A 55243-nucleotide genomic window follows, 5' to 3' on the forward strand; every position below is an offset into this window, starting at 1 on the left:
CAGGTGGGCCCACCTGACCGGCGAGTCAGGTCATATGTCACTTGCCGTGCGGCAGTTCCCGTGGCCTCGACGTGCATTAGCCTGCACGCCAGCACAAGTGCGCCTTCTCCGTGCGCGCTGGGCCTGATAGTTCTGGGCTTGAGCCGAGACAAAGCGGAAAGTTCTACAGGAGGTGTGCAGTGGAGGACATCTTCTGGCCGGCCCTGATCATGGGCCCCGTGATGATCGTCTTCGGCATTGTGGTCATCAGGTTCCGCAAAACGCTGATCTCAGTCATCATCGAGGCCCAAAGCGTGCTGTTCGGCCGGCGAGTCGGTCAGATCTTCGCAGATCGCACCGGTTCTTCGGCGCTGCTCTCTCCCGGGGTCGGCGCCGTCGTCCTGGGGGTCGTGATCATCTTGATGGGTCTGTTCCTGCCGCGGGAGATGTTCTAGTGGGGTGGCCGAGCCTTGTCTTGGGTGCTGCCATGGTGATCACCGGCGTGGTCCTCCTGCTCTGCCGGAAGTCACTTGCGGGTCTCTACGCCTCACGGCGCCAGGCTCCTCCGCCGGATCATCCGCAGTACCGAGCAGAACCTGCCTTCACCGCCGGTCCCATCGGCGTCCTGGGATGTGCTGGCATCTTGGCTGGCCTCATCGTGCTCGGGGCAGAGGTGCTCTGACCCTCCGCGCACGGGAGGGCCAACCTCAACGCACCTCCCAAGGTCACTACATCATGCCCGGGCGGAGACTCACCCCGGCGCGATGAGCAACTTCATGTGCAACGCCGCAGTCCCCGCAGTGCCACGGAGCATGAGCAGTTCCCTGCGGGAAGGCGGGGGCACCGAGGCGCGACCGGAGGCTCTGCTCCGGGGACGGGGTCCACGGCGTGGTCCCCGGTGCCATGGACGGGAACGGGGCGGCCGCCGCGCCGTGCATAGGTTTCGCCTCGGCCCAATGAACTCCTGAAATCAACAAGACTGGAACAGATCAGGTTTGTGTCGCTGACGGGATTGACTCAAGGATGTCGGCTGGATACGTTGCAAAGACAAATACCTCTCAGAAAGCGACAAACAGATGCGAAAAAGCGCAGCAAGTGCCGCACTGATCACCGCCGTCGGATTTTCAGCCCTCAGTGCTGCCCCGGCGTCGGCCGACGTTTACGGACCCATCTTCCCCGTCTGTGATGCAGCCTTCGCCGCAGGGGTGTACAACATCCCCCAGGGCAGCCCGGCGTACCACCCCGCTCTGGACACCGACGCCGACGGCGTGGCGTGTGAGAGCGAGGCTTACGCCTACGACGCCGCGACGGTGGCCGAGATCGTGGAGCAGCGTGAGCTGGCCCGGGACACTCTGCCCCCGAACACCGGCATCATCGCCGGCCCCGATGGCACTGGTCTGGAGGAGGCACCGCAGATCGAGCAGGTCCCAGTCGGCGGCGCCGACACCGGCGTGGCCGTGGAAACCGCCGACGGCGACAGCGCCGCCGCGGTGACCGGTGGCCTGGCCCTGACCGTGACCCTTGCTGGTGGCGCGTTCTGGCTGCGACGGCGCGCCCGCACCGCCTGAGCAGCACGCCTACGGCCCCGGTAACCCTCGCACCGGGTTGCCGGGGCCATTGGTGTACCTGTCGCAAGCACTGTCCCACCTCATGCATCACCGCGCCGGCAGAGCCGGGTCGACCACACGGACCCACCAGCAGAGGCCAAAAATTCCAGAGCTGAGTGTCCGACAATCCGCCATATGTAAAGAAGGTCGCGTCGAGCTACTGATGCAGCCAGTGTCCGCGGATCAATCAGCGATAGCGCGTTTGGTCCCTGAGTTCTAGGGTGGGAGATCCGCCAGGAAATTTCTGCTTCGTCAGCAGAAGCGTGCACTTCGGGCAGGGCCGGGTCTCGCCCTGGTGGTCCCGCAGAAGCATTGCCAGATCCTGGTGCCGGTGCTCCACTGGAAAGACGAGCCTGTCCTGGGCCCGTACGTCCAAGGGGGATCATCATGGCTGGTCACGACAAGCAGGCCGAGCACACCAAAGCAGAACACACTCACGGAGAGAACTGCGGGCACGAGACCGTTGAACACGGCGATCATGTGGATTATCTCCACGACGGTCACCGGCATGCGGAGCATGAGGACCACTACGACGAGTGCGCGTAGCCTGCCCCCGGCATCCTTCAAGAGGCCCCTGCAGAGAGCAGGGGTCTCTTGTTCTGCCCCGGCATCGGTTGAGGGACAGCTCCTGCTGCCCTGCTCCAGGCGCGCACATTGACGGGCATTGTGGGCGGGCATTGTGCGTGAACGCTTGAGACGTGGGCGTGCCAGGGAGACTCGTCCACGAGCGGGTGAACGTGAACGGGGTCAAAGCAGCTGTTCGATGGTGTTCCCGCCGTCGGTGGTGCGCAGCACGGTTCCGTCGGCCACGAGCAGGGCCTCAGTCTCGCCTTCCTCCGTGAGCCCGGCCCCCAGGGCGGTGATCTCCCCGATCGGCTGGTCACTGGCCGTCCAGGTTTCCCCGGCATCTGCGCTGGTCAGCAGGTTCCCGTCGACCCCGGCCCCGACGATGGTCTTGTCGTCGGCCCAGGCGATCAGGGACATCAGCTGCGGGGTGTCCAGGGTGTCCCAGGTGGCACCGTCGTCCTGGGAGCGCATGACGCCGTCCTCGGTGGTGGCCAGGATGGTGCCTGTGCCCGGGGCGATCGCCAGGGCGGCCGGGGCGGAGGGGATCTCGAGGGTGTCCCAGGTGCGCCCGTCGGAGCTGGCGCGCAGCTGCCCATCGAAGCCGAGCACCCCGTTCGGACCGGCGGCCAGGGTGTGGAAGTCCGATTCCCCGCCCCTCGAGAGCACCTCCCAGGTCTCGCCCTGATCGGTGGATTCGATCAACCCGACCGGTTCGGGCAGATCGGTGCCGATACCGGGGTGGCCCGAGGCCAGATAGCGGCCCTCGGGCGTGACGGTGAAGCCCATCAGGTCCACGACCGGACTTGCCTGAGTCAGTTCCCCGTCCTGGAGACGGAACAGCCCTTCATGGGTGGCCAGCAGGATCACCCCTGCTCCTGCTCCTGCTCCTGCGCCGCCTCCGGTCACCGTGTCGCGGGTGATGGCGTGCACATGGGTGATCGCCGTGCCGGTGCTGCTCGCTCCGGCCGGTGCCGGGCTCTCCGCCGGGGAAGTACACGCGGCCAGGGCGCCGGTGCCGAGCAGGCCGAGGCCGCCCACGAGCAGGGTTCTACGGGTCGGGGGGTTCATGGGTCCTTTCCGCCTCGCACCACACTGCGAGGGCCATCCACCATTGTCGACCGGTCGGGGAGGGACCCTGTGGCGTTCTCCGTGAAGGTTTGGCGAAGATTCCTCCCCCGACCAGTCTCCGGCACGAATGCGGTGCGGACGGAGGGGACACTGAAGTCATGGATTCTGGCATCGATGCGGTGACCGGGCGGGTGCTGGTGGTCGACGACGAGAAGCCCCTGGCCCGGATGATCGCCACCTACCTCACCCGCGCCGGCTATGACGTGGCCACCGCCCACACCGGGCCCGACGCCGTGGAGGCCGCCCGCAGCCGGAGCTTTGATGTGGTGGTGCTGGATCTGGGGTTACCCGGGCTGGACGGGATCGAGGTGTGCCGCAGGATCCGGGGCTTCTCCGAGTGCTACGTGCTGATGCTCACCGCCCGCGGGGACGAAGACGACAAGCTGGCCGGCCTGGCGGCCGGGGCCGATGACTACATCACCAAGCCTTTCAGTGTGCGTGAGCTCGTCGCGAGGGTGGCCGCGGTGCTGCGCCGGCCCCGCACCACCGTGACTGCTGTGGAGCCGGCCCGGGTGTTCGGGGACCTGACCGTCGATCTCACCGCCCATGAGGCGCGGGTGGTCGGTGAGCCGGTGGGGTTGACCCGCACCGAGTTCGACCTGCTGGCCGCCCTGACGGCGCGGCCGCACCAGGCGTTGTCCCGTCGTCAGCTCATCGACACCGTGTGGGACCCGGCCTGGGTGGGCGATGAGCGGCTGGTGGATGTGCACATCGGTCACCTGCGCCGGAAACTCAGTGAGGATCAGAGCGCCTACATCGACACCGTGCGCGGGGTCGGCTATCGGATGGTGAGCCGGTGAGCGGCCGGCGGCACAGCTGGGGGTTGGCCTCCCGGTTCTTCCTGGCCCAGGCCATCGTGGTGGCCGCCAGCATCCTCGCCGCCGTGGCCGTGGCCTCCTTGGCCGGGCCCCCGATCTTCCACGAACACCTGATCATGGCCGGGCACTCGGAGAACTCCCCGGAACTCCTGCACGTGGAGCAGGCCTACCGTGACACCAACCTCATCATCCTGGGGGCGGCCCTGAGCACTGCTGTGGTGTGCGCGGCGGCGGTGACCTGGTTCTTCACCCGCCGCCTCCAGCGGCCCCTGGCCGCACTTACCCAGGCGGCCCAGTCCATGGCCCGCGGGCGCTACGACACCCGGGTCCCGGCCCTGGGTGCCGGCACCGAGGTGGACGCGGTCGCCACCTCGTTCAACACCATGGCCACCCGTCTGCAGCGCACCGAGGACACCCGCCGGCGGATGCTCTCGGACCTGGCCCACGAGATGCGCACTCCGATCTCGGTGCTCTCCGTCTACTGCGAGGCTCTCCAAGACGGGGTGACGCACTGGGACGAGGCCACCGGGGAGCTCATGACCGACCAGCTGGGACGCCTCACGCGCCTGGTCGAGGACATCCACGACGTCTCCCGGGCCGAGGAGGGCCGGATCGAGCTGGAGCGCACCGCACAACCCGTCGACGAGCTGCTGCGCACCGCCGTCGAGGCCCACCGGGAGGCCTACGCCGCCAAGGGCGTGCATCTGGTGCTCGAGGCGCAGGATGCCGCCGGGGTCGTGGAGGTGGACCGGCAGCGGATGGGTCAGGTGCTGGGCAACCTGCTCACCAACGCCCTGCGCCACACACCGCCCGGTGGCACGGTGACCGTGCGCGCCGCCGTCCACGGCCCCGGCCGTCTCGGCCTGGTCGTGGCCGACACCGGCGACGGGATCGCCGCCGAGAACCTGCCCCAGGTGTTCGAGCGCTCCTGGCGCGGGGACACCGCCCGGGACCGCGACCACGGCGGCTCCGGGATCGGCCTGACCATCTCCCGGGCCCTGGTCGAGGCCCACGGCGGAACGCTGAACGTCAGCTCCTCCGGTCCCGGAGCTGGGACGGTCTTCACCGTGGAGCTACCCCGCCCCACCCGGCACCGCCCCCGTGAAACCACGGTCGCCGCATGACCCCACGCTTGCAACATACCCCTGGGGGGTATATACCTGGGGGTGGTGAGGACGTATCCGGTCCTACCGCCCGAATCGATCGAAGGAGCTTCACATGAGCCACGAGACCCGCTCCCCGTTGCCGATGGCCTCCACCGGCTGCGCCTGCTGCGCACCCGCCCCCGCCGCCGATCACGCGGCTCCTGCTGCTGGGACGGCTTCCACTACCGGCACGACGTCGACCTACCAGGTTCAGGGCATGACCTGTGGCCACTGCGCCACCAGCGTCACCGAGGAGCTCACCGCCCTGAAGGGTGTGAGCGAGGTGCACGTGGACCTGGTGGCCGGTGGGGCCTCCACCGTCACGGTCACCGCCGAACACCCGCTGAGCACGGAGGCGGTCCGCACCGCAGTGGAAGAAGCCGGTTACACCCTCGTCACCGCCTGACGAGACCGACCACCGCCCTGGCCCGCCAGGGACCTGCGCGAAAAGGAACGCCATGAGCACCCCGCAGCACCACGACCGCCCCACCGCCCCGGGCCAGGCGCACACCGGCCACGACACGGACCACCCCGCCGATCACCACGGCGCGGCCCACCGCGGCCGGCACGCCGATGCCGACACCCACGGGCAGGCCATGCCGCACGCCCACGCCCACTCGGCGGTGGACGAGGACCACCAGGTCCACACCCACGGCGAGCACGCCGGGCACTCCACGGCGATGTTCAAGAACAAGTTCTGGCTCAGTCTCGTGCTGGCGGTCCCCGTGGTGGTCTTCTCCCCGATGGTCGGGCACCTGCTGGGTTACCACGTCCCCGAGTTCCCGGGCTCTACCTGGATCCCTCCGGTGCTGGGCACCGTCATCTACCTTTACGGTGGTGCCCCGTTCCTGCGCGGCGGGCTCACCGAGCTGAAGTCGAAGCAGCCGGGGATGATGCTGCTGATCGCCATGGCCATCACCGTCGCCTTCGTCGCCTCCTGGGTCACCACCCTGGGGATCGGCGGGTTCGACCTCGACTTCTGGTGGGAACTGGCCCTGCTGGTGGTCATCATGCTGCTGGGCCACTGGATGGAGATGCGCGCCCTCGGGGCGGCCTCCTCCGCCCTGGACGCCCTGGCCGCGCTGCTGCCCGACGAGGCCGAGAAGGTCGTCGACGGCGACACCGTCACGGTGCCCGTCGCCGAGCTGGCCGTGGGCGACGTCGTGCTCATCCGCCCCGGGGCCCGGGTCCCGGCCGACGGGGAGATCGTCGACGGGACGGCCGAGTTCGACGAGTCCATGATCACCGGCGAATCCCAGGCCGTCGCCCGCACCGTGGGCGAGACGGTGGTCGCCGGGACCGTGGCCACCGACACCACCGTGCGCGTGCGGGTGGAAGCCGTCGGCGCCGACACCGCCCTGGCCGGGATCCAGCGGATGGTCGCGGCCGCCCAGGAGTCCTCCTCCCGGGCCCAGGCCCTGGCCGACCGTGCCGCCGCGCTGCTGTTCTGGTTCGCCCTGGCCGCCGGCATCCTCACCGCCATCGCCTGGACGGTCCTGGGCAGCCCCGACGACGCGGTGATCCGCACCGTGACCGTGCTGGTCATCGCCTGCCCGCACGCCCTGGGCCTGGCGATCCCGCTGGTCATCGCGATCTCCACGGAGCGCGCGGCGAAGGCCGGGGTGCTGATCAAGGACCGGCTGGCCCTGGAGCGGATGCGCACCATCGACGTGGTGCTCTTCGACAAGACCGGGACCCTGACCGAAGGGGCGCATGCCGTCACCGGCACGGCCCCTGTCCCCGGGGTCTCCGAGGGTGAGCTGCTGGCCTGGGCGGCGGCGGCCGAGGCCGACAGCGAGCACCCCGTGGCCCGGGCCATCGTGCGCGCCGCCGCCGAGCACCCCGAGGCCCCCCGGCTGGGCCTGCAGGGCACCGGTTTCCGCGCGGCCACCGGCCGCGGCGTGAAGGCCACCGTCGACGGGGCCGAGGTCCTGGTGGGCGGGCCGAACATGCTGCGCGAGCTCGACCAGGACACCCCCGAGCCGTTGCGGGCGGGCGTGGACGAGTGGACCAGCCGCGGCGCCGGGGTCCTCCACGTGCTCCGGGACGGAGCGGTCATCGGTGCCCTGGCCCTGGAGGACAAGGTCCGCCCCGAGTCCCGCGCCGCCGTGGCCGCCCTGCAGGACCGGGGGGTGCGCGTGGCGATGATCACCGGCGACGCCCGGCAGGTCGCCGAGGCCGTGGGCGCCGAGCTGGGCATCGACGAGGTCTTCGCCGAGGTCCTCCCGCAGGACAAGGACACCAAGGTCACCGAGCTTCAGTCCCGGGGGATGACCGTGGCGATGGTCGGCGACGGCGTCAACGACGCCCCTGCCCTGGCCCGGGCCGAGGTCGGCATCGCCATCGGCGCCGGCACCGACGTGGCCATGGAGTCGGCCGGGGTGGTCCTGGCCGGCAACGACCCGAGGGCGGTGCTGTCGATGATCGACCTGTCCCGGGCCAGCTACCGGAAGATGATCCAGAACCTGGTCTGGGCCGCCGGCTACAACGTGGTCGCCGTGCCCCTGGCCGCCGGGGTGCTCGCGCCGATCGGGATCGTGCTGTCCCCGGCCGTGGGCGCGGTGCTGATGTCGGCGTCCACGATCGTGGTGGCGCTCAACGCCCAGCTGCTGCGCCGCCTCGACCTCGACCCGGCCCATCTGGCCGCCGTCAGCGCCGAGGACCGCCGTCCCGCCGAGCAGTCCACGACTGCCCCCACCCACTGACCCACCGACACAACCGACAAGAAGAGAAGGACACCCCCATGAAGCGAACCACCGCCCTCAGCACCCTCGCCCTGGCCTCCGCCCTGGCCCTGACCGGCTGCGGCACCGGCGCCGACGAGCAGGACACCGGCACGAGCGCGGAGACCGCCGCCCCGGCCACCGCCGCCCCCGAGACCCCCAGCACCACCTCGGCCTCCGAGGAGCCGATCGCCGAAGAGCACAACGACGCGGACGTGATGTTCGCCCAGATGATGGTCCCGCACCACGAGCAGGCCGTGGAGATGAGCGAGACGCTGCTGGCCAAGGAGGAGGTGCCGGCCGAGGTCGCCGATTTCGCCCAGCAGGTGATCGACGCCCAGGGCCCGGAGATCGAGCGCATGAACGCCATGCTCGAGGCCTGGGGCCAGGAGCCCATGATGGAGTCCGGCGGCATGGAGGGCATGGACCACGGCTCCGGGGCGGGGATGAGCGGGATGATGAGCGAGGAGGACATGCAGGCCCTGGAGGACGCCCAGGGCACCGAGGCCTCCCGGCTGTACCTGGAGCAGATGACCGCCCACCACGAGGGCGCGGTCGAGATGGCCCGCGACCAGGTCGAGCAGGGGCAGAACCCGCAGGCCGTGGCCCTGGCCCAGGACGTCATCGAGGCCCAGGAGGCCGAGATCACCGAGATGGAGGGCCTGCTCCAGGGCCTGCCCAGCGGCTCCTGAGACTCCGCAGGTCGTCCGGGGCCGCTACAGGGCGGCCCCGGAACAGCGCCAACTACCACGGAAGGAACCCGTCATGATGTGGGGTGACGGCATGGGGTGGATGTGGCTGTTCTGGCTCCTGCTCATCGGGGGCACGGTGGTGCTGGTCTTCGTGCTGGTGAAGGCGTTCACCAGCGGCTCGGGCGGCGGCACCTGGCAGGGCGGCACCGCGCCGCCGACGACGGGTGCAGGCCCGCGCCGGTCCCGGGAGATCCTCCAGGAGCGCTACGCCCGCGGAGAGATCAACACCGAGGAGTACCGGGAACGCCTACGGACCCTGGAAGAAGGCGACCGGTGAGCCCGCTGAGCCGCCGCCAGCAGCTGTCCCTGGATGCGGCGGAGGAAGACCGGGCCGCATGATGTCCTTCACGATCGACGGGTAAGGGTACGACGCCGAGCGCACCGACCAGCGGGTCCGGGTGGGCACCGTGGAGGTGTGGACCCTGACCAACTCCAGCCCCCTGGACCACCCGGTGCACCTGCACGTGTGACCCCTGCAGGTCGTGGCCGAGGAGGGCCGCGACGTCTCCGCACCGCGGTGGCGGGACGTGGTCAACATCCCGGCCTTCGGGGGGGGGGGGGGGGGTCACCGTCCGGGTGGCCTTCGACGACTTCGGCGGCCGCCCCGTCTTCCGCTGCCACACCCTCGACCACGAAGACCTCGGCATGATGGGCACCCTCGAGGTCCGCTGAGCGGCGGTGGGCCCGACCCACCGACCTTGTCCGACAACCCCACCGCCGACAAACGATCGCACCCCGGCAGGAAGGACGTGCAGCTCCCCATGAACGACAGCACGCAGACGCAGCAGAAGCTCTCCCTGACCGGATCCGTCGCCCTGGGCACGGGGGTGATGATCGGTGCGGGCATCTTCGCCCTCGTGGGGCAGGTCGCGGAGCTGGCCGGGGGCTGGGTGCCCTGGGCGTTCCTCGCCGGGGCCGTGGTCGTGGCGTTCAGCTCCTACTCCTACATCCGCTACTCGGCCACCAACCCGTCCTCCGGCGGGATCGCGATGCTACTCAAGGCCGCCTACGGCCCCGGGGTTCTCGCCGGGTCCTTCTCCCTGTTCATGTACGTGTCGATGATCCTGGCCGAGTCCCTGCTGGGCCGCACCTTCGCCTCCTACCTGCTGCGCCCCTTCGGCCTGCAGGACTCCGCGGTGTGGGTGCCGGTGCTGGCGGTGGTGGCCATCGCGGCCGCCGCCCTGGTCAACCTGGTGGGCAACCGGTGGGTGGAGCGCTCCGCCACGGTGACCGCGGCAATCAAGATCGTCGGGATCGCCGTGCTGGCGGTCGCGGGCATCCTCGCGGCAGGGGTGTCCTCCCTGGGCAGGCTGTTCACCGCCGCCGACCGCACCCCACCGGAGGCGGGCTGGCTGGGCTTCCTGGCCGGGACCACCCTGTGCATCCTGGCGTACAAGGGCTTCACCACGATCACCAACCAGGGCGCGGACCTGCAGCAGCCGCAGCGCAACATCGGCCGCTCCATCATGATCTCCATCGCCCTATGCACCGTGCTCTACCTGCTGATCACCGTCGCGGTCACCGGCAGCCTGACCGTGCCGCAGATCGTGGCGGCCCGGGACTACGCCCTGGCCGAGGCGGCCGAGCCGATGTTCGGCGCCTGGGGTGTGACGCTGACCGTGGTGATCGCCGTCGTCGCGACGCTGTCGGGACTGGTCGCGAGCCTGTTCTCGGTCTCGAAGCTCTACGACATGCTCCGCGACATGGGCCAGGCCCCCGGGCTGCCGGGGCAGGAGGGTCACCAGTCCCTCTACATCACGGCCGGGCTGGCGATGCTGATGGCCGCGTTCTTCGACCTGTCCCAGATCGCCTCCCTCGGCGCCATCCTGTACCTGGCCATGGACATCGCCATCCACCTCGGCATCCTGCGCCACCTCAAGGACGATGTCGGGGCCAAGCCCTGGATCCCCGGGATCGCGATCCTGCTCGACGCCGCGGTGCTCGTGCCGTTCGTGCTGCTGAAGGCCCAGTCGGACCCGTTCACCCTGGTGGTCACCGCCGTGGTGGCCCTGATCATCGTCGTCGCACAGTGGGTCGTCGTCCGCCGGCGCGACGGGGCGAACAGCACCGGGCAGCAGCCCCACACTCACCCCTGAAGCCGGTCGCGCGACCGGCTCACGGTGAGGGGCCCGTCGGTGGACGGGCCCCTCACCATGAGCGTGCTCGTTCAGTTCTGGCCGGCCAGCCAGGTGCGGAAGTCCGCGATCTGCGCCTGTTGCGCGGTGATCCCAGCGCTGGAGGCCACCCGCAGCTGAGCATGATCAGCGCGGGACTGCAGCTCGAGGAACTCGACGATCCCGCCGTTGTGGTGCGGGATCATCTTCTGCACGAAAGCGACGTCGAAGTCCTCGCCAGCCTCAACAGCGGCCAGTTCTTCGACCATCATCCGGGTCTCCTCCTCCAGGATCTTCATCTCCTCCTGTGCTTCCTCCGGGGCCTGAGCCTTGGCCTCTTCCGGGGTCAACCCGTACCACTCCTCCAACCAGGTGGTGAACTGGTCGATCTGGTGCTGCTGGCTGGCGATGATGTTCTCCGCGTGGGTGCGGATGTCCGGGCTGGTCCCGCGCTCGAGCTCCAGCTGGGCCATCTCGATCGCGGCCTGGTGGTGGCCAATGATCTCGGCCAGGAAAGTGACCTCCAGCTGCTCGCCCTCCAAACCGGCCAGGGTCTCACCGAATTCGTAGGCGGTCGGGGAGGTGGGATCGGGGCCGAGCATGTCCTCCGGGGCCTGATCCTGGGCGTGGGACGAGACCGGGGTGGTCACCTGTCCGTGGGCGAACACTGGGGCGCTGGCCCCGCCCCACAGGGCCGTGGCGACGACAACGGTGGAGGCGGCGGCCGCCGTGCGACGGCCAGGGAACTGGATGGAACGCATGATGATGTCTCTCTTCCGCAATGAAGGAGCTCGACCCCGAGGTGCCGGCTCGGTCATCAGCCCCGTACCCTGCGCGTGAACAAACCGCGCGGGCAGAGCTGTACTGAACAAGGGGCGGGGGGAAGAGGGAACCCGCATCCGGGCACGCCCGATCAGCCCATCAGGCTCCTCTTTCACCGACGGAGGCCGGTCATCGGCGTCCGTGGGTCAGCGCGAGTCTGGGCTCAGCCCAGGGAGGCGACCAGTGCCGCACAGGCGGCCTCGCAGCGACGGCAGGCCTCAGCACAGATCCGGCAGTGCTCGTGCATGTCCGCGTGCTGCTCGCACTCATCAGCACACGCCTTGCACGCCATCTGGCAGACCCGGATCGCGTCCAAGGTGATGTTCGCGTCGTAGCCGGTGTGCCGGGAGAGCACCCGCCCGGTGGCCTCGCACAGGTCCGCGCAGTCGAGATTGGTGCGGATGCACTTGGTCAGCTCGGCGACCATGTCCTCGGACAGGCAGGCATCGGCACAAGCGGTGCAGGTCTGGGCGCACTCGAAGCAGGCCTCGATACAGGCCGCCAGCTTGCCCTGGTCCACTCCCCCGAGGTCCTTCGGGTAGGTCTCCAGCATCGCGCTCACGTGATGGGTCATGGCTTGCTCCTTCGTCGGTTCGGTCGAGGAGACGAACCGGCCGGAGCCAGCCCGCCATGTCATCGACAGTAAACTGCCGATTCTGTGTGACGCGACCCGAAAGCTTGAAGATTTGATGAAGATCAACGCCTCAAGAATCCGCGATCCCGCCTCACTACCTGGCCTCTACATCGGTGCAGCGGGCTGAATATGGAGATTTCATGAAGAAACCCTGCCCTAAGGCCTCGGAAGGGCACTTCCGAAGCCCTCCCAAACTGTGAGCCACCTTGAAAATCCTCCCCAACAATCTTGGTGCTGGCCCGGCCCGCGCTGAAGACTGCGCATGGTTGCAGAGCCCTGTCGCTGTCGGCTGCGTCCAGCGAAACGCGCGCCACCATGCCATGTGTCCTAGTCAGAGCGCTTTGAAAGACCGGTGTGAGCTACGCGACGGGTCCTGCTGCGTGACGGTTTCACTTCCTCGGGGCGTATTTTTCCGAGGCCGGAATCACAGCTTCCCGCTCCCGACTGAGGAGAGAATCCAGGCCGTGACCTAAACGTGACACTTTCGTTATGGATGGGCTACTGTCCACTGCGTGCCGATGACTGATCCGGTCGGCGCCCTCGTGCACATCGCCGAATTCTGCCGGTGCTCGAGGTTCCTGAAGAGATATCGCTTGGCAGAAGCGGGGGAACCATTTTCGGTCCCGGTGATCCGGGGCCTTGGGGTTAAGCCGGCAGAGCGCGTGCGCTCTGCCGGCCGGGTGTCTCCCACCCGCATCCGACAGCTCACCTCGTAGGCAAAGGGAGGAACTCACCCATGACTGTTTTCAAGCGCCACGCTGCCCGCCACCGTGCCGAGACCACCTCTCACGCCGTGCGCAACACCACGATCGCTGCCACCGCCGGTGCGGTGCTCATCGGCTCCATCGCCCCGGCCCAGGCCTACGCCGAGGTCCCCGCAGAGACCGCCCCCGCCTACGCGACCCCCGCGTCCGCACTGACGACTTACACCTCGGCGGCCTCCCAGCCCGCGGCCGCCCCGCAGACCGTCTCCACCGCCTCTTCCCAGGCCCCGGCCGCGCCCGAGCAGGCTACATCGGCCGTGGCGGTGTCCACCCAATCGGCGGACATCACCGAAATTACCGGCGCCTCCGGGATCGTGGGCACAGCGATGCAGGGAGCCGGCACCGGTTACGTCTGGGGCGGCACGGACTTCGGCGCCTGGGACTGCTCCGGCTTCACCCAGTGGGTCTACGCCCAGCAGGGCATCGACCTCCCCCGCACTAGCCAGCAGCAGTGGGCGGCCGGCACCCTGACCACCGACCCGCAGCCTGGCGACCTCGTCGTCCAGAACGGCGGGGCCCACATCGGGATCTACCTTGGTGGCGGCAAGATGATCTCCGCGCTGAATCCCACCCAGGGCACCTTCGTGCACAGCGTGAATGCCATGCCGACGGTCGGCTACGTCACCTTCCGCTGAGCCAACCCTCCGTCCGCCACGAATGCCGCTCGTGGCGGGCGGCGGGTGTGCCCCCCACCTGATCAGCATCCAGGATCGGTCGGTCAGAACCGGAGATGCCTGCACCCATCCACCGCCGGGGAACACCCCGATCTGGCCGCCTGATGGGCCCGCTCTTGAAGGTTCAGTGAAGATCTACCGCCCAGCCCTCCCAGCCCGGCGAAGCCAGCTGCGGCGGGGCTACCGTGGATGGATCGGTCCGCCTCGACCCGAGGCTGAACAGAGCAAACACCACGATGTGCAGGTCCAGTACGGGCTGCTGCGAAAGAGAGATTCGTCATGACGTCGACGTTCAAGCACCTGGCCGCCGGGACGGCCCTGGCGCTGGCCCTCAGCGGTGCCGGGGCGACCGCGGCGGTCGCGTCCCCGACGCACCAGCCTGCCTCCGCCTCCGCACAGACGGGCGCTGAGCGGCACATGAACCACGACCGCCACTTCGCCGTGATGATGGTCCCCCACCACCAAGGTGCCACCGACATGGCCGAGCTGGCCCTGCAGAAGTCCGAGCGTCCCGAAATCCGTGACCTGGCGGAGAAGATCATCGAGGCCCAGACCGAGGAGATCCAGCAACTGGAAGCAGCGGCCCAGCGGCTGGCCGCCGAGAACACCCCGGGACACCACCACCATGGACACGGCCACCACCACGGCCACGGGCACCACGTCCACGGCCATGGCCATGGCGGCCATGGCCAGAGCATGAATGCCGACATGCAGGGCGCCATGATGGGCGAGATGGACGGCATGGACGGCATGGACGGCATGGACGGCATGGACGGCATGAGCCTCGAAGAGCTGGCGAAACGGTCCGGGGATGAGTTCGACAAGGCCTTCCTCGAAGAGATGATCGCCCACCACCAGATGGCTCTCGAGATGGCCGAGATGGAGCTGCAGATGGGCACCGACCCCGAGTTGCGAGCCATGGCGGAGAAGATGATCGAGGACCAGCAGGCGGAGATCGAGCTCATGCAGGGCTGGTTGGAGGAGTGGTTCGCGGCCTGATCCAGGACCACGAGCTGGGCCGTCATCGACTGGAACGGGCCGACACCGGGATGTCATGGTCCCCGTCGACCCGTTCCAGCCAGTCCAGTCCAGTGCGGTGATCCCCGACGCGGCACCCGATGGGCGCGCACCCTTCGCGCAGTCAGCAGCACCCCGAACGGTCACCGACCAACCGTAGGTTTGGCAGCACCGCGCCCTCTTGCCTCAGGACACGGCCCCCCTCCCCCTCGCCTGGGGTCCTGTTCCTCCAGCGCGCGCACCGTCACCGAGATGGCCGAGACCACCGGAGTCCCCTCGCCCGGTGGTGGTGGCCGGATCCCGGCCGTGTTGCGTCTGTCCGGGCTCGTGGAGGGGCGACACGCGATCTTCTCAGTGTCCGATATCCCTCTCATCGGCCCGGTGCAGGGGATCGTTAGCCACAGCGACCACCGGTTCACCGGTGAGCCCGGCCACGACGAGTCCACCCCCCTGTTTCGTTTCCGAGGCCTCAGACACGGTCGCCCTGGGACGCTGGGGCTCGCAGCACAGTGTTCATGTCACAGCGATCAGTACCGGGAGGACAGATGACGGATCCGCTCACCGGACGTGTGCTGGTGGTCGACGACGAGGTCGACCTCGCGCAGCTGATCGCGGACTATCTGCGCAAGGCCGGGCTGGAGGTCGTGATGCGCCACGACGGCACGGAGGCGGTGGCCGCGGTACGGAACTTCGCCCCGGACGTGCTGGTGCTCGACCTCGGGCTGCCGGGGATCGACGGGATCGAGGTGTGCCGTCAGGTGCGGACCTTCTCGGACTGCCACGTCCTGATGCTCACCGCCCGGGATGATGAGGTCGACAAGATCGTGGGCCTGTCGATGGGAGCCGACGACTACGTGACCAAGCCGTTCAGCCCGCGCGAACTCGTGGCCCGGGTGCAGGCCATGCTGCGCCGGGTGCGCACCCAGTCCGCACCCGTCCCGGAGCCGGCGGGCCAGGACCAGGGGCTGGTGATCGGGGACCTGGTGGTGGACGGGGACTCCCGCCAGGTGCACCTGGGCGGGGAACCGGTGGCGTTGACGAGGATCGAGTTCGACCTGCTCCTGTGCCTGGCTGCCCGCCCCCAACTGGTGCTCTCGCGCCGGCAGCTGGTGGAGATGGTCTGGGACACGCACTGGACCGGGGACGAGCACCTGGTGGATGTGCACATCGGACGGATCCGCAAGAAGCTCGGCGACGTAGCCACCAGGCCGACATTCATCCACACGATCCGCGGGATCGGCTACCGGATGGGCACCGGGCGATGAGCGCCGCCGTCTCCGACCGGACCCGGGCCTGGTCTTTGTCCTGGAGCCCATTGACGGTGCGATTGATGCTAGCCCAGACCGCAGTGCTGGCCATCGGGCTGATCATCGTGGTGATCACCGCGGTGCTGGTCGGGCCGAACATGTTCTATCACGAGCTCATCGAGGCCGGCCACGCCGATGAGGCCACCGGACTGGTGCACCTGGAGGACGCCTTCCGCTCGGTGAGCCTCACCGCCCTGACCATCGGGGGGCTCCCGGCGCTCTACATCGCCGGGATGCTCACCTTCTACCTCTACCGCACGATCGGGCGGTCCCTGGTCTCCTTCAGCACCGCCGCCCAGGAGGTGGCTGCCGGCAACTACGACGTGCGTGTCACCTCCACCAGCCTGGGCGCGGAGTTCGACTCCCTGGCTGGGTCTTTCAACGACATGGCGGCCAGGCTCGACGCCGTGGACACCACCCGGCGCCAGATGCTGGCCGATCTGGCTCATGAGATGCGCACCCCCCTGGCCAGTCTCAAAGGACATCTAGAGGGCATCGAGGACGGAGTGGTCGAGTGGGATGCACGAACCACGGGCATCTTGTACGCCCAGATCGCCCGGCTGGAGCGACTGGCCCGCGACATCCGCCAGCTCACCGCCGCCGAGGAAGGCATGACCCATCTGCAGCTGACCCTCCAGGACCCGGGCCGGCTGGCAGCCCAGGCGGCCGCGGCCGTCCAACAGGACGCCGCCGCTCAGAACATCTCGGTGACCTCCATCAGCACCGGCATGGAGGTCACACCGGTGCTGGTCGATCAGGAGCGGATGGGACAAGTGTTGGGCAACTTGCTGGAGAACGCCTTACGCCACACCCCATCCGGCGGGGCCGTCACCGTGCGCACCGACCACACCCCGGAGGCGGTCACTGTCACCGTCACCGACACCGGGGAAGGCATCGGCTCCGAGCACCTCCCGCACGTGTTCGAGCGCTTCTACCGCGCCAACACCGGCCGGGAGGCCCACCGCGTGGGCTCAGGCCTGGGACTGGCCATCAGCAAATCCCTGGTCGAGGCCCAAGGCGGGACCCTGGAGGCCACCAGCGGCGGCCCCGGACGCGGGACCAGCTTCCGGATCCACCTGCCCCGCCACACGCCCCCGGACTGACCCCAGCGTCACCAGACCGTTCCGTGACGGCGGCGGGCCGTGCCCGCCGCAGAGAGCACGTCTGCTGCGGCGGGCACGGCCCGTCATGTCGTGGCTACCGGTACAGCCTATCCGTGGCTGTCCTGGGCCGGCCTGCCCAGCACCAGCTGGCGGGTGCCTTTCACGCTGGTGCTGACCACCTTCTCCAGCGGTCCCTGCCCCAGGCTCCGGTGCCAGGCCACCGCGAACAGCGCCGCCACCGCCAGGTGGACCATGAACCACAGGTAGGGCAGCTCGTAGTGGGCCTCGAAGGACAGTGCCACCAAGTGGACGGTGTAGAGGGTCAAGGTCATCACGCCCATCGCCGACAGCGGTAACAACCATGCCCCGATCTTCGGGCCGATCAGCAGGAAGACGCCCAGCACCGCCAGGCTCACCCCAAGGCTGGCCGCGATCGCCAGCGGGGTGTTGGTGTGCGGGGTGGCGATCGCCAACCACCACACAGTCTCCGTGGGCAACGAGTCTGGCCCCCAGACCAGTACATCCTCCAGCTCGTGCTCGCCCATTGAGGAGGCATCCAGCAGCCGCTGGTAACCACCCAAGGCATAGAGCAGGACATAGGAAGTGGTCTGGGCGAAGATCGCCAGCCCCACGCCCACCACCACCAGTCGAGCTTGAACCTCCGTCTTGCGCAGATTCAACCGCCCCAGCCCCAGTCCGACCAGGAGATAGGTCATGTACGGCAGGGCCGGATAGGTCCCGGTCAGCAACAGCTGGGAGGCCGTGGCACCGGGCTGCGTGAGCAGATCCGTGAACGTGGGGTTGTAGGAGACGAATTCGGGCAACGCATTTTGGAGTCCCTGCATCAGCATCGGGGACACCACCCCGAAAAGCACTGCGGAGATGAACAGGGCCTTCGGGCCTGCATGCAGGAACGGAATCGCCAGCAGGAAGAACACCCCGTAGTAGATCAGGATGTTGTAAGCGGGCGGGTCCTCCGACATCAGCGTCCCGATCCACAACCCCACGATCGCGATCAGCACCGCGCGCACCACCAGGCCGATCCGGTCAGCGGTCATCGTCCTACCCTCGTGCGGGTGCCGCCCCCCGGAGGTCAGTGCCAGCCCCACCCCTGCCAGCAGGGCGAACAGGGCCGCTGAGTCCCCCGAGAACAGCCGCCACGACCAGCTCGCTTCCCCGGTCTCCTCGTTCCAAGCCGGTAGCAGATGAATGGCCATCAGCCCGATCAGCGCCAGCCCCCTGGCCGCATCGATCCCCACCAACCGGCGGGTGGGCCTTACCACCGCGTCTCCAAGACCCGCCGGCAAATGCCCTCCCATCCTCGATCCAGTACTCATCATTCCCCCTGTTAACGACAAGGTCCCGGTGCATCCGGGACCCTCTGTCCCAGGGTGGACGCCTCACTTGGAGTCCCCGTCGCGGGATTCTCAAGGTTCCATGAAGACTCCAAGGTCCATGGGCGACGCAGGCGCTTCTCCGTGCGACCGAAGCACGAAACGAGGAAAGGGAGACCCAGCGCAGGACCCGCGAGGTGGCCCGGGGTCCGTCGGACCCTGTGATCCGAGCCAGATCACCCCTTCACGTTAAAGACGGGCGCCCCAGCCCTGGGGAGGAATACTGGGGCACCCGAATGTCCGTGCACGAACGGATGAGAACGGGGTGTTCTCACTGGCAAACTATGCCCTCATCGACCCAGAAAAACAGGACGTAGAGCACCCAGCAGAGCAAGCTTCAGGGAATCTTCATGTCGTCTTGAGGGAAGCTCCACAATCCACTTCACATCCCGCCGTCACCTTTGAACTGCCATACGCCCCGCGTCGACGTGTGGCCAACGAACGGCCCCTTCAAGTGCCGAAAGGGGACTGCCGCACCGATAAGTGCACCTATCGGTGCGGCAGTCCCCCTCGTCGGCTTTGTGACTCGAACGCGCCCGGCGAGATACATGGAGTGGGTCACCCGTTGCGAGCAGCGCCTGTAGCGCGGTAGCTGTGCGGGGCGCCTGCCGGGGCGGCACCGGTGATGTGCTCGGCGTGCGAGAGCGCCTCGGCCAGCAGGCGGTGCACGTGGGTGTCGGTCGCCCAGTAGTACGCGAAAGTGCCCTGCCGCCGGCTCTCCACCAATCCGGCCAGGCGCAGCTTGGCCAGGTGCTGGCTCACCGCCGTGGGCGCGGCGCCGACCAGCTCGGCCAGGGCGTTCACGCTGGACTCGCCCTGGAACAGTGCCCAGAGGATTTTCACCCGCGTCGCATCGGAGAGCATGCGGAAGGTTCCCGCAGCGATCCGGGCATGCTCATCATCGGGGGCAGGGTGGACCAGCTCGTCGTGCACGGCACCATGCTATCTGCGCCTTTGTATCTTCGTATCTACGTAGATACGCTTCCAGTGTGAAACCAGCCCGGCCCACCCCCGCACACGGCGACTCTCCCACCCACTCCCAGGACCATGGCCATGGTCACCATGAGGGTCATGGGCACCACGGCGGTTGGGCCCGGCTCAAGCACGCCCTCATCCCGCACAGCCATGACCACACCGAGGCCATCCAGACCGCTGAGCAGGCCAGTTCCATCGGCATCCGCGCCGCCTGGATCAGCCTGGCCGGGATGGGGGCCACGGCACTGCTGCAGATCGTCATCGTCTGGCTCAGCGGGTCGGTGGCCCTACTCGCTGACACCGTGCACAACCTCGGGCACCTGGCCACGACCATCCCGCTGATCATTGCCTTCCGCCTCGGCCGCCAGGCCCCCACCCGGCGCTACAGCTACGGGTTCCGGCGGGCCGAGGACCTGGTCGGGCTGCTCATCGGGGCCGTGATCGCCCTCTCGGCCGCGCTGATCGTCTGGGAATCACTGCGGGCGCTGACCACCCAGCAGGACATGACCCACCTCGGGTGGGTCCTGGCTGCCGCCCTTGTCGGGGCCGCCGGCAACGAGGTCGTGGCCCGCTATCGCATCCGGGCCGGGCGGCGCATCGGCTCAGCGGCGCTGATCGCCGAGGGCCAGCACGCCCGCACCGACGCCCTGACCTCCCTAGCGGTGGTGCTCGGGGTCATCGGCGCCTGGTTCGGGCTCCCGTGGGTGGATCCGGTGATCGGCCTGGCCATTGCCGCGGTGATCATCGCGGTGCTGGTCGGGTCGATGCGCACGGTCGTGCGCCGGCTCATGGACGGCGTCGAGGACGGGACCTTGGACTTGATCGAGCGCACGGCCGCCGCCGTACCCGGGGTCGCAGCGGTGGGCCGGACACGGGCCCGGTGGAGCGGGCACCGCCTGGAGGCCGAGGTAGCGATCGCCGTGGAGAACACCCTGAGCGTGGAGGCCGGCCACAACCTCGCCCACGCCGTCGAGGAGCACCTGCGCCTACACGTCCCCCATCTGCAGCAGGCCACCATCCACGTCACCCCCGCCCAGACAGCCACCACTTCCCGGACGATCCCGTGACGCATCGGACTCAGATGGTCCTCGCTTGCGGCAGCTCCCGGATCCGCCGGTAGAGGGTCGCCCGCGACATCCCCAGGTCTCGAGCGACCTGGGTGGCCGGCTCCCCGGACTCGATCAGGCGCAGGGCGTTGCGGATCTGGGAGTCGGTGAAAGTCTGACGCCGCCCGCCCAGGTCCTTACCGGCGGCCCTCCGTTTGGCCACCGAGTCGGTGATCCGCTCCCGCTTGATCTCCAACTCCATCTGCGCCAGGGCGGCCATGACGGTGAAGACCATGGAACCCATCGGGGTCGCGGTGTCCACGTCTCCCCCACCGAGGTTCAGCACCCACAGCCCGGCACCTGTGCCCCGCAGCTCTTCGGCGAAGCTCAGCATGTTCTGAGTCGATCGCCCCAACCGGTCCAGCGTGGTGATGACCAAGGTGTCGCTCTCTTCGAGGGCGGCCACTGCTTTGTCGAACTGTGGGCGTGATGCACGGGCTCCAGACACTCCACTGTCCATGTAGATGTCATCGCGTCGCACGCCGGCATGTAGCAGGTCGGATACCTGACGGTCCGCATCCTGCTGCCGTGTCGATACCCGGGCATACCCGATGAGCTTCCCCACGTCCACCTCATCTGTCTCGTAACTAACGTTGAGTATCGAATTCTAGAGGCATGGATAAAGCACACGGATGCGAGACAGGCCGAACCGCGGAAACATGCGGGTGCAGTTTTTTGCGACGAGACGTCTTGCATCCCTTGCCTTCCAAGACGCATCGTTGCACGAGCACAGTGAGCATGCAGGCATACAATGCAATGAATACGATGCATACCCTGCCCTGGTTTCGCTGACTATAGGAGAAAGCATGCCGTTCGAGGTCTTTGATAAGAGGATGACTCCACTGGCGAAGGCGCCCAGCGTCACGATCCAGAAGCGTGGTGTGATTTCGCTGAACAAGGCCGCCCACGACTTGGTGGACAATGCCGAGACGGTGGAGCTGCTCTACGACCGGGAACGGCAGATCATAGCCCTGCGTGCCGCCGATGACTCCTCCCCGCACGCCTATGCGGTCCGTAACGGTTCCAAGCGCGGCCCCGGCCAAGCCATCGTCTCGGTCACCGCCTTTACACAGCACTACGGCATCGATACCACTGCCACCAGGCGATGGAAGCCCTTTATCGAGGACGGCATGCTCTGCGTGGACCTGACCCAGGAAGGCACGGTCATCACCGGCAACCGCACCAAGTCCACGGCACCGGCCCAAGACGCCGAGACCGCAGACCCGATGGAAGATATCGACACCATCGCTGCCCAGGACGACCCAGCCGGCGAAGACACCACCGACAACTCCTGACCAGCCGCACGCCAGTACAGCGCTGTTTTACGACCCTTCATCCGAAAGGCATCCCCACCCATGGCCCAGAGAGTCGAAGTGCATCTCGAGGACGACCTCGACGGCGGACCCGCCGACACCACCCTCACCTTCGCTATGGACGGCAAGGACTACGAGATCGACCTCTCCCAGGCCAACGCCGAGAAGCTGCGCGAAGCCTTGCGCCCCTTCGTGGCCACCGGCCGCAAAACCACCCGCGGCGGGGGCTCTCGCGGTGCCCGCACCCGCGCCTCCAGCGGCGATCCGGACACCGCCAAGATCCGCGCTTGGGCCAAGGAAAACGGCCACGAAGTCTCCGACCGCGGCCGCATCCACCAGACCATCAAGGACGCCTACTACGCAGCCCACTGAGTGCCTGCCCCGAAAAGCCTTTCTTTGTCTTGTCCGCCGCAGGACATCGCACCCAAATCCAGGTCCAGTCCAGGCACCTTGTGTAGATGTCGCCGCACGTGGGTAAGGGTTTATGCCTTGTCCCAAGTTAGGGGGACGGTGTCGATGCTTCGCTGGAGTGAGCGTTCTGTTCGGGAGCGGGCAGCGGGTTATTTTGCCTAGTCAGAGCAATTTGTCCGTGATGCGAGACGGCCACTGGGTTTCCTGGCACCTGGAGCGTTGGCTTCTGAACGGCTAGGCCATTCGAGCCGGGGGGCTTGAACAGGTTCGGAGGGCGCCTCTGGGGGGAGGCGCCCGTCGCCCAGTCCGACCACGCCTAGCTGTGCGCCGACGGCGCACCGAAGCGCCCCTGCCCTCTTGCGGGCGGGGGCGCTTTCGTCTCCAGCACATCAAGAATCCCGATATGCCGATGTTTTGACAGCCGGGGAGCAGCATGGCCGGTGGGCCGGCTTCTCCTGCACGAGACAAAGGACCTCGCGACTGACTCCCTCTCGGTCTGCAGACCAGGAAAATGAAAAGGCGGGGTCTCGTGAGCGGTCATTGCGGGCAAGAGGGGCCGGGCGCAGCGCCCGGCCCCTCCCCCGAAGGCCATGGTGTGAGCACTGCACCCCCGGGGGCCCAGTGTGGACTGATCGACGAGGCGGACACCATTCCTGCTCAGGTGTTCGGTGGCATTTCCCGGGAAGTCGTCACATTAACAACACCCATGTAAACCCATGCACATAGGGCGTATCGTGAGGCCACCGCCGCAGATGGTTCGCGATCAGTCCCCCACTCAGTCTCTCCGTGTTCGGAGAGCTCCTGGTCCGGGCATTTCCTGCGGCGGTGGTGCCCGCATCCCCCGTGCGGATGACACCGGACGGGCCCTGCCGCATCCCCCGACTGGCAGGGCCCGCCCCCCATCACCACCGAACACAGCTTTCCCACCGCCGACCATGCCTGCAGCTGAGAACATAGACTCTGCTGGCCTCGGGGCGCCCCTGGCCCACGTGACAGGAGACCGACCTCCCCCACTGGGCGCCGAAGTGCCCCCGCTCAGCAGAGCGGGGACACTCCCCTTACGGCTGGGCTGTTCCCTTGCGCAGGTAGGACACGCATTGCCGGCGGATGTCGTTGAGCACCTGCAGGGCTGCCGGCAAGCTCAGTCCCAGCGCGCCGTGTTCGTGGGTGTGGACATAGACGTAGGCGCTTAAGGTCACCGTGCCGTCGTGGGGTCCGTCCCAGTCCTCCACGATCCCGCACAGGGCAGCCGGGTGATGCTGCACCTGCCCCGGGTCGTGGACGTGGAGCAGCTCCGCATCGACGGTGAACTCTCCGTAAAGCACAGCATCGTCGTCGATGACCGTGGTGACCACCCGGCAAAGCCCACCTATGTCCATGTCCCGGCCGGTGAGCACCTGGCCGTCGGCGACGTTGGCGGTGGTGAGCACCGCGTCCCGCGCCTGGGGTGACTGGGGTGCGTCCATGGGAGCCTGTCCTTCCGCTGCACTTCTTCTGTCGATAGCAGTGGGGGGCCAGGGCCACCCTAGTGGCCCGAATTACCCGTAATGGGGCGTGTGACGCTCCACGACCTGCGACAACCGCCGCGATACAGCCGTCCACCAAGGGGCTTTCCGGCGACGGCGCCCTGCCCGGGCTCGCTAACGGGCCATCAGCCCCTATCTCGAAGAATCCCTATTGGCACGTCCCCTGACCAGGGGACGTCCTGCACCTGAGGGCACTCTCCGGAAAGGGCAGGTGGGGCCGTATCTCCTGGTGAAGGCCCGGAACAGCACCCTTTCTCGCGTCTCATGGACGTCATCTGCCCCCCTAAGTGACCCACAGCGCCTGGGCTTTCGTACAGTGGTCTACACGAAAGCAAAGTTTGCTTTCGTTACCCCCCCGTTCGTGGCGTCCTCTCCCCCAGGTGGGGCTGCCCAGTATCAGATAAGAGCGATCATGAACCTTGGTAAGAAGCTTTTCGCCACCGGTACCGCGGCCGCACTGGCCTCTGGTGGTGTGTTCCTCACCGCTGCCCCGGCGTCGGCCGCGGTGGGTGACCCGCAGTGCCTGGCCGCCGATGCTGCGATGCAGGCGGGCCTGGAGCAGGCCGGGATCGAGGCTGAGCTCGTCGATGAGCTCGAGGCCGCCGTCGACGTCGTGGTGGCCGCTCAGGCCGAGCGTGATGCCCGGGCCCAGGCGGCCCTGGACGCCGCGACCGCCCTGGAGGTGGCGGTGGCGGAGCTGGAGGCTGCGGTGGAGGCCGCCGCTGAGGTGGACATCGAGTCCGCTGAGGCGGCCCGGGACGCCGCCCAGGCCGAGCTGGATGAGGCGAACGCGGCCCTGGCGGAGGCTGAGGCCGTGCTGGAGGCCGAGGTGGCCGCCTACAACGAGGTCGTCGCCGCTGCCGAGGCCGATCTGGAGGCCGCTCTGGCCGCGCAGGTCGAGGCCGACGCCGAGCTGGCGGCAGCTGATGAGGCGGTGCTGGGGGCCGAGGCCGATCTGGAGGCCGCGGTTGCCGCGCAGGAGGCCCTGGAGGCCGCCCTGGCCGCTCAGGTCGAGGCCGACGCGGGGCTCGCACCGGCCCAAGACGCCGTGGACGCGGCCCTGGCCGCTCAGGTCGAGGCCGACGCGGCGGTCGGCACCGCCCAGGACGCCCTGGATGCGGCGGCGGCGGTGCAGGCCGAGGCGCAGGCCGCCCTGGAGGTGGAGCTGGGCGAGCTGCAGCTCGCCCTGGACGCTCAGGTGCAGGCCGATGCCGCGGTTGCTGCCGCTGACGTCGCGGTGGATGCGGCACTGGGGGTGCAGGCCGATGCCGAGGCGGCCCTGGCCGATGCCACGGTGGCCTTGACCGCGGCGGTGGCCGATGGGGACGCCGATGCGATCGCCGCCGCCGAGCTGGCCGTGGAGGAGGCCACTGCGGCTGTGGAGGCCGCGGTCGCTGCGGTGGTCACCGCCCAGGCCGATCTGGATGCCGCGGTGGTTGCTGCCGCCGATGCGGCCCTGACCGTGGGAGTGGCCCAGGAGGAGGCCGATGCCGCCCAGGCCGAGGTGGATCTGGCCGCCGGTGTCACCGCCGACGCGCAGGCGCAGCTGGACGCCGCCGTGGCCACCGCCGCTGAGGCCGCAGCCGCGGTGGAGACCGCCCAGGCGGAATTGGCGGCCGCCGAGGCCGAGGCGGAGGCCGCCGCGGCCGCGGTGGCCGAGGCGACTGCGGCCGTGGAGGAGGCCGGGTCCGTCGCCGATGCCCAGGCCGCCCTGGAGGTGGCAGTCACCGACCGCGACGCCGCCCAGGCCGAGGCCGAGGCCGCCGCCGCCGTAGTGGCCGAGGCGCAGGTGGCACTGGAGGACGCGCAGGTGGAGCCGGAATCGCTGCTCGAGGCCCGGGCGGAGGTGACCGCCGCCGAGGAGATCCAGGCTGCCGCCCAGGCGGAGTTCGACGCCGCCCAGGCCGAGCTGGACGCCCAGCTGGCGCTGCTGGCCGCGGTCGAGGACGCCGAGGCGGCCGTGGCCGATGCCGAGGTGACCGTGGAGACGGCCGTGGCCGCCGCCATCGAGGCGCAGCTGGCCCTGGACGCCGCTATCGAGGACCTCGCTGAGGTCCGCCTTACCCTGGGCGAGGTCGGGGTCGATGTCGAGGAGCTGGAAGCTCTCTTCGATGCAGCCCTGGCAGCCTGCGCCGGCACAGGCGCCGGCATCGACGTCGACGTGGACGAGGGCCTGGTCACCGGCCCCACCGCCACTCCGGGTGCCCCGTGGTCCCCGGGCACCTCCCCGGTGCACTGGGTGCCCGGCTCATCCATGGAGACCACCAACCAGGGCATGAACGTCCAGACCGCCGGCACCACCCCCAGTACGACCACCGGTGCCGGTTCCGAGGACTACCTGGGAGTGATCGCGCTGACCGGGGCCGGCCTGCTCGCCGCGACCGGGCTGGTGCTGCGCCGCCGGCACACCACCGGCAGCTAACCACCACGGCGGGTGGGGCGCTCCTGCACCCCACCCGCCACCATCGTGACCCTCCGGGCGCCGGCCACCCTGGCCGGCGCCCGGAGCCACACCACCAGCCCTCGGGGGGCACCAGATGGGCCATCAGCACGACAAACACCAGCACGGCGCCACCACAGCACCCCACCAGCCCCGGCGCACCCGTGCCCTGCCCGTCATCACCGGACTGGCCGCGGCCGTGCTGCTCGGGATCGGCGGGTACCTCGGCCTCGGGCCCGGTCCTGATACCGAAGCGACTGCCACGGCGCCACCGGCCACCCACAGCACCATTGCCGCCCCCGACCCCGTCGGGGGCGAGGGTGCGGACTCGACGGCACCCACAGCATCCGTCTCGCCCTCCCCCGCACCTTCCCGGGCGGCTCCCGCGGTGACGCCCTCACCGGCACCCACCCCACCGGCACCCGAGCCGGCCCCGGTCCAGCCGGCGGCCTCCGCCCCGGTCCACCTCACCGTGCCCGCCGCCGGCATCGACCAGCCGATCCTGCCACTGGCCCCGACCACCGCCGAGCTGGCCAACCAGGCGATCGTGCCCCCAATGACCATGGACGCCTACTGGCTGACCACCTACGGCACCCCCGGACCCGGGTCCACGAACACCACCTACCTCACCGGACACAGCTGGGAAGGCACCGAAGCCCCCTTCGACCGGCTCAGCACCCACCTGAACCCCGGGGACACCATCACCCTCGACACCCAGACCGGGGCCATCAACTACACCGTGGACACAGTCACCACCCACGACAAGAACACCCTCAAAAACAGCGATATCTGGCAGATCACCCCGCAACGGCTGGTGATCATCAGCTGCTACACCCACGACCCCTGGGGCAAGAACGTCGTCATCACCGCCACCCCCACCCACTAACCCCACCCCCTCCTCTTTGCCGTCGAGCTGCACCCCCACACCCCCACGGAATGAACCGCGACCTACTACCCCCTGATCACCACCACCACAGGCAGCAGCGCCGACATCACCATGGTGTTGCCCCAACACCGACTACCCGCCCCACCACCCTTCGGCATATCCGCGCCGAATTCCACATCAGCACGACAGCTGGAAACGCGCCTCGCCGAACCCGACGCCCCGGAGGCTGGTGTGGAACCGAAGTCCTGAGCTATCCCCGTGATGTGCCCGTAGACTGATCAATCAGTGCCCCCTCGGCCCTTCTGTGGGTCGGCCTGCCGCGCAGGAAGCCTCCCCATGCCCCCCGCACCCATGCGTCCCGTTCCCAGTTGTCCTGGCTCAGCCCCCGAGCGAACCCGGGCCTACATCGCCGCCCCGGTACCCCCGGAAGAGGGGTTGCTGTCGGCGTTGAAGTGGGCGTTCCAGCACCACCCGGAAGGCCGGTGGAACCGGATCGGGATCCTGGTGCCCACCCCTGCTTACATCCAGCATCGGGCGTTGCACCGATTGCGTGCGCGCGGCGTCACGATCGAGGCCGTCACCGACCGACGGCCATTGGCCGGTTTCACCGGACCCGTCATCGCTTACGCCCCGGACCTGCCGACCCTGGCCGCCGCCGAGCAGCTACCGATCACCTGCGCGATCGTGGCTCTCGCCGCCGAGAACATCCCTCTCCGCCCGTGGGTGGATGCCTTCACCCCGAGGCATCTGGCCGGGCACGTCCTGACCCCGTTGGAGCCATTACTGCCCGATGCCACTGTGCGCCGGGCCATGGTGTACTTCACCCACCGCCTCGTCACCACTTCTCCCGCAGACGAGCCCTCAACACTTCAAGGCATCGCCGTAGGGCTACGTCGTCTGCAGGGCCAGGGGTGCCTGTTCACCACTGAGGAGTTGCTCGCTCTTGAACCGTCTCGGCTTCTCTGCCGTCTTCATACGGGCTGCGCCGCCGGCTGGGGCGCAGTGATCTGATCGTAGTGGGCGGCCTCGAACTCGGCAGGCGGGACGTTGCCGAGGCTGGAGTGCAGCCTGCGGGTGTTGTACCAGTCCACCCAGGCCAGCGTGGAGTACTCGACGTCGCTGACAGTTTTCAGTGGTGCCTTCACGAACGGGCCCGGGCGGATGCACTCGGTCTTGTAGAGGCCGATGATCGACTCCATGAGGCAGTTGTCGTAGGCGTCCCCGACCGAACCGATCGACGGCGCCATCCCCTCCAGGGCCAGATGCTCGGTGAAGCGCAGCGCCGTGTACTGGGACCCGGCGTCGTGGTGATGGATCAGCCCGTCCGGCAGCACCAGGCCCTGACGGGTCCGGTCCCACCGGCCCATTCGCAGGCAGGTGAGCACCAGATCCGTCGTGCGGGTCGTGGCCGCGTTCCAGGACACGATGCGCTGAGCGAAGACATCGACGATAAAGGCGACGTAGACGAACCCGGCCCACGTGCGCACGTACGTGAAGTCGGCGACCCACACGGTGTTCGGGGCCGCGGCGGTGAAGTTGCGGTTGAGCAGATCCGCCGCCCGCGTCCCATCCTTGGCCGGGATCGTGGTGCGCACCCGCCGGCCTCGGACCACCCCGGCCAGCCCGAGCGAGCGCATCAGCCGGTCCACCGTGCAGTGGGCCACCGCCAGCCCACACCGGCGCAGGTAGGCGGTCATCTTCCGCCGGCCGTAGAGGCCCTCCGGGGTGCCCACGGTGGCCAGCAGCGCATCCATCACCACCGCGTCGCTGACCGTGCGCGCGGCAGGCTGCCGACCGGGCTGCTTCCAGGAGCGGTAGGTTCTCGCGGCGACCGGCACGCCCTGCTCGCGCAGGACCGCGCAGATCGACTCGACCGCGTAGCCTTCGGCCCTCATCTGATCGATGAACCCGGCGATCAACGATTGCGGGGGTCGAGCTCCCCCGCAAAGAAATTCGAGGCCTTGCGCAGGATCTCATTGGCCTCACGCAACCGTTTGTTCTCGGCCTTGAGCCGCTTGATCTCCTCGGCCTCGGCCGTGGTGACTCCGTCCCGGTCACCGGAGTCGATCTCGGCCTGACGGACCCAGTTGCGCAGCGTCTCCCGCCCCAGATCCAGTTGCTGACCGATCTGCTGACAGGCCACCGTCAGCGACGGATAGTCCTGCTGGTGCTCGCGCACCATGCGCACCGCTCGGGCCTTGAACTCGGCGTCGTACTTCTTGGGCATGTCCTCATCCTTCATCGAAAGGAAGCGGCATCAAACCCGTGACGGTTCACTCTTGCCCTCCAATTGAACTGGGCCCCCCGCGCTATCGGGCGGTTGCAACACATGCTCGTTGACGAGTTCCCGGCACCAGCCGCCTGACCTCCACGGCCAGCCGAGACTATCCGTGCACCCCTGGATCCAGCCACCCGCCCCCGCGAGGCCGCCCCGAGCGTGCACCCCGGCGCTACAACCACACCCAGGCCGCGGTAGATATGTCTGTTTGGACAGCCGCCGAGACCAGGAACGGTCATCGACTCTGGCCGGCTGCCTCCACGGCCACCTCCGCAACCATGGAGGTTGGAGGGGCACACAGTGGTAGTCGGTGAACAGCAGCCGCAGGAGCTGCTGCCACACACCATTGTGCTTCGGGTCCAGCACCGAGCACCGTTGCCGGGCAGCTGAAACGGGCAGAAACCGTTGCCATCGACTTCGGCCTCGGCACACCGGCGGTGGGGTGTGCAGGCAGTAATCTCTTCAGATGGCTGCTGCGTTCCCCCCGCGCAGTGGTGGCTGCCTTCGTCGGAAGACTCCTGTTGTGGATTCCACCTTGCGTTTCCTGTCCATCCGCGTCCTGCACGACAGCAAGCTGCCCGCCCGCAGACGCGCGCTGTTGAATCAGCTGCCCCTGTCGCTCACCACTGCTCTGGTGTATGCGGGCAGCGCGGTGTTCCACACCCCGTTGCTGGCCAATCCCAGTCGATGAAATGAGCCCAGCGATGCGGGCCACACGGTCGCCCCTCGACGACCTTGTCACTGGCAGTTCACCTGCGTGGTTGAGCCTGCACCTCCAGCTTGAGCATGCCTTCCGGGAACGCGCTCAGCGTTGTGGCCAGCTGCTGGTCGAGGTAGGTCAGCAGCAGGCGCCGGTAGACGATGCCTTCCGGGCTCACCCCGGCCCCACCGGCATGACGCCGTGTGGGCTCGACAGCAGCGATAACGGCGTCCAGGCGTGCGAGGTCGTCTGCGGTCCACGGGCTCTGGTACACCCGCAGGCGCCCACCGTACACGGGCAGAAGGGCTCGCCGGGCCGCTGTGACATCGGTGGCCGAGACCACGACCTCTTCCACCCCATCCGGGGCCACCCGGCGGAATCGCCACAGCACGACACCGGCCTCGAACAGAGGGCTCTCGACGGCTCGGGTGGCTTCGTCCACCGGGTGCATCGGCGCATCCTGTGACTGCACCGGCAACCGCAGGGGTGACGCCGCCGGGATGATGTCGGTCACGGTGTCCACATACAGCTTGCCGTCGGACCACACCCCGGTGACCAGCACCCGGTGACCGATTCGGTCGATCAGCTCTTCCTCCCGACCAGGCCCCCGGGGGAACAAGACGACGACGGGCGCAGAGGCGGGCAGAAGAAGATCGACGGGCCACGACTCCTGGTGCCACCACACCAACCCGAGTCCTTCCTGCTGCACGCGCACCAGACGCCCGGCAGCCACCGCCTCCTGCCCGTCGGCCAGGACCAGGTGATCGAACCGTGTGTCCTTCGATTGACTGTCCACCGCTGGTTCCTCCACGTTCCTAGGAGCGCTTGACCTCCAGCATCATCCCAAATCGTGTCGGACGGACATTGACCGTGGACCGGTTGCGGCATTGGTAGTCCACGATGTCGGTGTAGACCCCGGCCAGGTAGGCCCCGCGCCGCATGCAGGCGCTGTAGCTGGAGTAGATGGTGTCGTCCCAAGGGATCCAGATCAGGTTGTGGTCCATGGGAGCGTACTCCCCGCCCTGGAACGCGGCAGACCCGACGGTGGCCGCGGGCACGGTAGCCGATACGGCCGGCGCGAGGGAGGAAAGACTCATGACGGCGGCGAAACCAGCCGCAGCCATTCCTCGAACGATCTTGTGACGCATGACGTGCTCCTCAAGCTCGGAGGTCGCCCCGCCGACCCGGTGAAGCGTGCCGTAACCCTAAGACGTTCGCAAAGTCAAATCCATGACTTTCCTCTAGATCCACAACGATGTCTTCTTACCGGGTTCCGTGCTCACGGCTCGTTGGCACGAGAGCGGCAGCGACGATGTCCCCGATGCGTGAGACTGAGAGGCTGACGTGGCGCAGGGCGGCCCAGCGTTGGCCCAGCAGCGCGTTGGCGCGTTCCCCGATGGCGCACATGCCGCTGACCAGCGCGTTGTAGGCCCGGCTGTCGATTTCGAGGTGGAAGCCCTTGATCGGGGTGTGCACCCCGATCCCGGCGCCCTGGTAGCCCTTGTCGGTCGAAAGCCTGCACAGGGCGCAGCAGACACCCGCCGGTGTGTCGAGGCCACGCTCCTGCGATCGGGTCAGGCGGAACGAACACGAAGCCCGGTCGACCACGCACCAGCAACATCGAGGAGCACAAGACCCGAGGTGTCACCCCGAACCGTCGCCGGTGTGAACCGACAGATCGCGGTGTTGTGGGAGCTCTCGTTCACAGATCGTCGTCACTTTTGCGAACGGATTGGCGGGTGGCGGATACTGGAGGCGGGAACTGGCGTGCTCACACCCACCGTTTCCCGGGAGGCCTGGTTGACCAGGCCGCGCCTCCCAGAAGAAAAAGCCGGGCGGCCGCCCGGCTTTTTCCATGCCCACCAGCCCGGGCTAGTCCAGAAACCGCCGCCACCAGATCCCCACCACCACAGCACCCGGAACCAAGGCAACAACAGTGCCCACCACGAAGTCTTCGACCAAGACGCCGATCACCGCAGCCAGCAGACCCACCTGCACCCCGGCCAGCAACACCAGGATCCAAGCCATGTCGCGACGCTGCCGGGTCTTCCACTCCGCGCGCCTTCTGTGCATTCGTAAAACGCTACGGGTTGAGTCCCCGCAACACCTTATCGCCGCGCTTCGTTACTCCACACCCCGATGTAGGGCGGCACACCTCATGCAGCACGTGGTCGCCATGACGGCAGCGCATGGCGAGATGGCGGGAAACTCACCATGCCTGTCGAAGTGAAGAGAGTCGGCGCAGCAGAACAAGAGAGGAGGGGCCGGAGCTGACCCGCCCCGGCTCCTCCCGTGACACCTCAGGCAACCCGAAGCGCCTGTAGTCACGGGGTGGTCGTCGCATTCTCGTTCCGCATGCCGTGGCGGGCGATGAGAGCCAGATATACCCCCACGATGGAAAGCGCAAGACCCAACAAGAAAAGCAGGCCGAGACCGATGTCCGGGTCCGCGCTGTAGCGTCTCTGCAGGGACGATGTCACCTTGGTTGCCAAGGCCAGGATTGCCCCAACCGGGATGAGGACAAGCCCAATGCGGTACATGCTTTTCATTGCGCCATTCTAGTTATTCCGTCCGGCGCCCTTGTCGTAGCCATCACCCACAGCTCGCGTCACGAGAGCAGCTGGTGCGCGCGGTAGCCGGGCCCCTCATGTGGCAGTCCAAGCACGGCCACGCCCTACGACACTCCATCTACCCGTATCGCTTAGGCATGCTGGCCATCCTGACCGGGAGACTCCACGTGACAAGCACTCCCCGGGCAGAGATCAACCCCATCTGCAACTCCGTCCCCACGTGCAATGGCCGGCATCCGGTCGCACATAAAGGGCGACAACGCGCCTGCGTCCGCGCCGTCGCCGGTCCGATCAGGAGTTGTCCGGACGACCCTGAGGCAGTGATCGCATCCCGGATACAGGACGCAGCCAGCCTGAAGGAATCCCGGGCACGGAACCGCCAACATAGTGACAAGCATGCTTTCTATCAGTAAGCTTCATACTTACGCTGGCCGCAGTGGTCGGCGTACGGGGTGATCGCACGGTTGGGTACGACGGTGCCGGCACCCCGGGAGCCTGCCGTTACTCCGCGGTGAGGTTGTCGCCTCCGCGCCGCCAGCCATGACGGCGCGGAGGCGTTCCCCGTGGGTATCGACCTTGTGAGACGACCTCAACGACACCACCCCGTCTCGGCCGCGGCGGCGAGAGACCGCATGGTCATCCCGAGCCACACAGAGCTTCAACTTTTAGTGAGACCATTGATCAGCAGGCTGATTATCAGTAGGGTGAGAGGCAGCAGCCGAATGCATCACCCCGCCCACCGGCGGATACCGTCTGCGCCGGGCTTCCGCCCGTGAGTTCGTGCCACGCGAATTACCCAAAGGAGATTTCATGGCCACCTACGACGTCAATGCCCTTCTCTCCGCCACCGCCTACGGGTCGGACGGCGGCAAGATCGGCAAGGTCGAGCAGGTCTTCCTGGACGACAACACCGAAGAGGTCACCTTCGTGACCGTCAACACCGGTCTCTTCGGCACCAAGGAGAGCTTCGTCCCCGCCGACGGCGCCCGACAGGACGGCGACCGCCTCATCCTTCCCTACACCAAGGACGTCGTCAAGGACGCCCCGAACGTGGACGCGGACCAGCACCTCTCCCCGGCCGAGGAGGAGGAGATCTACCGCTACTACAAGATGAACTACTCCGGCAACGGTGGCCGCGACGACCGACACGCCACGGAGATTGATCACAACGCCACTCCGGCGGCCGGAACCGCCGGTTACGCCCGCAATGACCAGTACGCCGATGACACCGCGGACCGTCACGACACCGCCGCTCGCGCTGATCTCGACGACAACGAGGTCATCCGTCACGAGGAGCGCCTGCGCGTGGGTAAGGAGCGTCAGGAGACCGGCCGCGCCCGTCTGCGCAAGTACGTCGTGACCGAGCACGAGACCGTCGATGTCCCCGTCCAGCGCGAGGAGGTTCGGGTCGAGCGCATTCCCCTCGACGGCACCGAGGTCACCGGCGGCACCATCGGCGAGGACACCGTGGAGGTCACCCTCCACGAGGAGCGCGCCGTGGTGGCCAAGGAGACCGTGGGCGTCGAGAAGATCGAGCTCGAGAAGGACACCGTCCGCGACACCGAGCGCGTCAACGCCGAGGTCCGCAAGGAACAGGTCGAGATCGAGACCGACGCCGAGCGCGGCACCGGCCTGACCGACAAGGATCGCCGCGACCGCATCTGATCGCACCCGATCGACTCCGGGGCCCCCGTCACCGTTGCGGTGACGGGGGCCCCGTCGTCGTACCGGGTACACCGAGCAGCGGCACCTCGATCGGAGCCCTGTCCGGCAGAACCTGGTCGGCCGCACAGACGCCGTCTGACCTTGACCGCGGGTGCTCAGGACGTGCTCTGCGGACGGTCGTTCAGCAGCCCGGGAACGGCTGTGGAGGTCCGCAACCACCCGGCCAAGTCACGATCAATGATGCCGGCAAGCTTGAGACAGGCCTGATGGGCGTCCTGCGCCTCGAGCCTGATGCGCTGACCAGGCAGTGGGAAACCGTTGACGAACGGCTCGTGGTGAGCCGCCCGGTTACGGGCAGCATGGACCACGGTGACTGTCTCCAACGTCCACGAGCGGGTGAACTGGGCTCCCTCGGCCCGGGCCATGAGCCGGCCCCCGGGAAAGGCCCGGTGCAGGCAGTGCACCCACAACGCTTCGTGGTCGGCGCGGAACCGCTGCGGGGCCCGGCCCACATACCCGCCGGGCTCGAGGAGGCCCTTCCAGAAACCGAGCATCAGCCGGGCCACCAGATGGCCCGGTGTTTGACTCCCCGATGGCAGGGCCCCCCACGCCTGGGCAAGGCTCTGCCGCGTCGGCCCGTCAAAGCCCACGTCGACCTCGAACCATCGGGGGCCGTAGGCGGCCGTGAGCTGATCGTTGAGCGCGTTGCGCAAAGCGACTTCTACGATGGCGACATCAGCCAACAGGGCCGCAGCAACATCACGATCCCAGATATAGAGCTGCGTGGCGAGACCGACTTCATGGCCGGCGGCGTGCAGATAGCTGCCCATCCGCAACGGAGTGATCGCCCGTTGCAGAGCACGTTGATGCGCCCCGTTGCTCCACCCCGGTGCTGCCATAGATGTCCGGTCCTGCCTTCGCTACACTAGATCGCGTAGTCCCCGGATCCGCCTCTCTGGACATGAGCCATGATGCGGCCGGGGTATTTTTCTGCCCTCACCCTACTGGCCCCGTGACCGCACCGAGAGCGGGGTAGAGACAGGCCGGTGGCGATCGAGCCGGGCATCGTGAAGAAGCGGCAGCGTGGCAGACATGGTGCTCTCGCTGTCCACCCACGGGCTCGCACACGGTGACACCAGTGCGCGCCTGGCCGAGGTCTAGGGTACGGAGGTGTCGAAGACGACGATCTCCACGATCACGAACATGGTCCTCAGGTGCATGACCGAGTGACAGAACCGCGCCCTGGACCCGGCGCTCCTCGTGGATTGCATCCACCTCAAGGTGCGCGACAGACAAGTCGCGAACCGGCCGATCTTTATCGCCCTGGCCGCGACCGTGGACGGCAACCGCGACATCCTGGAGCTGTGGGGCGGCGCCGGCGGAAAGGGCGCAAAGTACTGGCTTGCAGGTCCTGACCGAAATCAAGAGCCGCGGGGTCGAGGACGTGCTCATGCTCGCCTGCGACGGCCTCAAGGGTCTGCCCGATTCCGTGGCCAGCGTGTGGCCGACCACGATCGCGCGAACATGCGCGATCCACCTGGTGGTGGCGAGTTTCCGCTACCCCCGCACGGCAGGACTGGGACGCGATCTCTCAGGCCGCGACCGTGGACGAGACCACAGAGGGGACTGCAAGAAGAACGGTGGGGCGGGCCGGATCCAAAGAAGACGTCTGTGTCAGTGTCTACGGCTGAGATGACAGGCACGATGATCCCTCCGGTCACAGGATCACGCACCAAAGATTTCGTCCTTCCGCGCAACACCGAAGCCCACCGCCACCTCAACTTGGGCGAGATGGCCCTCCAACAGGTGGCCAGGGTGCCAGGGCCGGACCAGCATCCACGTCGAGGCCTGGACCCCGGATATCTGAAGGCACCGGTGGGGTCGGTGCGATAGGAAGTGTGCTGGCGTTCTCGGTGGTGCCTGACATATCCTGGTCTCCGGTCAAGCAGCGGGCCACGACCCCTTTTCGCGTATCGAAAGCTGCTGCCATGGACCACAAGATTTCTGTGACCGTCCACGTCGATCTCGACGGACGCAACGTCCGGATCGTTGTCACCGGATGTCTCACCGAGTTCAGTCAGCGGGCCCTGCACCCGCTGATCCGCCGGGCCCGCACCCTGACCCCCACCGTTGAGGTCACGGTCGATCTCACCCGAGTACGCCATCTGGAGCCCCTCGGTCTGGACCTGCTGCGCCAGGCCGTGGATCAGGACGGGGCCGGGGGAACACGGTCACCGGTGCACTTGGTAGTGGCCCAGCCCAGCCGTTCCCGACCGGTGCCCCCGCTGGGCGCACGCCCCGCCGCGCGCCCGGGCACCGGTGCTGGTGGGAGGATCGCGGCATGAGCATGTCCACCCACGTGCTCATCGACGACCCGGCTGCCGCAGTTCCTCTGAGTCCGTCGACGCCTCCGGGTCGGCCCCGTACCTGTCTGGGACCGGATGAGCCTTTCCCCGGTGTACTGGCCGAGCTGCCGCTGACCCAGGTGCAGGTGTTGCACAGCCGGATTTGCTGCCAACTCGATGAGGACTACCGCACCGATCCCTCCGGGCCGCACCCGGTGACCCTGGATCGACACCACGAGCTGGTCGAAGAGCTGGCGATCCGCACGCGTGTGGCAGCCGAGCACGGGGCGCACCGGTGAACCGGTGCGGTGTCCGAACCAGTCCCCTGCAACCAAGCCGGATCATCCGGGGTGCTCAGGGGGTCCTCGCCGGCCGCACCGGGGGGCACCTGGGGCAATCGAGACTGGCCCCGACCGTGTCCTGTGCGCCCACGGTCCCGGCGACCACCGTGCGGGCCCCGCAGCGTGGGTGTCCTGCCCGGCTCTCTCCCCCGCGAACTGGGCAGGAAGAACCACGGGCCGGGACGCTCTTGACACCCCCGGTTCCCGAGCCCGGCACGGTGGCGAGGGTGGTCGCCCAGTCGGTAGCCGCCACCCCGGGGGTGCTGCAGCTGATCCCCACCGTGCTCACCAGGGTCCTGGCCATGATGTGCGCCTGGACGGAAGCGGTCCACCGGATACGGCACCGCCGACCCGGGGGCATCGGGGCGTGCACCGGGGTGTGCGTGCACGTTCGAGGGGCACAAGTGCAGGTGGCGGTGGATCTGTCTTTGGATCCGGCTACTGTCCCGACAGATCAGAAGCTGCAGGCGGCGGTGGCCATCACGGCCGCGGTGGAGTGCTGCGTCCAGGAGACCCTCACCGGGCTGGGGTGCAGTTCCGCCGGTGTGGATATCACCGTCCACGCTCTGCACCAGTCCACCCGCCGGCAACGAAACCTTCGATCGAACCGGAAGTGAGGCCCGTGTCCCATCCCGCCGCCGTCCCACCGGCTACTGCCACCCACTTTCGGGTGCTGCGCACCGTGCCCAACTACACCGAAGCACAACAGGTCGTCGACGCTCTCTCCGACGCCCGGTTTCCCGTCGAGCATGTGCGGGTGGTCGGCACCGGCCTGCGCCTGGTCGAACAGATCACCGGGCGGATGACCTACGGCCGGGCCGCTGTGCTCGGAGCCGGAACCGGGGCGTGGCTGGGACTGTTCCTCGGACTGTTGCTGGGCATCCTCACTCTCATCGGCTGGTGGCCGGTGCTGATGTGGACCCTCGTGCTGGGGGTGATCTGGGGACTGGTCCTAGGACTGGTCGCTCACGCCGCCACCGGTGGGCGGCGTGACTTCTCCAGTGTGCAGGGCCTGGAGGCGGATGCTTATGACGTGCTTGTCGACGCCGACCACTTCGACGCGGCGACCACCACGCTCAACAGCAAGGGCCCGAACCCGTGAGCTGCACAACAAGGAAGGTACCCGCTGTCATCACCACCCGGTGCACCCGGCCAACCGCCTGTGCCTGCTGATCCGTCCTCGACCGCCGCAGACCCCGTCGATGACCCCACCCCTCCGGAGCTGGCCTTGGGAATCGTGATCTCTCCGCAGGTGGCGGGGCTGGTGGGCCCCGAGGTCGCTGCCACGGTCTCGAGCTTGTTGCGGGACCGCCACCCGAACGTGCTGTGGCAGGTGGTAGTGATCGAAGACCGGCTGGTGGTCCCGCCGGCGGATGCCCTCGATCTGTTGGAAAGCGCCCGCGACCGGATGCTGGAGGAGAACTGGGACCTCTCCGTGGTGCTCACCGATCTGCCGCTGCGGCACGGGCGTCGACCGGTACTCACCCAGGTGAGTCCGCTGCACGGTGTGGGGCTCGTCGACGTCCCCGCCCTGGGGGCGGTGCACGTACGACAACGGTCGCGGGAGGCCGTGGTGGCCGTGGCAGGACAGCTACTGGGTTACCACCCCACACACGCCGACGCCGCGCAGAGCTTCACCACCCGGGCCCGGCAGATGGCCAACGACCTCGACGACCGCGCCGAGGACCACCTCGTGCCCTTCACCGCCCGGGTGATTACCGGCAACCTGCGATTGTTGTTGGGCATGGTCCGCACCAACAGGCCCTGGACACTGGTGGTCCGGTTGTCCCGGCACTGGTCGGGGCCGCAGCCACAGGGGTGCTGACCCTGGTGGCCTCCGATGTGTGGCTGCTCGCCTCAGCCTACGGGCCGATACGACTGGCCCTACTGGCGGCGTTGGCGGTCGGAGCCGTCAGCGCCACCCTGATCCTGGGCGCCGGGCTGTGGGAACGGCCACGGCGACCCGGCGAACGGGAGCAGGTGGTCCTGTTCAACCTGGCCACCGCCACCACCGTGGCCATCGGCGTGGTCGTGTTCTATCTCGCCCTCTTCGCCGTGTCCTGGCTCGGTGCGCTGCTGCTGGTCGAGGCCGGGGCGCTGAGCGAGGTCCTGGCCCGGCCGGTCGGGGCGGGAGACTACGCCAAACTCAGCTGGCTCACGGCCACACTGGCCACCGTAGGCGGGGCCCTAGGCGCGGGACTGGAAGACGACGACGCGGTACGCTCCGCCGCTTACACCCACTCCGACTGAGTCACCTCCCGCAGAACGCCTCGTGGCCCGCCTGAGACGTCATCGCCCCCAGCCACCACCTTGTAACCCATTCCCGGGCCTTTGTCCATCATCGCGGTGCGGGTTGCACTCACGGTCCGAGTCAGGAAGACTAATCAGTGTACTTACTATTGGATTGGTTCCGGCCCTGCACCCCGTCGCATCTCGCCAGAGCCGACCAGCGCTTCGTCGCGATGACACAAGGGTTGTCCTAACAGGGCCGCGACAGGCCCCGCAGAGCGCACACCATGTGCTCAGGCCACGAAAAACTCCAACCGGTAGCACCATCTGTCCAACGAGGAGCCATCATGTCCAGTACCCCCGCCAACTCCGCCTCCACGTCAGGTTCCTTCCCAACCGGCACCGGGGACACGGCCAGCCACACCTACCAGGCCCCCAAGCCGTCCTGGAAGGACACCGCCCTGGGCGATGACCGGGAGGGTAATCCCCGCAACATCTCCTGGGGGGCGGTGATCGCCGGGGTCGTCACCTTCTTGGCCTTGACCCTGTTGCTGTCGCTGATCACCGCCGCCCTGGGGTTGGGCATGGCGGATCTGACCTCGGCCAACCCTGGGGAGGGGGTGGGCATCGCCACCGGCCTGTGGTCCATCGTGACCCTGGTGTTGGCCCTGGCCGCCGGTGGTTACGTCGCCGGCGCCCTGGCCGGTCGGGCCGGGCTGATCCACGGGTTCCTCACCTGGGCCACCGCCCTGCTGGCCGCCGTGGTTCTCGCCGGCCTGCTCGTGGGCAACATCCTGGGCGCGGCCGGGAACCTGCTGGGCTCGGCCACCTCCACCGTCACCGACGCTGCAGCGCAGAACCCGGGCCAGGCCGCCTCGCTGGCCCCGGAGGTGGACCCCGCCGAGGCTGAGCAGGCCGCCGAGAACGCTCAGCAGGAGGCGGGTCAGGCCGTGGAAGAGGCCGCCCCGGAGGCCGAGCAGGCCGCTGACACCGCCGCCGCCGGTTCCCTGTGGACCTTCGCCGGGCTGCTGCTCGGGGCGATCATCGCCTCGATCACGGGCCTGCTCGGCTCCCGGTCCGTGACCCGGGACCACACCAAAGACCCCGAGGTGCGCGCCTCCCGCAGCTGATCGACTGCAGCAGGTGAGCGCTCCGGCGGTCACTTCATGAGCAAGCCCCGCCCGAGAAGTTCCTCGGGCGGGGCTTGTTCGCGGTGTGACGGTCAGGATCCGTAGTTCTCGAAGATCAAGTCATCGGTGTTCTTGTCCAGCTGCATGGCGCTGCTGTGCTGGATCAGTCGCGCCACCGTGGACGCCTCACTGTCGGGCACCACGAGCAGGTACTCCTCCACTCCCTCATCCAGGGTCAGCTCGAAGGTGTACGCACCAGGCTGGCCCTCCCCGGCGTTGCTGCGGATCACATCGACGCTGGTGACCCGACGGATGTTCTTGCCCTGTCCTGCCGGCATGTGCTTCTCCTTCTCATGACGCCACGATCGTGGCGAACTCGGATAGCTGTCGCTGCGGGGGCGACTCGCCCCGCCGGTTGACTTTGACAACCCCGCGCAGGGCAACAGGTCATCCACGACCGCTCCACTGCGCAGCACTGTGAACGCTACCCAATGGACAGCAAGCTGACTAGAGCCGCTGAAGGCTGCGTTTCCCACCTGCATCCGGGGGCCCCTGTCCCCGCCCACCTGTGGGCCGGAGTAAAAATGGGCCTCGGCCAGAGCCTGTCGAACCTGCACCGGGGCTCTCACCGAACCGCCCCCAAGAACCAGTTTCCCCCGGGGTCGGTCCGGTGGGCTCAGCGATCGACCTTGAGCACGGAGCCGTTGTCGACGTTGACGTACACATCCACCGAGGTGCCCTGATCATCGTCGATGTCGACCTCCCACACGGTGGTGCCGTCCTCGGTGTCCAGCTGGGCGCTGTCCAGGGTGCCCTCCACCTCCTCCAAGGCGGTGCGCACGGCATCCTCCAAGGGCACCTGGACCTGGGCGAGGTTCTCCCGATCCTGCTGGTCCAGCTCGTCATCACTCTCCTGCGCGGTGACCTCCTGACCGTCGGCGGAGACCTCCACCTCCTGCTCACGGTCCTCCACGGCCAACTTCACCTCCCACCCGTCACCGGCGTCCTTACGATCGATCTCGAAGACCTGCCCACCAGCCACGGATTCCTCCGCGGCCACGATCGCCCCGGCCACCGCACCGGCCTCCGCCCCGACCCCGGCCGCCCCGGAAGCCGAGGGGGACGCCGAGGCGCTTTCGGTCTGGGTCGCCGTGTCCGAGGGGGATGCCGAGGCGCTCTCCTGCGCAGTGGCGCTCTCGCTCGTGGTGGCGGTGGACTCGGCGGTGGCTGCGTTCGTGGCGGCCCCGTCGGCGGTCTCCTCACCACCGCCCTGGCCTCCGCCGTCGGCGCAACCGGCCAGCAAGAGAGCGGAGAGCGCCAGGGCGCTCAGGGACAGAATGTTTTTATCAGTGTGCTTCATAACTGCTTATTGTGATGGGGTCGGCCTACCGGCGCAAGAAGATCACCGGCTCAGAACACCCGACCGCACACATCCATCACGAAGGCCCGCATCACCGGACCTCCCGGGCACCGAGGACGGCATGGCCGGCGGCAGCAGCCGCCTCGGCGTTCCCGATCTCGACCTCGTCGGCGGGCAGCCCCCGGCCCGGTGCAGCCGGTGGATGGCGCGGACCTGCTCGGGGCCGTCGAGGACTTGCGCCCCAGCTGCACCACGCAGGCCCGGGCGGGCTTCGGCCCGTCCTGGACACGCCCCACGATCAGCGCCCGTTGGTACTCGACCATCACCGCGAATACATTGAGCTGAAAGCGTCCGGCCCCGAAGGGGTCGACGGTATCGCTGAGACTACGCAGGATGACTCCGAGACGAATCAGTTCGTCAATGGCGGTGACCATGTGCACCAAGGACCGGCCCAGCCGGCCCAAAAGGTAGTGCACGAAGGCTCCCTCCTCCCGGGCCTCGGCCATGAGCGCGGCCTGGCCCAGGCCCTCGGCTTGGGCGCCGCTGACCTTGTGGGCGAAGACCAGCTTCGCCGGCACTCCGGTCTCGGTGAGTGCGCGCAGTTGCACATCAAGGTTCCAGGAGGTGGCGGGCACCCAGGCGTGGCAGCCGCCCGACGAGGCGGGCCGGACCCGCTCACTGCTCAACCAGCCCCCGCAGCGGCGCGCCCGAAGCCCCGCAGCCGCGCCTGGGGGCATCGCACTTCCACGGTTACGCGAGTTCCGCCACCGGCGGCACACCGGATGACCCGTCACGAAGCGAAGCAAAGCTCCTACCCATAGCAAGTTTGCTGTCTAATGCCTACCCTGATAAGGCGCTGTTCCGATGCACAGCGCCGCGGAATGGCCCCAGGGGGATGCCACTGCTGCCGCCCCCGACGGGCCCCGCACGCCAAGTGATCACACCTTGGCACGGACGCGCCTTCCGCCACTCCGTCCCGCGGGCGGAAGGCGCGTCCCCCACACGATGGGTTCCCGACCCCGACCACGTCCACCGCTGCCAGCACTGGCTCGACGAGACCGACCATCAACGCCTGAAAACCGCTTGACGCCAATAGGAGCATCCGTTTATCGGACAGTCCCCAAGAGCGACAGGGCCCAAAAAGGGACGATGAGCGCTGCCCGTCGCGAGGGTGGAAGCGGAGCGGAGCGGGGCGGGCTATCAGCAGGCGGGACGGCCAACACGAGCCCCAGGGACGTCCCGCATCCCTTCGCCTGGACGAGGTCGGGGGTCACATTGGCCGGCACGCTTCTGCTGGCGCTTCGGTCTCTTCTACTGTGGGGCATCACCCTCGGGCTGTGTCTTCGTCCGCTGTGGGGCCCTGCCCCCGGCCGCCTTCGCGACGTGATCCTTCTCCAGCGACCAGGAAGTCGACGTGGACACCATCACCTGCGGGGCTCTCGCCGTTGAGCTGCACCCCCACTCCCCCACCCACTGGGTGGCCACCTTCTACCCCCTGGTGGACACTGCCGCCGGATGCTGGGCCGATGTCACCACGGCGCTGCACCAGTGTGTGATGCCCCTCGCCCACCACCCCTTGTCCTCAGCGAGATGGCTGGAGCTGGGCAGCCCGGACCCAAGACACGCCAGCTACGACGACTACCCGGCCTGGGGCGCGGCCCTGGCCACCGGCTACACCACCGCCTGTCTCGCCCGCTCCATGCAGATCACCAGAGCCGCCGGGGGCGCGTTGACCCCTGAAGAGGCCAGGGGGCTGCGGGCGGCCACGGTCGTGGTGCCGGCCGGGCAGCTGTCGGAGTGGCTGCTCGAGGACCTGCAGGACCTCGAGCTCTGATCACGACGCCGCAGCGGAGACTCCAGGTGTCTCCGCTGCGGCGTCGTGATCAGTCCGTCTCCCCGGACTCGGCCCCGGCAGCAGTGACCGGTCCGGCCGTCACCGACACGGGAGGCCGCGGCGGCAGATGCCGGTACAGAGTGGTGCGGGTGATCCCGGTCTTCGCCACGATCTCAGCGATCGTGTGCCCGGTATCGCGCAAGTGCGCGGCATAGGCCAGCTTGTCCGCATCCACCACCGAGGGCCGCCCGATCCGTCTCCCCTTTGCCGTGGCCACCGCCCTCGCGTGGGCGGCACGCTCCAGGGTGTAGGTGCGTTCCATCTGCCCGAAGAGTGCCAGCAGCACCACCGCTAGCTGCGCCATCGGATCATTTGGGTTGGTGGAGTCGACCTTGATCGGGTCCGCCAGGTTGCGCACCCCCACCCCCCGCTCGGCCAGATCATGGATCAGGTTCAAAGTGTCGCGCACCGTGCGCCCCAACCGGTCCAGGGTGTGCACCACGATCACATCCCCTTCCCGGGCGTAAGCCAGCGCTGCGGTCAGCCCAGGGCGGTCGGTGGTGGCCCCGGACTTCTTATCCACATAGATCCGCTCCGGCACGATCCCCACCGCACGAAGAGCATCGATCTGCCGATCGAGGTCCTGCTTGGCCGTCGAGACCCGCGCGTAACCCAATTCCATGACAACAGCGTACCGAAAGTCGCTTTCGAACTGCCCCCAAGGGACGTCTTTGTGGAACCAACTTTTGAAACACGACTCGCCGAGTCGACGCACACCTCGAGCCCCTCAGGTCGAACCGTCCCACTACCAAGGAAGTGGAACGTCCCCGCGAGAGCGATCAACACGTCGATCACCTCGAGCTCGGCCGGTCCGACGACTCCGATCGGGAAGCGAGACCTCGATACCGCCATTTAGCTCCGTCAGAACACCGCCACTTTTCGTTGCGGTTCACAATCATGCGGCCGCAAATTTTTTGGACGAGACGTCTCGCATCCCATGGCTTGAGAAACGAGTCGCTGTCATCTTGTTCAGTTTGCTTCCTGAGTGATCAGCTCAGTGGTTACTCTGGAATATCGCCGACGGGGTTCCCTCCCGACCCGGCGTCACGGTCCAGCCCCGGCCGTCTCGATCCTTGACCTGTGAACAGGAAAAAGGCATGACATCCTCTGTCTCCGGGGCTCTGGCAGTCGAACTGCGCCCCCATTCCCCCGCCCACTGGATCGCCACCTACTACCCCATGGTGGAGACTCCCGCCGGCCGCTGGGCCGACGTCACCTGGATCCTGCATCAATGTCGGATACCCCCTCCCGCTTCTGTTGCACTGCCTCGGGCGCAATGGCTGGAGCTGCGCAGCCCCGATCCGGGTCACCACGGTTACGCCAACCACCCTGCGTGGAGGGCGGCCCTGGCGAGCGGCTACGCGGCAGCGCTGGCCGTCTACATCGCCGAGGCCGATGACGTTCCCGCACCGACTCAGCAGGCCCAGCGGCCTCGAGCCGGTACGGTCGTCGTCCCGGCCGGACAGGTCTCGGAGTGGGTGCTCGAGGACCTCGACGAGGAGACCATGCAGATTCCCAGGTGACCCTGCCGTTGGCCACCCGTCATCACCGCCGCTTTCCTGCACCGGCCCTGCACTGGTCGACAGGTTTGGGTGTGCGCTGTGGAATCGGTGCCACCACAACCCCGTGATGAGCAAATCTGCGAGGCAGGTCTGTAGATGTTGAGCTCGTGGGCGGCGCGGTCGAGGACATTGCGCTGGAGGCGAGACAGGTGCAGGGCCTCGTACAGGTAGGCCTGTATCTCCACCTCCCCGGCGTCGCGCCCGAGGTCGTAGTGGTGCCGGCTTGAAGCAGGGGACGGTGGTTCCACCGCCGTCCCGGACGCAGGGCCCGGAGCGTTCCGAGCCACGCGCTGCCCCCTGTCAGGTCCGTGGTGCTGCGGCCGGCTCACCACCCTCCCCTGGCGGGAAGGAGAGGAGGCGTCCGGTCGTGGTGCTCGCCACACGAGGCAGGCGCTCGGAACGACCCGGCCGCCGCCTGCGGTTCAGCACCACCACGAATCCCGTGGGGTGCTGGGGTTCAATTGCTGATGGCCGGGGCGGCGCAGATGTATGTGGTCTCCAGCGCCTGGGCGGCCAGGAACCGGGCGGTGTCGGCGCGGGTGATCGAGGGCCCCACCACGTCCCGGTGGGTCATCCCGACGTGGCGGACCCCGCGTACCGGTCCGTCCGTCAGCGGCGCGTGGCGCACGAGCGTCCAGCTCAGTGCGGAGGAGGCGATGGCATGGAAGTCGGCGGCCGCCTCCCGGCACAGCTGGGGGCACCACCCCTGCCAGAGCAGCCGGGCGGTCCGCCGCCAGGTGTCCGGGTAGCGGGTGTGGTCGACCAGGGTCGCCGGCTGCAGACCGATGTACCGGGTGCGCCCGTGGCCAGCCATGCTGTCCACGATGGCGCGGGTCGCGTCCACGGTGAGGTTCGGCCGCCGCCGGCTGCGTGCGGCACACAGCACGTCGATCACCACCTCGTTGTCCGCCACAGCCGCGTCGATCACGGCCGCGTCCAACGGGTCCCCGACGCGCAGGTGCACCCGGTCGGCCCACTCCGCCGGTGCCTGGGCCGGATCAGTGAGCACGGCGCTGACCCGGTGTCCCCGGAAGACGAGGTCCGTGACGGTCTCACGGCCGACGTCCGTGTCCGCCCCGAACACCACGACCTTCACCGAGCCTCCCACCCGGCACGTGCCGCCCGACCGGTCCCGCTGAGCAGAACGCCACCGGCCCGCGGCCGCTGGTCGGTGGTTGCATCTGGTTCCAGCAGCACGAGATCCACCCGCCCCCCGGGACGATCGCGGCACTGCTGGTCGATGCCGGCGCGCAACAGCGCCACGGCCGCCGGTTCTGGGGGACCGCCCGCGGTGAGGTCGACGAGGACCTCCGCGGCGGGGGTGAGGGTGCGAGCCCGCTCGATGACCGGGTGCAGGGCCTGTTGGTTGGCGGCGCTCAGGCACCCGGTGACGATCAGGCGCAGGCGCCGGCCGTCGAGGTCCACGCGCACCAGCACAGAGAGTTTGGGGTCGGACACAGCAGATCTTTCACGGCGGTCCCCCGGGAAGAGGAAGGGTGGGGCCGGCTGTTCGACCACGTCACAGCCTAGACCATTCCCGACGCGACAGCCGGGGAATGGATCTGCTCGGACATCTCCCTGCACCAGTGATCGGGGACGCCGTGCCGGTCCGGGTGTTGCTCCGGCGGATCCTTGCTGGCGTATCGTTGAGGACGAGGGGCGGCCGAGCACTGTTGGTCCCCTGCACGGGGTGACCCCCTGGCTCGCGCGTCCTGCATGGGCCAGGAATTGCCCGACCGACCGGGGAGCCCCCAATGGAACCCACTACCGCTGCTGCAGCGGACGCCACCGATCTGAGCGCGGTCTTCGCCCGGATCCAGGGGATGTTGCTGAGCCAGGAATCAGCTCAGGCCGCTGCCGCCCAGCTCGCCCTGGCGGCCCGGGATCTGATCGACTCCGCGGCCGGGGCCGGGGTCTCGCTGATCGACGAGACCGGACGCCGGACCTCCACCGCGGCCACCGACACCTTGGTGGAGACCGCCGACACAGCCCAGTACGAGCTGGGGCTCGGCCCGTGCTTGAGCGCCTGGGCCACCGAGTCCGTTCAGCGCCTCGAGGACACCGCCGCGGATACTCGGTGGCCGGAGTGGTCCCGCACGGCGGCCGGGGCTGGGATCGCTTCGGTGCTCAGCGCCCCGGTGCTCTACCGGGACAACTGCCTGGGGGCGATGAAGATCTACGCCACCGCCGGGAACGCGTTCAGCGCCCGGGCGGAGCAGCAGCTGGTGCTGCTGGCCTCCGCCGCCGGCACCCTTCTCGGGGCGGCCCAGGGCAGTGACACCCCACAGCGGCTCAGCGCCTCGCTGCAACAGGCCATCACCAACCGCACCGCGGTGGAGACCGCCACCGGGATGCTGATGGAGCGCCACGCCACCGATCACGAGACCGCTCGGCGGATGCTGATCGGCGCTTCTCAGGCCCAGGGCCGGCCGCTGGCGCAGATCGCGCGCCGGGTCGTGGAACGAGCCGCGGACACGACCAGCTGAGGAGTGCGGTGGCGATGGACGACAGTGCTGCAGGCCGCCAGCAGGCCCACCTGGTGCGCCAGGCCCTCGAGGCCGCCGGGATCGAGGTGGGGCAGCTGTGGGTGCACTACTTCAGCATCGGCGGCGACGCCGGGGAGATGGAGGTCGATGCCTTTCTCCACCACTCCCTGACCCTGCCGGTCCTGCAGCGCGATCTGCTGGCACATGCCACCAACGAGCTCCTGGACGAGCAGCGGCCCCAGCGGATCCCGCAGACTTCGGACCTGCTCGACCACGACGACCAGGACGGCATCGGGCAGGACGAGCACAGCACTCGGGACCAGGACAGCGCAGAGGAGTCCTGACGCGCCCCTGCACGAGCAGGTGACCTCAGCGGTCCCGGGACCGCGGTGCAGAACGAGCGGGCCGGCGCGGCAGGGAGAGTTCCCCGGTCTCGACGACCTCGGTGGCGAGCTCGGCCAGCTTCCGGTTGCTGTCCTGACTGGCCACCCGCAGCAGCTCGTGGGCCTGGTCCCGGGTGAGCCTGTGCTGGGCCATCAGCACCCCGATCGCGGTGCCGATCTCCCGGTTGGACCGCAGCGCGGCCTCCAGGTTCTCGGCCCGCTGCCTGGACAGTTCCATGGACACCGCCCACGCGGCGTGCGTGGCCAGCAGCGTGCCCGCCCACCGGGTGTGCGCGTCGAAGGCGTCGGTGACGTCGGAGTAGAGGTTCAGTCCCGCGATCAGGTCCGGATCCGACACCAGGGTCAACCGGTAGGCCAGCGCGCTGCGCACCCCGAGATCCTCCGCGACCCGGGCCCCGTACACCGGCCAGCGGGGGTCGTGGGCCAGATCGGGCGAGCAGTGCACGCTGTCCTCCAGCACGGTGTCCACGCACGGACCGCCCCCCAGCTCGTACTGCAGCGCGTCCGCCGCACACGCCGTCTCCCCGGTGGCGGCCAGGGTCCGGAACCTCCCCTGGCGCAACGTGGTGATGCTCGCCCACCGCGCCCCCGGCAACGCCTCCACCGCGTACCCGATCACCGCCTCCACCAAGGTGTCGGAGGCTGCATTGCGCATCCGCTCTCCCAGGCCCACTACCGCATCGGCGATCTCGGCCAAGCCGGCAGGATCAGCCGACGACGTCGTGCCCGAAGAAGTCATAACTGCCCCCAAAAAACGTCCAGTGGCGACCACGCACCCCCGGACTCTTCACGGCTTACTGCTGAAGCACTCCCCAAGTCTATCCATCCCGGACACCGCCACAGCGTGACTGCCGTCGTCCACGCGCTCAACGGCACATGCCCGGCCGTCGAAACCCGCGCACAGCCCCACCTCCCGTTGCGGGCAGGGTGCTACGACGTCGGGGGCCCGCAGCGATCCCCGTGCCCCGGTGTCGAAACTGTTGCGACCGCGTGCCGACCGTTGGTGTTCCGGTTCGGCCGGACGAGAGGTCCTGATGACGGGCTCAGATCCAGAGACGCGGCTGCAGGAGCATCGTGACCGGCATGGACCCGAGCAACCCCCGTTCCTGTGCGAACGTGGTCCGCTCGTCGAGGAAGTCGAGGACGAGATCAGCATCGCCGGAGGTGAATGCGGCTCTCATGAAGTGCACCGCGTGTTCGGGGTCGTGTTCCCACATCTTGAGCAAGGGCCTGTCGTACCAGCGGAAGCGTGGGGACGGCCGGGGAGCGTCGGGTGACCCGGTGGAGGCCAGCGTGGAGGCGAGGTGCTGGGTCTGACGAAGGATCCGGGTGAAGCCGTAGCCCGTGGTGGCCTTGACGGCCCCGGCGGGACATCCGGTGCGCACATGGCGGCCGCGGGGAGAACGGGGGCGGATGCCCAAGGGGATGGACCCTCGCTCCACGGACAACGACGAGAACTCGTTCACACCCCAGACCTTGCGCAGGTAGTCCGACGTTGCCTGCTCGAACGTGAATTCCGGGGTGGGAGTCCTCCCCGGCATGATCCGGGTGACTTCGACGACGGCTTCTCGGGCTGAGAGCGGCAGGACGCAGTGGAAGTGCACGGGGTGGTGCTCACCGGACCGGAAATCGATGAAGGTGGCAGTCGACGGGTCGAAGGAGTCGTGCGCAGTCCGCACCCGATGAACCTCACCCGACATGAGCAGTGGTGCCGTGATCCCGGTAGGGGGCAAGGTGCTGTCGAAGCAGTGGGATGCCGTGACGAGCCGGCTGTCGGAGAGGGCCACGTCCACCGAGTCGGCATGAGCCCGTACTCGTGAAACCCGTGCGTCGAGACGGCTGATCTGAGGGTTGGCATCGATGACGTCGTCGAGGCATCGGAAAATGTCCCGTGACGAGGTGAGGCACAGGCGGTGGCGCTCGAGCGGCAGCACCCGCTGGGCAGGTCCTGCGTCAACCGCGAGGTTCGTGAACGTGGCTGCGGGCGTCAGGGGCAACGGGAGGGCGCCGTCGTGCCAGTAGATCAGGGAGCGGTGCGGGTATCGATCTCCGGCGTCGTCGATGATGAGGATCCGCGCCCCGGACAGCCCTGGTTCCCGGCTCAGGAAGAAGGCGAGGCTGCGCCCGGCAAGTCCACCGCCGGCAATGACGACGTCGTACTCCCTCGCTGGGTGGGTCATGAGCAAGGCACTCCTTCTCCGGACGCAGGCATCTCTGCGGCCACTCCCGAAACCGTCAGTGACCCTCGGGGCGATGTCCAGTCTGGCCGATCCGTCAGGGGTCGTCGACGTCGTCATCGGCGGCGGCACCCGCGTCCACACCCGTTGCACGGGAGGCTAGTCTTGGTCGCACCAGTCCGCCCACCACGACAGAAGCCGGCCCTTGGACAACCCACTCCTGCGCCCCAGCCCGCTCCCCTACGAGCTGCCCGACTTCGGGCGGATCAAGGAGGAGCACTTCCTGCCGGCCTTCGAGGCTGCGATGGCCCAGGACCTCGAGTGCGTGCGGACGGTCCTGGCCGACCCGGACCCGCCCACCTTCGCCAACACCATCGAGGCCCTCGAGCGCGGGGGTCTGGCCCTGGACCGGGTCGAGTCGGTCTTCTTCACGCTGACCGCCGCGCACAACACGGAGGGCATCCAGCGGATCTACCAGGAGCTCGCCCCGCGGCTGTCGGAGCACAAGGCGGACTTCACGCTCAACAAGGAGCTCTACGCCCGGGTCCGGCGGGTGGACCGCACCGACCTGGAGCCGTGGCAGCTGCGCGCCCTGGACGAGTACGTCTCCTGGTTCGCGAACTCCGGTGCGGAGCTGACCCTGGACGACCAGCGGCGGCTCCGGGAGATCAACGACGAGCTCTCGGAGCTGAGCATCGGCTACGGCAACGACCTGATCCGGGAGGTCAACGCCTCCGCCGTGTTCGTCGACGACCGCGCGGAGCTGGACGGGCTGTCCCCCACGGACGTCGAGGCCGCCGCCTCCGCGGCCGCCGAGAACGGGATGCCGGGCCGGTACCTGCTCACGCCCTCGCTGTTCACCGTGCAGCCCGTGCTGTCGGTGCTCACGGACCGCGCGCTGCGCCGGCGGATCCATCTGGCCGCAGTCAACCGCGGCACCGGCGAGCACGGCGGCGAGGGCTCGCAGAGCCGCACGGACCTGCTGCCCGTGGCCGCCCGGATCGCCCGGCTGCGCGCGGAGCAGGCCGGGCTGCTCGGCTACCGCAGCCACGGCGACCACGTCATGGCCGGGAACACAGCGCCGTCCCAGGAGGCGGTGCACGAGATGCTGGAGCGGATCACCGGCCCCGCCGTGCGCAACGCCCTCGAGGAGCGGGCGGAGCTCGAGCAGCTGGCCGGGCACCCGATCGAGGCGTGGGACTGGCCGTTCTGGGCCGAGCGGCTGCGCCGGGAGCGCTACGCCGTGGACGCCTCCGCGCTGCGGGAGCACTTCGAGCTGGAATCCGTGCTGGAGCACGGGATCTTCCGCACCGCCCGGGAGCTCTACGGGCTGGTCTTCACCGAGCGCCCCGACCTGGACGGCTACCTGCCGCAGGTGCGGGTGTGGGAGGTCACCGACGAGGCGGGCCGCGGCGTGGGGCTGTTCCTGGGCGACTGGTTCACGCGGCCCACCAAGCAGGGCGGCGCCTGGATGGGATCGCTGGTGCACCAGAACCGGCTGACCGGTCAGCGCCCCGTCGTCGTCAACAACGCGAACTTCACCCGGCCGCCCGCGGGCAGGCCCAAGCTGCTGACCCTGGACGAGGTGGTGACGGTCTTCCACGAGTTCGGCCACGCGCTGCACGGGCTGCTCTCCGACGTGCACCTGCCCTCGTTCTCCGGGACGAAGGTGCCGCGGGACTTCGTGGAGTACCCCTCCCAGGTGCACGAGATGTGGGTGCTGCACCCGGAGGTGCTCCGGCACTACGCCCGCCACCACCGCACGGGCGAGCCGATCCCCGAGGAGACCCTCGCGGGCCTGCGGGAGGCGTCCGCGCACGGGCAGGGCTACCGGACCGTCGAGTACCTCGCCTCGACCTACCTGGATCTCGCGTGGCACGGGATCGAGGACCCCGCCGAGCTGCCGGACCCCCGGACCGTGGAGCAGGAGGCGCTCGCCCGCGCCGGGGTGGACGTGGACGGCATCGCCCCGCGCTACCGGACCGGGTACTTCAAGCACATCTTCGCCGGCGGCTACTCCGCGGGCTACTACTCCTACATCTGGTCCGAGATCCTCGACGCCGACACGGCGCAGTGGTTCGCGTCCCGCGGCGGACCGACCCGGGAGAACGGGCGGCGCTTCGCCGAGGAGGTGCTCTCCCGGGGCAACGAGACCGCCCCGATGGAGGCCTTCGAGGCCCTGCTGGGACGCCGCCCGCACCTCGGCGCGCTGCTGGAGCGGCGCGGACTCCAGCCGCGGGAGGAGTTCGTCCACCAGCGGCGCGGTGCTCCCGCCCAGGACGCCCGCGGCTGAGCGCCGCGGCGCCCGGGGGCGGACGCCCCGGGTGTGACGACGACGCGGATCAGGCCGCGGGCCAGGCGTCGGCGATGTCCTGGCGGGTGTCCCCGAGGGTCTGCATGATGGCCTTGGTCCCGGCGAGGACCGGCATGAAGTTGGCGTCCCCGTTCCAGCGTGGCACCACGTGCTGGTGCAGGTGCCCCGAGAGGGAGCCGCCGGCCGCGGCCCCCAGGTTGAGGCCCACGTTGAAGGCGTGCGGGGACGCGACGCCGCGGATCGTGGCGACCGCGGTGCGGGTCAGATCCGTGAGCTCCCGCAGCTCCGCCGGCTCGAGCTCCGTCAGATCGGCCACGTGCCGGTACGGGCAGACCATGAGGTGGCCGGGGTTGTACGGGAACAGGTTGAGGATCACGAAGCAGTGCTCGCCGCGGTGGACGATCAGCGACTCCTCGTCCGCGCGCTGCGGGCCGTTGCAGAAGGGGCACCCGGGGTCCTCCCGCACGGACGGGTCCTCGCCGCGCACGTAGGCGAGCCGGTGCGGGGTCCACAGCCGCTGGAAGCTGTCGGGCACCCCGGGGATCTCGAACTCGTCCTGGCGGATCCAGTGGTGCGGGGGCCCGGCGTCGGGCGCCGTACCGGTCACTGCCCCACCCCGGCCGTCTCCGCGGCGGCGCGGGGGTCCTCGGCGGCGGCGGCCGTCGGCTCCTCGTTGATCCGCCGCTGGACGTGCGCCACGATCCGCTCCACGGCCTCGCCGACCGGGACGCCGTTGTCCTGCGAGCCGTCGCGGAAGCGGAAGGACACGGCGTTCGCCTCCGCGTCCTCCCCGCCCGCGATGAGCACGAACGGGACCTTCTCCTTGGAGGCGGTGCGGATCTTCTTGGGGAACCGGTCCGAGCCCGCGTCGAGCTCCACGCGCACGCCGCGGGCCCGCAGCGTGTCCACCACGCCCTGCAGGTAGTCGTTGAAGGCCTCGGCCACCGGGATCGCCACGACCTGGACGGGGGCCAGCCACGCCGGGAACGCCCCGGCGTAGTGCTCCACGAGCACCCCCATGAACCGCTCCACGGAGCCGAACAGGGCGCGGTGGATCATCACGGGCCGCTGCCGGGTGCCGTCGGCGGCCTGGTACTCCAGGTCGAAGCGCTCCGGCAGGTTGAAGTCGAGCTGGATGGTGGACATCTGCCAGGTCCGCCCGATCGCGTCCTTGGCCTGCACCGAGATCTTGGGGCCGTAGAACGCGGCGCCGCCGGCGTCCGGGACCAGGTCCAGCCCGGACTCGGCCGCGACCTCGGCGAGGGTGTTGGTGGCCTCCTCCCAGAGCTCGTCCGAGCCCACGAACTTCTCGGGGTCCTTGGTGGAGAGCTCGAGGTAGAAGTCGTCCAGCCCGTAGTCCTTGAGCAGGTCCAGCACGAAACCGAGCGTGGTGGTCAGCTCCGCCTTCATCTGCTCCCGGGTGCAGTAGATGTGGGCGTCGTCCTGGGTCATGCCCCGCACCCGGGTCAGGCCGTGCACCACGCCGGACTTCTCGTACCGGTAGACCTGCCCGAACTCGAACAGGCGCAGCGGCAGCTCCCGGTAGGAGCGGCCCCGGGAGCGGAAGATGAGGTTGTGCATCGGGCAGTTCATGGGCTTCAGGTAGTAGTCCTGGCCCTGCTTGGTCAGCTCCCCGGTCTGCGGGTCCCGCTCCTCGTCCACGTGCATCGCGGGGAACATGCCCTCGCGGTACCAGTCGAGGTGGCCGGAGACCTCGTAGAGGTGGCCCTTGGTGATGTGCGGGGTGTAGACGAACTCGTAGCCGGCCTCCGTATGCCGCTCCCGGGAGTAGTCCTCCATGGTCTTGCGGATGATCCCGCCCCGGGGGTGGAACACCGGAAGGCCGGAGCCGAGCTCGTCGGGGAAGGAGAACAGGTCCATCTCCGAGCCGAGCCGGCGGTGGTCGCGCCGCTCCGCCTCGGCGAGGCGGTTCTTGTACGCGGTGAGGTCCTCCTTGGACGGCCACGCGGTGCCGTAGATGCGCTGGAGCTGCTTGTTCTTCTCGGAGCCGCGCCAGTAGGCGGCGGCCGAGCGCATCAGGGCGTAGCCGTTGCCGATCAGCTTGGTGTCCGGCAGGTGCGGGCCGCGGCACAGGTCCTTCCAGACCGTCTCCCCGGTCTTGCGGTCCACGTTGTCGTAGATCGTCAGCTCGCCGGCGGCGACCTCCACGGAGGCGCCCTCCGCGGCGGCGTCCACGTCCGCGCCGGAGCCGGGGCCCTGGGACAGGCCGATGAGCTCGAGCTTGTACGGCTCGTCCGCCATCTCGGCGCGGGCCTCCTCCTCGCTCACCGCACGGCGGCGGAAGGACTGGGTGGAGTTCACGATCCGCTGCATCCGCTTCTCGATGGCCTTGAGGTCCTCGGGCGTGAACGCCTGCTCGACGTCGAAGTCGAAGTAGAAGCCGTCGGTGATGTACGGGCCGATGCCGAGCTTGGCGTCCTCGTGCAGCTGCTGCACGGCCTGGGCCATGACGTGGGCGGCGGAGTGGCGCAGCACCTCGAGGCCCTCGGGCTCGGAGATCAGCACCCGCTCCACGGCGTCCCCGTCGGCCAGCCCGGTGGCGAGGTCCTTGAGCACGCCGTT

At 68.5% G+C, this 55243-nt stretch carries 60 protein-coding genes, 2 pseudogenes and 1 riboswitch (1 of these 63 cut by a window edge); of the genes and pseudogenes, 38 read left to right on the plus strand and 24 right to left on the minus strand.

Annotation, left to right across the window (positions count from 1 at the left end; all coding sequences use genetic code 11):
- Nucleotides 1-179 precede the first annotated feature (179 nt).
- From E7Z53_RS06690 to E7Z53_RS06700, 3 genes are all read left to right on the plus strand, one after another.
- A complete protein-coding gene (locus E7Z53_RS06690; protein ID WP_176337443.1) occupies nucleotides 180-434 on the plus strand; it encodes a hypothetical protein in 255 nt (84 codons plus the stop codon).
- Nucleotides 435-1055: 621 nt separating this feature from the next.
- Nucleotides 1056-1547 (plus strand): excalibur calcium-binding domain-containing protein, encoded by a 492-nt coding sequence (locus E7Z53_RS06695; RefSeq protein WP_075872998.1) that lies wholly within the window; start codon nucleotides 1056-1058, stop codon nucleotides 1545-1547.
- 426 nt (nucleotides 1548-1973) lie between these two features.
- Nucleotides 1974-2132: a zinc transporter permease gene (locus E7Z53_RS06700; protein WP_075872999.1), complete on the plus strand. Its 159-nt coding sequence runs from the start codon at nucleotides 1974-1976 to the stop codon at nucleotides 2130-2132.
- A gap of 201 nt (nucleotides 2133-2333) precedes the next feature.
- On the opposite strand, the gene E7Z53_RS06705 is transcribed toward E7Z53_RS06700, so the two are convergent.
- Nucleotides 2334-3221: a F510_1955 family glycosylhydrolase gene (locus tag E7Z53_RS06705; protein ID WP_176337444.1), complete on the minus strand. Its 888-nt coding sequence runs from the start codon at nucleotides 3219-3221 to the stop codon at nucleotides 2334-2336.
- Between the two features lie 158 nt (nucleotides 3222-3379).
- On the opposite strand from E7Z53_RS06705, the gene E7Z53_RS06710 reads away from it, so the two are divergent.
- The 9 genes from E7Z53_RS06710 to E7Z53_RS06745 all read left to right on the plus strand — a co-directional run bounded on the left by E7Z53_RS06710 (nucleotide 3380) and on the right by E7Z53_RS06745 (nucleotide 10815).
- A complete protein-coding gene (locus tag E7Z53_RS06710) occupies nucleotides 3380-4081 on the plus strand; it encodes a response regulator transcription factor (RefSeq protein WP_047804188.1) in 702 nt (233 codons plus the stop codon).
- The gene (locus tag E7Z53_RS06715) at nucleotides 4078-5223 is read left to right on the plus strand and encodes a sensor histidine kinase (protein ID WP_176337445.1); all 1146 of its coding nucleotides are present in this window, start codon (nucleotides 4078-4080) and stop codon (nucleotides 5221-5223) included. The genes E7Z53_RS06710 and E7Z53_RS06715 overlap by 4 nt, the downstream gene beginning before the upstream one ends.
- A 94-nt stretch (nucleotides 5224-5317) precedes the next feature.
- Entirely contained in the window at nucleotides 5318-5650 is a 333-nt protein-coding gene (locus E7Z53_RS06720; protein ID WP_176337446.1) for a heavy-metal-associated domain-containing protein, read from the plus strand.
- 52 nt (nucleotides 5651-5702) lie between these two features.
- Nucleotides 5703-7949: a heavy metal translocating P-type ATPase gene (locus tag E7Z53_RS06725; RefSeq protein WP_176337447.1), complete on the plus strand. Its 2247-nt coding sequence runs from the start codon at nucleotides 5703-5705 to the stop codon at nucleotides 7947-7949.
- Between the two features lie 38 nt (nucleotides 7950-7987).
- Entirely contained in the window at nucleotides 7988-8659 is a 672-nt protein-coding gene (locus E7Z53_RS06730) for a DUF305 domain-containing protein (protein WP_047804184.1), read from the plus strand.
- A 73-nt stretch (nucleotides 8660-8732) separates the two neighbouring features.
- On the plus strand, nucleotides 8733-8996 hold the full coding sequence (locus E7Z53_RS06735; RefSeq protein WP_047804183.1) for an SHOCT domain-containing protein: 264 nt from the start codon (nucleotides 8733-8735) through the stop codon (nucleotides 8994-8996).
- A gap of 136 nt (nucleotides 8997-9132) precedes the next feature.
- Entirely contained in the window at nucleotides 9133-9189 is a 57-nt protein-coding gene (locus E7Z53_RS20740) for a hypothetical protein (protein WP_238986074.1), read from the plus strand.
- 106 nt (nucleotides 9190-9295) lie between these two features.
- Nucleotides 9296-9391 (plus strand): hypothetical protein, encoded by a 96-nt coding sequence (locus E7Z53_RS20745; RefSeq protein ID WP_331457110.1) that lies wholly within the window; start codon nucleotides 9296-9298, stop codon nucleotides 9389-9391.
- A gap of 89 nt (nucleotides 9392-9480) precedes the next feature.
- Complete coding sequence (locus tag E7Z53_RS06745; RefSeq protein ID WP_075872539.1) at nucleotides 9481-10815, plus strand: APC family permease; 1335 nt, start codon at nucleotides 9481-9483, stop codon at nucleotides 10813-10815.
- A 71-nt stretch (nucleotides 10816-10886) separates the two neighbouring features.
- On the opposite strand, the gene E7Z53_RS06750 is transcribed toward E7Z53_RS06745, so the two are convergent.
- On the minus strand, nucleotides 10887-11594 hold the full coding sequence (locus E7Z53_RS06750; protein ID WP_047803067.1) for a DUF305 domain-containing protein: 708 nt from the start codon (nucleotides 11592-11594) through the stop codon (nucleotides 10887-10889).
- A gap of 224 nt (nucleotides 11595-11818) precedes the next feature.
- The gene (locus E7Z53_RS06755; RefSeq protein ID WP_047803066.1) at nucleotides 11819-12229 is read right to left on the minus strand and encodes a four-helix bundle copper-binding protein; all 411 of its coding nucleotides are present in this window, start codon (nucleotides 12227-12229) and stop codon (nucleotides 11819-11821) included.
- Between E7Z53_RS06755 and E7Z53_RS06760 the strand changes: the two genes are divergently transcribed.
- From E7Z53_RS06760 to E7Z53_RS06780, 5 genes are all read left to right on the plus strand, one after another.
- Nucleotides 12228-12416 carry a hypothetical protein gene (locus E7Z53_RS06760; protein WP_141246848.1) on the plus strand — a complete coding sequence of 63 codons (189 nt, stop codon included), beginning with the start codon at nucleotides 12228-12230 and terminating at the stop codon, nucleotides 12414-12416. The genes E7Z53_RS06755 and E7Z53_RS06760 overlap by 2 nt on opposite strands.
- Before the next feature lie 413 nt (nucleotides 12417-12829).
- Nucleotides 12830-13020: riboswitch (cyclic di-AMP (ydaO/yuaA leader) on the plus strand.
- A gap of 5 nt (nucleotides 13021-13025) precedes the next feature.
- Nucleotides 13026-13688, plus strand: coding sequence for a C40 family peptidase (locus E7Z53_RS06765; protein WP_047803065.1), 663 nt, complete (start codon nucleotides 13026-13028; stop codon nucleotides 13686-13688).
- A gap of 318 nt (nucleotides 13689-14006) precedes the next feature.
- Nucleotides 14007-14726, plus strand: coding sequence for a DUF305 domain-containing protein (locus E7Z53_RS06770; RefSeq protein ID WP_176337448.1), 720 nt, complete (start codon nucleotides 14007-14009; stop codon nucleotides 14724-14726).
- A 563-nt stretch (nucleotides 14727-15289) separates the two neighbouring features.
- Nucleotides 15290-16009: a response regulator transcription factor gene (locus E7Z53_RS06775; protein WP_176337449.1), complete on the plus strand. Its 720-nt coding sequence runs from the start codon at nucleotides 15290-15292 to the stop codon at nucleotides 16007-16009.
- A 65-nt stretch (nucleotides 16010-16074) separates the two neighbouring features.
- Nucleotides 16075-17154, plus strand: coding sequence for a sensor histidine kinase (locus E7Z53_RS06780; RefSeq protein ID WP_047803064.1), 1080 nt, complete (start codon nucleotides 16075-16077; stop codon nucleotides 17152-17154).
- 107 nt (nucleotides 17155-17261) lie between these two features.
- On the opposite strand, the gene E7Z53_RS06785 is transcribed toward E7Z53_RS06780, so the two are convergent.
- Together E7Z53_RS06785 and E7Z53_RS06790 are read right to left on the minus strand one after the other, a co-directional pair.
- Nucleotides 17262-18413 (minus strand): heparan-alpha-glucosaminide N-acetyltransferase domain-containing protein, encoded by a 1152-nt coding sequence (locus tag E7Z53_RS06785; protein WP_229588155.1) that lies wholly within the window; start codon nucleotides 18411-18413, stop codon nucleotides 17262-17264.
- A gap of 693 nt (nucleotides 18414-19106) precedes the next feature.
- Nucleotides 19107-19481, minus strand: a complete 375-nt coding sequence (locus tag E7Z53_RS06790) for an ArsR/SmtB family transcription factor (protein WP_047803062.1) — start codon at nucleotides 19479-19481, stop codon at nucleotides 19107-19109.
- 56 nt (nucleotides 19482-19537) lie between these two features.
- On the opposite strand from E7Z53_RS06790, the gene E7Z53_RS06795 reads away from it, so the two are divergent.
- Nucleotides 19538-20590: a cation diffusion facilitator family transporter gene (locus E7Z53_RS06795; protein WP_047803061.1), complete on the plus strand. Its 1053-nt coding sequence runs from the start codon at nucleotides 19538-19540 to the stop codon at nucleotides 20588-20590.
- Nucleotides 20591-20600: 10 nt separating this feature from the next.
- Here E7Z53_RS06795 and E7Z53_RS06800 read toward each other — a convergent pair whose 3' ends face one another.
- Complete coding sequence (locus E7Z53_RS06800) at nucleotides 20601-21194, minus strand: recombinase family protein (RefSeq protein ID WP_176337450.1); 594 nt, start codon at nucleotides 21192-21194, stop codon at nucleotides 20601-20603.
- A gap of 241 nt (nucleotides 21195-21435) precedes the next feature.
- Between E7Z53_RS06800 and E7Z53_RS06805 the strand changes: the two genes are divergently transcribed.
- On the plus strand, nucleotides 21436-21924 hold the full coding sequence (locus E7Z53_RS06805; RefSeq protein ID WP_176337451.1) for a hypothetical protein: 489 nt from the start codon (nucleotides 21436-21438) through the stop codon (nucleotides 21922-21924).
- Nucleotides 21925-21984: 60 nt separating this feature from the next.
- Nucleotides 21985-22314: a histone-like nucleoid-structuring protein Lsr2 gene (locus E7Z53_RS06810; protein ID WP_047801431.1), complete on the plus strand. Its 330-nt coding sequence runs from the start codon at nucleotides 21985-21987 to the stop codon at nucleotides 22312-22314.
- 1097 nt (nucleotides 22315-23411) lie between these two features.
- On the opposite strand, the gene E7Z53_RS06815 is transcribed toward E7Z53_RS06810, so the two are convergent.
- Complete coding sequence (locus E7Z53_RS06815; protein WP_047801430.1) at nucleotides 23412-23819, minus strand: hypothetical protein; 408 nt, start codon at nucleotides 23817-23819, stop codon at nucleotides 23412-23414.
- 472 nt (nucleotides 23820-24291) lie between these two features.
- On the opposite strand from E7Z53_RS06815, the gene E7Z53_RS06820 reads away from it, so the two are divergent.
- The 3 genes from E7Z53_RS06820 (at nucleotide 24292) to E7Z53_RS06830 (ending at nucleotide 28216) form a co-directional block, all read left to right on the plus strand.
- Nucleotides 24292-26301 (plus strand): hypothetical protein, encoded by a 2010-nt coding sequence (locus tag E7Z53_RS06820; RefSeq protein WP_176337452.1) that lies wholly within the window; start codon nucleotides 24292-24294, stop codon nucleotides 26299-26301.
- A 115-nt stretch (nucleotides 26302-26416) separates the two neighbouring features.
- Nucleotides 26417-27205: a class F sortase gene (locus tag E7Z53_RS20625; RefSeq protein ID WP_176337453.1), complete on the plus strand. Its 789-nt coding sequence runs from the start codon at nucleotides 26417-26419 to the stop codon at nucleotides 27203-27205.
- 435 nt (nucleotides 27206-27640) lie between these two features.
- On the plus strand, nucleotides 27641-28216 hold the full coding sequence (locus E7Z53_RS06830; protein WP_176337454.1) for a hypothetical protein: 576 nt from the start codon (nucleotides 27641-27643) through the stop codon (nucleotides 28214-28216).
- Here E7Z53_RS06830 and E7Z53_RS06835 read toward each other — a convergent pair.
- A protein-coding gene (locus E7Z53_RS06835; protein WP_176337455.1) for an IS3 family transposase occupies nucleotides 28177-29432 on the minus strand; the annotation gives its coding sequence in 2 pieces (ribosomal slippage) (nucleotides 28177-29159 and nucleotides 29159-29432; 1257 coding nt in all). The two genes, E7Z53_RS06830 and E7Z53_RS06835, sit on opposite strands and share 40 nt — an antisense overlap.
- Before the next feature lie 574 nt (nucleotides 29433-30006).
- Between E7Z53_RS06835 and E7Z53_RS06840 the strand changes: the two genes are divergently transcribed.
- Entirely contained in the window at nucleotides 30007-30174 is a 168-nt protein-coding gene (locus tag E7Z53_RS06840) for a hypothetical protein (RefSeq protein ID WP_176337456.1), read from the plus strand.
- A gap of 58 nt (nucleotides 30175-30232) precedes the next feature.
- Here the strand turns inward: E7Z53_RS06840 and E7Z53_RS06845 are convergent, their stop codons facing one another.
- The 5 genes and pseudogenes from E7Z53_RS06845 to E7Z53_RS06865 all read right to left on the minus strand — a co-directional run bounded on the left by E7Z53_RS06845 (nucleotide 30233) and on the right by E7Z53_RS06865 (nucleotide 32732).
- Complete coding sequence (locus E7Z53_RS06845) at nucleotides 30233-30979, minus strand: hypothetical protein (protein ID WP_047802004.1); 747 nt, start codon at nucleotides 30977-30979, stop codon at nucleotides 30233-30235.
- A 19-nt stretch (nucleotides 30980-30998) separates the two neighbouring features.
- The gene (locus E7Z53_RS06850; RefSeq protein ID WP_176337457.1) at nucleotides 30999-31331 is read right to left on the minus strand and encodes a hypothetical protein; all 333 of its coding nucleotides are present in this window, start codon (nucleotides 31329-31331) and stop codon (nucleotides 30999-31001) included.
- Nucleotides 31332-31446: 115 nt separating this feature from the next.
- A pseudogene (locus E7Z53_RS06855) lies at nucleotides 31447-31689 on the minus strand (IS5/IS1182 family transposase); the annotation flags it as partial.
- Nucleotides 31690-32055: 366 nt separating this feature from the next.
- Nucleotides 32056-32211 carry a hypothetical protein gene (locus tag E7Z53_RS06860; protein WP_154676747.1) on the minus strand — a complete coding sequence of 52 codons (156 nt, stop codon included), beginning with the start codon at nucleotides 32209-32211 and terminating at the stop codon, nucleotides 32056-32058.
- Nucleotides 32212-32507: 296 nt separating this feature from the next.
- Nucleotides 32508-32732: a hypothetical protein gene (locus E7Z53_RS06865; RefSeq protein ID WP_176337459.1), complete on the minus strand. Its 225-nt coding sequence runs from the start codon at nucleotides 32730-32732 to the stop codon at nucleotides 32508-32510.
- An 831-nt stretch (nucleotides 32733-33563) separates the two neighbouring features.
- Here E7Z53_RS06865 and E7Z53_RS06870 point away from each other — a divergent pair.
- Nucleotides 33564-34418 carry a DUF2382 domain-containing protein gene (locus tag E7Z53_RS06870; protein WP_176337460.1) on the plus strand — a complete coding sequence of 285 codons (855 nt, stop codon included), beginning with the start codon at nucleotides 33564-33566 and terminating at the stop codon, nucleotides 34416-34418.
- 155 nt (nucleotides 34419-34573) lie between these two features.
- Here E7Z53_RS06870 and E7Z53_RS06875 read toward each other — a convergent pair whose 3' ends face one another.
- Nucleotides 34574-35248 carry a hypothetical protein gene (locus tag E7Z53_RS06875; RefSeq protein ID WP_217905554.1) on the minus strand — a complete coding sequence of 225 codons (675 nt, stop codon included), beginning with the start codon at nucleotides 35246-35248 and terminating at the stop codon, nucleotides 34574-34576.
- 241 nt (nucleotides 35249-35489) lie between these two features.
- On the opposite strand from E7Z53_RS06875, the pseudogene E7Z53_RS20975 reads away from it, so the two are divergent.
- The 8 genes and pseudogenes from E7Z53_RS20975 to E7Z53_RS06910 form a co-directional block, all read left to right on the plus strand.
- Nucleotides 35490-36040, plus strand: a pseudogene (locus tag E7Z53_RS20975) (transposase); the annotation flags it as partial.
- A 366-nt stretch (nucleotides 36041-36406) separates the two neighbouring features.
- Complete coding sequence (locus E7Z53_RS06885; protein WP_047801998.1) at nucleotides 36407-36763, plus strand: hypothetical protein; 357 nt, start codon at nucleotides 36407-36409, stop codon at nucleotides 36761-36763.
- A complete protein-coding gene (locus E7Z53_RS06890; RefSeq protein ID WP_047801997.1) occupies nucleotides 36760-37062 on the plus strand; it encodes a hypothetical protein in 303 nt (100 codons plus the stop codon). Before E7Z53_RS06885 ends, E7Z53_RS06890 begins: the two co-directional genes overlap by 4 nt.
- Before the next feature lie 302 nt (nucleotides 37063-37364).
- Nucleotides 37365-37721 (plus strand): hypothetical protein, encoded by a 357-nt coding sequence (locus E7Z53_RS06895; protein WP_147017941.1) that lies wholly within the window; start codon nucleotides 37365-37367, stop codon nucleotides 37719-37721.
- A gap of 53 nt (nucleotides 37722-37774) precedes the next feature.
- Nucleotides 37775-38206: a general stress protein gene (locus E7Z53_RS06900; RefSeq protein WP_062737277.1), complete on the plus strand. Its 432-nt coding sequence runs from the start codon at nucleotides 37775-37777 to the stop codon at nucleotides 38204-38206.
- Between the two features lie 135 nt (nucleotides 38207-38341).
- Complete coding sequence (locus E7Z53_RS20230; protein WP_255219477.1) at nucleotides 38342-38929, plus strand: hypothetical protein; 588 nt, start codon at nucleotides 38342-38344, stop codon at nucleotides 38927-38929.
- Nucleotides 38930-38934: 5 nt separating this feature from the next.
- On the plus strand, nucleotides 38935-39354 hold the full coding sequence (locus tag E7Z53_RS20235; RefSeq protein WP_255219478.1) for a hypothetical protein: 420 nt from the start codon (nucleotides 38935-38937) through the stop codon (nucleotides 39352-39354).
- 326 nt (nucleotides 39355-39680) lie between these two features.
- On the plus strand, nucleotides 39681-40463 hold the full coding sequence (locus tag E7Z53_RS06910) for a hypothetical protein (RefSeq protein ID WP_176337463.1): 783 nt from the start codon (nucleotides 39681-39683) through the stop codon (nucleotides 40461-40463).
- A 92-nt stretch (nucleotides 40464-40555) separates the two neighbouring features.
- Here E7Z53_RS06910 and E7Z53_RS06915 read toward each other — a convergent pair whose 3' ends face one another.
- The 3 genes from E7Z53_RS06915 to E7Z53_RS06925 form a co-directional block, all read right to left on the minus strand.
- Entirely contained in the window at nucleotides 40556-40801 is a 246-nt protein-coding gene (locus tag E7Z53_RS06915) for a hypothetical protein (protein ID WP_047801992.1), read from the minus strand.
- Nucleotides 40802-41139: 338 nt separating this feature from the next.
- On the minus strand, nucleotides 41140-41823 hold the full coding sequence (locus E7Z53_RS06920; protein WP_047801991.1) for a PepSY domain-containing protein: 684 nt from the start codon (nucleotides 41821-41823) through the stop codon (nucleotides 41140-41142).
- Nucleotides 41824-41873: 50 nt separating this feature from the next.
- Nucleotides 41874-42458, minus strand: coding sequence for a recombinase family protein (locus E7Z53_RS06925; protein ID WP_160310771.1), 585 nt, complete (start codon nucleotides 42456-42458; stop codon nucleotides 41874-41876).
- Between the two features lie 779 nt (nucleotides 42459-43237).
- On the opposite strand from E7Z53_RS06925, the gene E7Z53_RS06930 reads away from it, so the two are divergent.
- Nucleotides 43238-43657 carry a hypothetical protein gene (locus E7Z53_RS06930; protein WP_176337464.1) on the plus strand — a complete coding sequence of 140 codons (420 nt, stop codon included), beginning with the start codon at nucleotides 43238-43240 and terminating at the stop codon, nucleotides 43655-43657.
- Between the two features lie 49 nt (nucleotides 43658-43706).
- Here E7Z53_RS06930 and E7Z53_RS06935 read toward each other — a convergent pair whose 3' ends face one another.
- A complete protein-coding gene (locus tag E7Z53_RS06935; protein ID WP_047801989.1) occupies nucleotides 43707-44339 on the minus strand; it encodes a recombinase family protein in 633 nt (210 codons plus the stop codon).
- 475 nt (nucleotides 44340-44814) lie between these two features.
- On the opposite strand from E7Z53_RS06935, the gene E7Z53_RS06940 reads away from it, so the two are divergent.
- Nucleotides 44815-45240, plus strand: coding sequence for a hypothetical protein (locus tag E7Z53_RS06940; protein ID WP_035929032.1), 426 nt, complete (start codon nucleotides 44815-44817; stop codon nucleotides 45238-45240).
- A gap of 496 nt (nucleotides 45241-45736) precedes the next feature.
- Here E7Z53_RS06940 and E7Z53_RS06945 read toward each other — a convergent pair whose 3' ends face one another.
- Nucleotides 45737-46375, minus strand: a complete 639-nt coding sequence (locus E7Z53_RS06945; RefSeq protein ID WP_035929034.1) for an NAD(P)-dependent oxidoreductase — start codon at nucleotides 46373-46375, stop codon at nucleotides 45737-45739.
- Entirely contained in the window at nucleotides 46372-46737 is a 366-nt protein-coding gene (locus E7Z53_RS06950) for a hypothetical protein (protein ID WP_176337465.1), read from the minus strand. Before E7Z53_RS06950 ends, E7Z53_RS06945 begins: the two co-directional genes overlap by 4 nt.
- 296 nt (nucleotides 46738-47033) lie before the next feature.
- Here E7Z53_RS06950 and E7Z53_RS06955 point away from each other — a divergent pair, with 296 nt between their 5' ends.
- Both E7Z53_RS06955 and E7Z53_RS06960 read left to right on the plus strand, forming a co-directional pair.
- A complete protein-coding gene (locus E7Z53_RS06955; RefSeq protein WP_035929044.1) occupies nucleotides 47034-47765 on the plus strand; it encodes a GAF and ANTAR domain-containing protein in 732 nt (243 codons plus the stop codon).
- Between the two features lie 14 nt (nucleotides 47766-47779).
- The gene (locus E7Z53_RS06960) at nucleotides 47780-48109 is read left to right on the plus strand and encodes a hypothetical protein (RefSeq protein WP_176337466.1); all 330 of its coding nucleotides are present in this window, start codon (nucleotides 47780-47782) and stop codon (nucleotides 48107-48109) included.
- Between the two features lie 25 nt (nucleotides 48110-48134).
- Here the strand turns inward: E7Z53_RS06960 and E7Z53_RS06965 are convergent, their stop codons facing one another.
- Both E7Z53_RS06965 and E7Z53_RS06970 read right to left on the minus strand, forming a co-directional pair.
- Nucleotides 48135-48866: a GAF and ANTAR domain-containing protein gene (locus E7Z53_RS06965; protein ID WP_176337467.1), complete on the minus strand. Its 732-nt coding sequence runs from the start codon at nucleotides 48864-48866 to the stop codon at nucleotides 48135-48137.
- Nucleotides 48867-49212: 346 nt separating this feature from the next.
- Nucleotides 49213-50349, minus strand: coding sequence for a lycopene cyclase family protein (locus tag E7Z53_RS06970; RefSeq protein WP_176337468.1), 1137 nt, complete (start codon nucleotides 50347-50349; stop codon nucleotides 49213-49215).
- Between the two features lie 202 nt (nucleotides 50350-50551).
- On the opposite strand from E7Z53_RS06970, the gene E7Z53_RS06975 reads away from it, so the two are divergent.
- Nucleotides 50552-52639, plus strand: coding sequence for a M3 family metallopeptidase (locus E7Z53_RS06975; protein ID WP_109222902.1), 2088 nt, complete (start codon nucleotides 50552-50554; stop codon nucleotides 52637-52639).
- Between the two features lie 49 nt (nucleotides 52640-52688).
- Here the strand turns inward: E7Z53_RS06975 and E7Z53_RS06980 are convergent, their stop codons facing one another.
- Nucleotides 52689-53267 carry an HIT family protein gene (locus E7Z53_RS06980; protein WP_035929051.1) on the minus strand — a complete coding sequence of 193 codons (579 nt, stop codon included), beginning with the start codon at nucleotides 53265-53267 and terminating at the stop codon, nucleotides 52689-52691.
- Nucleotides 53264-55243 carry the 3' portion of a threonine--tRNA ligase gene (gene thrS, locus E7Z53_RS06985; protein WP_052133061.1) on the minus strand. It continues 138 nt past the right edge of the window, so the window shows 1980 of its 2118 coding nt (coding positions 139-2118); the start codon falls outside the window, past its right edge; its stop codon occupies nucleotides 53264-53266. The genes E7Z53_RS06980 and thrS overlap by 4 nt, the downstream gene beginning before the upstream one ends.

Source organism: Kocuria salina (assembly GCF_013368965.1).
Lineage (GTDB): Bacteria > Actinomycetota > Actinomycetes > Actinomycetales > Micrococcaceae > Kocuria > Kocuria rosea.

Excerpts from the sequence above, each read along its gene's own strand:
- E7Z53_RS06775 (WP_176337449.1), top strand. The coding sequence starts at position 15,290 with ATGACGGATCCGCTCACCGGACGTGTGCTGGTGGTCGACGACGAGGTC.
- E7Z53_RS06705 (WP_176337444.1), bottom strand. The coding sequence starts at position 3,221 with ATGAACCCCCCGACCCGTAGAACCCTGCTCGTGGGCGGCCTCGGCCTG.
- E7Z53_RS20625 (WP_176337453.1), top strand. The coding sequence starts at position 26,417 with ATGGGCCATCAGCACGACAAACACCAGCACGGCGCCACCACAGCACCC.
- E7Z53_RS06725 (WP_176337447.1), top strand. The coding sequence starts at position 5,703 with ATGAGCACCCCGCAGCACCACGACCGCCCCACCGCCCCGGGCCAGGCG.
- E7Z53_RS06910 (WP_176337463.1), top strand. The coding sequence starts at position 39,681 with ATGTCCAGTACCCCCGCCAACTCCGCCTCCACGTCAGGTTCCTTCCCA.
- E7Z53_RS06940 (WP_035929032.1), top strand. The coding sequence starts at position 44,815 with ATGACATCCTCTGTCTCCGGGGCTCTGGCAGTCGAACTGCGCCCCCAT.
- E7Z53_RS06780 (WP_047803064.1), top strand. The coding sequence starts at position 16,075 with ATGCTAGCCCAGACCGCAGTGCTGGCCATCGGGCTGATCATCGTGGTG.
- E7Z53_RS06865 (WP_176337459.1), bottom strand. The coding sequence starts at position 32,732 with ATGAAAAGCATGTACCGCATTGGGCTTGTCCTCATCCCGGTTGGGGCA.
- E7Z53_RS06960 (WP_176337466.1), top strand. The coding sequence starts at position 47,780 with ATGGACGACAGTGCTGCAGGCCGCCAGCAGGCCCACCTGGTGCGCCAG.
- E7Z53_RS06720 (WP_176337446.1), top strand. The coding sequence starts at position 5,318 with ATGAGCCACGAGACCCGCTCCCCGTTGCCGATGGCCTCCACCGGCTGC.
- E7Z53_RS06875 (WP_217905554.1), bottom strand. The coding sequence starts at position 35,248 with ATGGGCAGCTATCTGCACGCCGCCGGCCATGAAGTCGGTCTCGCCACG.
- E7Z53_RS06755 (WP_047803066.1), bottom strand. The coding sequence starts at position 12,229 with ATGACCCATCACGTGAGCGCGATGCTGGAGACCTACCCGAAGGACCTC.
- E7Z53_RS06695 (WP_075872998.1), top strand. The coding sequence starts at position 1,056 with ATGCGAAAAAGCGCAGCAAGTGCCGCACTGATCACCGCCGTCGGATTT.
- E7Z53_RS06700 (WP_075872999.1), top strand. The coding sequence starts at position 1,974 with ATGGCTGGTCACGACAAGCAGGCCGAGCACACCAAAGCAGAACACACT.
- E7Z53_RS06760 (WP_141246848.1), top strand. The coding sequence starts at position 12,228 with ATGGCTTGCTCCTTCGTCGGTTCGGTCGAGGAGACGAACCGGCCGGAG.
- E7Z53_RS06915 (WP_047801992.1), bottom strand. The coding sequence starts at position 40,801 with ATGCCGGCAGGACAGGGCAAGAACATCCGTCGGGTCACCAGCGTCGAT.
- E7Z53_RS06920 (WP_047801991.1), bottom strand. The coding sequence starts at position 41,823 with ATGAAGCACACTGATAAAAACATTCTGTCCCTGAGCGCCCTGGCGCTC.
- E7Z53_RS06885 (WP_047801998.1), top strand. The coding sequence starts at position 36,407 with ATGGACCACAAGATTTCTGTGACCGTCCACGTCGATCTCGACGGACGC.
- E7Z53_RS06730 (WP_047804184.1), top strand. The coding sequence starts at position 7,988 with ATGAAGCGAACCACCGCCCTCAGCACCCTCGCCCTGGCCTCCGCCCTG.
- E7Z53_RS06870 (WP_176337460.1), top strand. The coding sequence starts at position 33,564 with ATGGCCACCTACGACGTCAATGCCCTTCTCTCCGCCACCGCCTACGGG.
- E7Z53_RS06820 (WP_176337452.1), top strand. The coding sequence starts at position 24,292 with ATGAACCTTGGTAAGAAGCTTTTCGCCACCGGTACCGCGGCCGCACTG.
- E7Z53_RS06815 (WP_047801430.1), bottom strand. The coding sequence starts at position 23,819 with ATGGACGCACCCCAGTCACCCCAGGCGCGGGACGCGGTGCTCACCACC.
- E7Z53_RS06745 (WP_075872539.1), top strand. The coding sequence starts at position 9,481 with ATGAACGACAGCACGCAGACGCAGCAGAAGCTCTCCCTGACCGGATCC.
- E7Z53_RS06710 (WP_047804188.1), top strand. The coding sequence starts at position 3,380 with ATGGATTCTGGCATCGATGCGGTGACCGGGCGGGTGCTGGTGGTCGAC.
- E7Z53_RS06810 (WP_047801431.1), top strand. The coding sequence starts at position 21,985 with ATGGCCCAGAGAGTCGAAGTGCATCTCGAGGACGACCTCGACGGCGGA.
- E7Z53_RS06970 (WP_176337468.1), bottom strand. The coding sequence starts at position 50,349 with ATGACCCACCCAGCGAGGGAGTACGACGTCGTCATTGCCGGCGGTGGA.
- E7Z53_RS06860 (WP_154676747.1), bottom strand. The coding sequence starts at position 32,211 with ATGGCTTGGATCCTGGTGTTGCTGGCCGGGGTGCAGGTGGGTCTGCTG.
- E7Z53_RS06935 (WP_047801989.1), bottom strand. The coding sequence starts at position 44,339 with ATGGAATTGGGTTACGCGCGGGTCTCGACGGCCAAGCAGGACCTCGAT.
- E7Z53_RS06770 (WP_176337448.1), top strand. The coding sequence starts at position 14,007 with ATGACGTCGACGTTCAAGCACCTGGCCGCCGGGACGGCCCTGGCGCTG.
- E7Z53_RS06735 (WP_047804183.1), top strand. The coding sequence starts at position 8,733 with ATGATGTGGGGTGACGGCATGGGGTGGATGTGGCTGTTCTGGCTCCTG.
- E7Z53_RS06890 (WP_047801997.1), top strand. The coding sequence starts at position 36,760 with ATGAGCATGTCCACCCACGTGCTCATCGACGACCCGGCTGCCGCAGTT.
- E7Z53_RS06850 (WP_176337457.1), bottom strand. The coding sequence starts at position 31,331 with ATGCGTCACAAGATCGTTCGAGGAATGGCTGCGGCTGGTTTCGCCGCC.
- E7Z53_RS06765 (WP_047803065.1), top strand. The coding sequence starts at position 13,026 with ATGACTGTTTTCAAGCGCCACGCTGCCCGCCACCGTGCCGAGACCACC.
- E7Z53_RS06955 (WP_035929044.1), top strand. The coding sequence starts at position 47,034 with ATGGAACCCACTACCGCTGCTGCAGCGGACGCCACCGATCTGAGCGCG.
- E7Z53_RS06805 (WP_176337451.1), top strand. The coding sequence starts at position 21,436 with ATGCCGTTCGAGGTCTTTGATAAGAGGATGACTCCACTGGCGAAGGCG.
- E7Z53_RS06750 (WP_047803067.1), bottom strand. The coding sequence starts at position 11,594 with ATGCGTTCCATCCAGTTCCCTGGCCGTCGCACGGCGGCCGCCGCCTCC.